This is a genomic window from Nonomuraea sp. NPDC049684, assembly GCF_044465345.1.
In the GTDB taxonomy this organism is placed as follows: Bacteria; Actinomycetota; Actinomycetes; order Streptosporangiales; family Streptosporangiaceae; genus Nonomuraea.
This window is the reverse complement of the sequence record NZ_JBITLO010000014.1, coordinates 108137-163624: the sequence shown is the minus strand read 5'-3', so window position 1 is coordinate 163624 and position 55488 is coordinate 108137. Positions and strand designations below refer to the sequence as shown.

General features: G+C 71.9%; 51 protein-coding genes (2 of these 51 only partly in view). 21 read left to right on the top strand and 30 right to left on the bottom strand.

Going from position 1 to position 55488, the window contains the following annotated elements; all coding sequences use genetic code 11:
* Nucleotides 1-1625, bottom strand: the 5' portion of a protein-coding gene (locus ACIBST_RS36150) for a glycosyl hydrolase family 18 protein (protein WP_397178072.1). Its footprint begins 937 nt before the window's first position; 1625 of the gene's 2562 nt are visible here — the first part of the coding sequence; it begins with the start codon at nt 1623-1625; its stop codon lies off the left edge, out of view.
* A 99-nt stretch (nt 1626-1724) separates the two neighbouring features.
* Here ACIBST_RS36150 and ACIBST_RS36145 point away from each other — a divergent pair, with 99 nt between their 5' ends.
* A complete protein-coding gene (locus ACIBST_RS36145) occupies nt 1725-3128 on the top strand; it encodes an MFS transporter (protein ID WP_397178071.1) in 1404 nt (467 codons plus the stop codon).
* On the opposite strand, the gene ACIBST_RS36140 is transcribed toward ACIBST_RS36145, so the two are convergent.
* From ACIBST_RS36140 to ACIBST_RS36130, 3 genes are read right to left on the bottom strand one after another with little or no spacing between them, the layout of a single operon-like run.
* Nucleotides 3076-3561: a TIGR03618 family F420-dependent PPOX class oxidoreductase gene (locus ACIBST_RS36140; RefSeq protein ID WP_397178070.1), complete on the bottom strand. Its 486-nt coding sequence runs from the start codon at nt 3559-3561 to the stop codon at nt 3076-3078. The two genes, ACIBST_RS36145 and ACIBST_RS36140, sit on opposite strands and share 53 nt — an antisense overlap.
* A 29-nt stretch (nt 3562-3590) precedes the next feature.
* On the bottom strand, nt 3591-3989 hold the full coding sequence (locus ACIBST_RS36135) for an ester cyclase (RefSeq protein ID WP_397178069.1): 399 nt from the start codon (nt 3987-3989) through the stop codon (nt 3591-3593).
* Nucleotides 3990-4018: 29 nt separating this feature from the next.
* Nucleotides 4019-4483, bottom strand: a complete 465-nt coding sequence (locus ACIBST_RS36130; protein WP_397178068.1) for a hypothetical protein — start codon at nt 4481-4483, stop codon at nt 4019-4021.
* Nucleotides 4484-4600: 117 nt separating this feature from the next.
* Here ACIBST_RS36130 and ACIBST_RS36125 point away from each other — a divergent pair, with 117 nt between their 5' ends.
* Together ACIBST_RS36125 and ACIBST_RS36120 are read left to right on the top strand one after the other, a co-directional pair.
* Nucleotides 4601-5806, top strand: coding sequence for an amidohydrolase (locus ACIBST_RS36125; protein WP_397178067.1), 1206 nt, complete (start codon nt 4601-4603; stop codon nt 5804-5806).
* Between the two features lie 75 nt (nt 5807-5881).
* Complete coding sequence (locus ACIBST_RS36120; protein ID WP_397178066.1) at nt 5882-6967, top strand: PrsW family intramembrane metalloprotease; 1086 nt, start codon at nt 5882-5884, stop codon at nt 6965-6967.
* Between the two features lie 48 nt (nt 6968-7015).
* On the opposite strand, the gene ACIBST_RS36115 is transcribed toward ACIBST_RS36120, so the two are convergent.
* Nucleotides 7016-8350, bottom strand: a complete 1335-nt coding sequence (locus ACIBST_RS36115; RefSeq protein WP_397178065.1) for an MFS transporter — start codon at nt 8348-8350, stop codon at nt 7016-7018.
* Nucleotides 8351-8405: 55 nt separating this feature from the next.
* On the opposite strand from ACIBST_RS36115, the gene ACIBST_RS36110 reads away from it, so the two are divergent.
* Together ACIBST_RS36110 and ACIBST_RS36105 are read left to right on the top strand one after the other, a co-directional pair.
* On the top strand, nt 8406-8924 hold the full coding sequence (locus tag ACIBST_RS36110) for a winged helix-turn-helix transcriptional regulator (protein WP_397178064.1): 519 nt from the start codon (nt 8406-8408) through the stop codon (nt 8922-8924).
* Between the two features lie 34 nt (nt 8925-8958).
* Nucleotides 8959-9579, top strand: coding sequence for a pyridoxamine 5'-phosphate oxidase family protein (locus tag ACIBST_RS36105; protein ID WP_397178063.1), 621 nt, complete (start codon nt 8959-8961; stop codon nt 9577-9579).
* 75 nt (nt 9580-9654) lie between these two features.
* Here the strand turns inward: ACIBST_RS36105 and ACIBST_RS36100 are convergent, their stop codons facing one another.
* From ACIBST_RS36100 to ACIBST_RS36090, 3 genes are all read right to left on the bottom strand, one after another.
* On the bottom strand, nt 9655-9828 hold the full coding sequence (locus ACIBST_RS36100; protein ID WP_352357779.1) for a hypothetical protein: 174 nt from the start codon (nt 9826-9828) through the stop codon (nt 9655-9657).
* A 297-nt stretch (nt 9829-10125) separates the two neighbouring features.
* Nucleotides 10126-10572, bottom strand: coding sequence for a carboxymuconolactone decarboxylase family protein (locus ACIBST_RS36095; RefSeq protein WP_397178062.1), 447 nt, complete (start codon nt 10570-10572; stop codon nt 10126-10128).
* Between the two features lie 86 nt (nt 10573-10658).
* The gene (locus ACIBST_RS36090) at nt 10659-11108 is read right to left on the bottom strand and encodes a hypothetical protein (protein WP_397178061.1); all 450 of its coding nucleotides are present in this window, start codon (nt 11106-11108) and stop codon (nt 10659-10661) included.
* Between the two features lie 79 nt (nt 11109-11187).
* Between ACIBST_RS36090 and ACIBST_RS36085 the strand changes: the two genes are divergently transcribed.
* Both ACIBST_RS36085 and ACIBST_RS36080 read left to right on the top strand, forming a co-directional pair.
* Complete coding sequence (locus tag ACIBST_RS36085) at nt 11188-12294, top strand: MFS transporter (protein ID WP_397178060.1); 1107 nt, start codon at nt 11188-11190, stop codon at nt 12292-12294.
* Nucleotides 12295-12373: 79 nt separating this feature from the next.
* The gene (locus tag ACIBST_RS36080) at nt 12374-12625 is read left to right on the top strand and encodes a hypothetical protein (protein ID WP_352326656.1); all 252 of its coding nucleotides are present in this window, start codon (nt 12374-12376) and stop codon (nt 12623-12625) included.
* A 10-nt stretch (nt 12626-12635) separates the two neighbouring features.
* On the opposite strand, the gene ACIBST_RS36075 is transcribed toward ACIBST_RS36080, so the two are convergent.
* Nucleotides 12636-13733 carry a winged helix DNA-binding domain-containing protein gene (locus ACIBST_RS36075; protein ID WP_397178059.1) on the bottom strand — a complete coding sequence of 366 codons (1098 nt, stop codon included), beginning with the start codon at nt 13731-13733 and terminating at the stop codon, nt 12636-12638.
* Between the two features lie 71 nt (nt 13734-13804).
* On the opposite strand from ACIBST_RS36075, the gene ACIBST_RS36070 reads away from it, so the two are divergent.
* Nucleotides 13805-14437 (top strand): LysE family translocator, encoded by a 633-nt coding sequence (locus ACIBST_RS36070; protein WP_397178058.1) that lies wholly within the window; start codon nt 13805-13807, stop codon nt 14435-14437.
* Between the two features lie 7 nt (nt 14438-14444).
* Here ACIBST_RS36070 and ACIBST_RS36065 read toward each other — a convergent pair whose 3' ends face one another.
* The 7 genes from ACIBST_RS36065 to ACIBST_RS36035 form a co-directional block, all read right to left on the bottom strand.
* A complete protein-coding gene (locus tag ACIBST_RS36065; protein ID WP_397178057.1) occupies nt 14445-16139 on the bottom strand; it encodes an ABC transporter family substrate-binding protein in 1695 nt (564 codons plus the stop codon).
* A gap of 19 nt (nt 16140-16158) precedes the next feature.
* Nucleotides 16159-18189 carry a dipeptide ABC transporter ATP-binding protein gene (locus ACIBST_RS36060; protein WP_397178056.1) on the bottom strand — a complete coding sequence of 677 codons (2031 nt, stop codon included), beginning with the start codon at nt 18187-18189 and terminating at the stop codon, nt 16159-16161.
* Nucleotides 18186-19085 (bottom strand): ABC transporter permease, encoded by a 900-nt coding sequence (locus ACIBST_RS36055; RefSeq protein WP_397178055.1) that lies wholly within the window; start codon nt 19083-19085, stop codon nt 18186-18188. The genes ACIBST_RS36060 and ACIBST_RS36055 overlap by 4 nt, the downstream gene beginning before the upstream one ends.
* Entirely contained in the window at nt 19085-20068 is a 984-nt protein-coding gene (locus tag ACIBST_RS36050; protein ID WP_397178054.1) for an ABC transporter permease, read from the bottom strand. The genes ACIBST_RS36055 and ACIBST_RS36050 overlap by 1 nt, the downstream gene beginning before the upstream one ends.
* Before the next feature lie 83 nt (nt 20069-20151).
* Nucleotides 20152-22500, bottom strand: coding sequence for an AAA family ATPase (locus ACIBST_RS36045; protein ID WP_397178053.1), 2349 nt, complete (start codon nt 22498-22500; stop codon nt 20152-20154).
* 64 nt (nt 22501-22564) lie between these two features.
* Entirely contained in the window at nt 22565-23461 is an 897-nt protein-coding gene (locus tag ACIBST_RS36040) for a haloalkane dehalogenase (RefSeq protein WP_397178052.1), read from the bottom strand.
* 15 nt (nt 23462-23476) lie between these two features.
* Nucleotides 23477-25216, bottom strand: a complete 1740-nt coding sequence (locus tag ACIBST_RS36035) for a tetratricopeptide repeat protein (protein ID WP_397178051.1) — start codon at nt 25214-25216, stop codon at nt 23477-23479.
* A 246-nt stretch (nt 25217-25462) separates the two neighbouring features.
* Here ACIBST_RS36035 and ACIBST_RS36030 point away from each other — a divergent pair, with 246 nt between their 5' ends.
* Both ACIBST_RS36030 and ACIBST_RS36025 read left to right on the top strand, forming a co-directional pair.
* Nucleotides 25463-26992 (top strand): MFS transporter, encoded by a 1530-nt coding sequence (locus ACIBST_RS36030; RefSeq protein ID WP_397178050.1) that lies wholly within the window; start codon nt 25463-25465, stop codon nt 26990-26992.
* Nucleotides 26993-27027: 35 nt separating this feature from the next.
* Entirely contained in the window at nt 27028-27756 is a 729-nt protein-coding gene (locus ACIBST_RS36025; RefSeq protein ID WP_397178049.1) for a DoxX family protein, read from the top strand.
* On the opposite strand, the gene ACIBST_RS36020 is transcribed toward ACIBST_RS36025, so the two are convergent.
* Both ACIBST_RS36020 and sthA read right to left on the bottom strand, forming a co-directional pair.
* Nucleotides 27742-28656 (bottom strand): DMT family transporter, encoded by a 915-nt coding sequence (locus ACIBST_RS36020; protein ID WP_397178048.1) that lies wholly within the window; start codon nt 28654-28656, stop codon nt 27742-27744. The two genes, ACIBST_RS36025 and ACIBST_RS36020, sit on opposite strands and share 15 nt — an antisense overlap.
* Before the next feature lie 62 nt (nt 28657-28718).
* A complete protein-coding gene (gene sthA, locus ACIBST_RS36015; RefSeq protein ID WP_397178047.1) occupies nt 28719-30122 on the bottom strand; it encodes a Si-specific NAD(P)(+) transhydrogenase in 1404 nt (467 codons plus the stop codon).
* A 59-nt stretch (nt 30123-30181) separates the two neighbouring features.
* Between sthA and ACIBST_RS36010 the strand changes: the two genes are divergently transcribed.
* Complete coding sequence (locus tag ACIBST_RS36010; protein ID WP_397178046.1) at nt 30182-30997, top strand: PhzF family phenazine biosynthesis protein; 816 nt, start codon at nt 30182-30184, stop codon at nt 30995-30997.
* 7 nt (nt 30998-31004) lie between these two features.
* Here ACIBST_RS36010 and ACIBST_RS36005 read toward each other — a convergent pair whose 3' ends face one another.
* The 6 genes from ACIBST_RS36005 to ACIBST_RS35980 all read right to left on the bottom strand — a co-directional run bounded on the left by ACIBST_RS36005 (nt 31005) and on the right by ACIBST_RS35980 (nt 35859).
* Complete coding sequence (locus tag ACIBST_RS36005) at nt 31005-31838, bottom strand: biotin-dependent carboxyltransferase family protein (protein WP_397178045.1); 834 nt, start codon at nt 31836-31838, stop codon at nt 31005-31007.
* A complete protein-coding gene (locus ACIBST_RS36000) occupies nt 31835-32449 on the bottom strand; it encodes an allophanate hydrolase subunit 1 (protein WP_397178044.1) in 615 nt (204 codons plus the stop codon). The genes ACIBST_RS36005 and ACIBST_RS36000 overlap by 4 nt, the downstream gene beginning before the upstream one ends.
* Nucleotides 32446-33201 carry a LamB/YcsF family protein gene (locus tag ACIBST_RS35995; RefSeq protein WP_397178043.1) on the bottom strand — a complete coding sequence of 252 codons (756 nt, stop codon included), beginning with the start codon at nt 33199-33201 and terminating at the stop codon, nt 32446-32448. Before ACIBST_RS35995 ends, ACIBST_RS36000 begins: the two co-directional genes overlap by 4 nt.
* 20 nt (nt 33202-33221) lie before the next feature.
* Nucleotides 33222-33992, bottom strand: coding sequence for a thioesterase family protein (locus ACIBST_RS35990; RefSeq protein ID WP_397178042.1), 771 nt, complete (start codon nt 33990-33992; stop codon nt 33222-33224).
* A 10-nt stretch (nt 33993-34002) separates the two neighbouring features.
* On the bottom strand, nt 34003-35493 hold the full coding sequence (locus ACIBST_RS35985) for a hypothetical protein (protein ID WP_397178184.1): 1491 nt from the start codon (nt 35491-35493) through the stop codon (nt 34003-34005).
* A gap of 141 nt (nt 35494-35634) precedes the next feature.
* The gene (locus ACIBST_RS35980; RefSeq protein WP_352357735.1) at nt 35635-35859 is read right to left on the bottom strand and encodes a hypothetical protein; all 225 of its coding nucleotides are present in this window, start codon (nt 35857-35859) and stop codon (nt 35635-35637) included.
* Between the two features lie 141 nt (nt 35860-36000).
* Between ACIBST_RS35980 and ACIBST_RS35975 the strand changes: the two genes are divergently transcribed.
* The 3 genes from ACIBST_RS35975 (at nt 36001) to ACIBST_RS35965 (ending at nt 40774) form a co-directional block, all read left to right on the top strand.
* On the top strand, nt 36001-36570 hold the full coding sequence (locus ACIBST_RS35975; RefSeq protein ID WP_397178041.1) for an HhH-GPD-type base excision DNA repair protein: 570 nt from the start codon (nt 36001-36003) through the stop codon (nt 36568-36570).
* Nucleotides 36571-36776: 206 nt separating this feature from the next.
* A complete protein-coding gene (locus tag ACIBST_RS35970) occupies nt 36777-38867 on the top strand; it encodes a SpoIIE family protein phosphatase (protein WP_397178040.1) in 2091 nt (696 codons plus the stop codon).
* Between the two features lie 242 nt (nt 38868-39109).
* On the top strand, nt 39110-40774 hold the full coding sequence (locus tag ACIBST_RS35965; protein ID WP_397178039.1) for an RNA polymerase sigma factor: 1665 nt from the start codon (nt 39110-39112) through the stop codon (nt 40772-40774).
* A gap of 73 nt (nt 40775-40847) precedes the next feature.
* Here the strand turns inward: ACIBST_RS35965 and ACIBST_RS35960 are convergent, their stop codons facing one another.
* Complete coding sequence (locus ACIBST_RS35960) at nt 40848-41594, bottom strand: YaaA family protein (RefSeq protein ID WP_397178038.1); 747 nt, start codon at nt 41592-41594, stop codon at nt 40848-40850.
* Nucleotides 41595-41654: 60 nt separating this feature from the next.
* Between ACIBST_RS35960 and ACIBST_RS35955 the strand changes: the two genes are divergently transcribed.
* Entirely contained in the window at nt 41655-42356 is a 702-nt protein-coding gene (locus tag ACIBST_RS35955) for a GNAT family N-acetyltransferase (protein ID WP_397178037.1), read from the top strand.
* A 773-nt stretch (nt 42357-43129) separates the two neighbouring features.
* On the opposite strand, the gene ACIBST_RS35950 is transcribed toward ACIBST_RS35955, so the two are convergent.
* Nucleotides 43130-43360 carry a hypothetical protein gene (locus ACIBST_RS35950; RefSeq protein WP_125639804.1) on the bottom strand — a complete coding sequence of 77 codons (231 nt, stop codon included), beginning with the start codon at nt 43358-43360 and terminating at the stop codon, nt 43130-43132.
* 247 nt (nt 43361-43607) lie between these two features.
* On the opposite strand from ACIBST_RS35950, the gene ACIBST_RS35945 reads away from it, so the two are divergent.
* The 3 genes from ACIBST_RS35945 (at nt 43608) to ACIBST_RS35935 (ending at nt 49614) form a co-directional block, all read left to right on the top strand.
* Nucleotides 43608-45674 carry a type IIA DNA topoisomerase subunit B gene (locus ACIBST_RS35945; protein WP_397178036.1) on the top strand — a complete coding sequence of 689 codons (2067 nt, stop codon included), beginning with the start codon at nt 43608-43610 and terminating at the stop codon, nt 45672-45674.
* Between the two features lie 1565 nt (nt 45675-47239).
* The gene (locus tag ACIBST_RS35940; protein ID WP_397178035.1) at nt 47240-48595 is read left to right on the top strand and encodes a cytochrome ubiquinol oxidase subunit I; all 1356 of its coding nucleotides are present in this window, start codon (nt 47240-47242) and stop codon (nt 48593-48595) included.
* Between the two features lie 2 nt (nt 48596-48597).
* Entirely contained in the window at nt 48598-49614 is a 1017-nt protein-coding gene (locus ACIBST_RS35935) for a cytochrome d ubiquinol oxidase subunit II (RefSeq protein ID WP_397178034.1), read from the top strand.
* On the opposite strand, the gene ACIBST_RS35930 is transcribed toward ACIBST_RS35935, so the two are convergent.
* On the bottom strand, nt 49595-50089 hold the full coding sequence (locus tag ACIBST_RS35930) for a beta-class carbonic anhydrase (RefSeq protein WP_397178033.1): 495 nt from the start codon (nt 50087-50089) through the stop codon (nt 49595-49597). The two genes, ACIBST_RS35935 and ACIBST_RS35930, sit on opposite strands and share 20 nt — an antisense overlap.
* A 139-nt stretch (nt 50090-50228) precedes the next feature.
* Here ACIBST_RS35930 and ACIBST_RS35925 point away from each other — a divergent pair, with 139 nt between their 5' ends.
* Complete coding sequence (locus ACIBST_RS35925) at nt 50229-50549, top strand: hypothetical protein (RefSeq protein ID WP_352357718.1); 321 nt, start codon at nt 50229-50231, stop codon at nt 50547-50549.
* 28 nt (nt 50550-50577) lie between these two features.
* On the opposite strand, the gene ACIBST_RS35920 is transcribed toward ACIBST_RS35925, so the two are convergent.
* Nucleotides 50578-51144, bottom strand: coding sequence for a thioredoxin family protein (locus ACIBST_RS35920; RefSeq protein ID WP_397178032.1), 567 nt, complete (start codon nt 51142-51144; stop codon nt 50578-50580).
* Nucleotides 51145-51195: 51 nt separating this feature from the next.
* On the opposite strand from ACIBST_RS35920, the gene ACIBST_RS35915 reads away from it, so the two are divergent.
* Nucleotides 51196-51567 carry a VOC family protein gene (locus ACIBST_RS35915; protein WP_397178031.1) on the top strand — a complete coding sequence of 124 codons (372 nt, stop codon included), beginning with the start codon at nt 51196-51198 and terminating at the stop codon, nt 51565-51567.
* 48 nt (nt 51568-51615) lie between these two features.
* Here the strand turns inward: ACIBST_RS35915 and ACIBST_RS35910 are convergent, their stop codons facing one another.
* On the bottom strand, nt 51616-54108 hold the full coding sequence (locus ACIBST_RS35910; protein ID WP_397178030.1) for a DNA topoisomerase (ATP-hydrolyzing) subunit A: 2493 nt from the start codon (nt 54106-54108) through the stop codon (nt 51616-51618).
* A 132-nt stretch (nt 54109-54240) separates the two neighbouring features.
* Between ACIBST_RS35910 and ACIBST_RS35905 the strand changes: the two genes are divergently transcribed.
* Nucleotides 54241-55077 (top strand): TauD/TfdA dioxygenase family protein, encoded by an 837-nt coding sequence (locus ACIBST_RS35905; RefSeq protein WP_397178029.1) that lies wholly within the window; start codon nt 54241-54243, stop codon nt 55075-55077.
* Here the strand turns inward: ACIBST_RS35905 and ACIBST_RS35900 are convergent.
* Nucleotides 55067-55488: the 3' portion of a hypothetical protein gene (locus ACIBST_RS35900; RefSeq protein WP_397178028.1), read on the bottom strand. 403 nt of this gene lie beyond the right edge of the window; only the last 422 of its 825 coding nucleotides appear in the window; its start codon lies beyond the right edge, outside the window — the gene reads right to left on this strand; it ends in the stop codon at nt 55067-55069. The two genes, ACIBST_RS35905 and ACIBST_RS35900, sit on opposite strands and share 11 nt — an antisense overlap.

Here is a 55488-nt window from a genome sequence, read left to right as displayed (position 1 = left end):
ACCTTGAGGTTCGGGTACTTCGCCTTGAGCTTCTTGAGCTGGTTGAAGTTGCCCTGGAGCTTCTCCCAGCCGGTGTCGGCGACCCCGTCGACCGACTGGGCGGAGCTGAACGGCCTGCCGTAGTCGGCCTCGGCGTCACCGGCGCCGTCGCCCTGGCTCGGGTCCTGCGGGTCGGACGTGGTGCCCTTGGTGACGCCCTGCAGGCAGGTCAGGTTCTTGGGGTCGATGTTGGCGAAGGCGTAGTTGATGTGGGTCAGCTTCGCCGCGGCCCCGGTGGTGTCCAGGTTGCGGACGAAGTACTGGCGGCCGTATATGCCCCACTGGACGAAGTAGCCGACGCGGGCGTACCCGGTCTCGACGATGTCCGACGTCGTCACCTTCACCGGGGCGGAGGCGGCGGAGAGGTTGTCGTACAGGTCGCGGGCCTTGACCGTGAAGGAGTACTCGGTCGAGGGGGACAGGCCGGAGACGACCGCCGTCGTGCCCGTGACGGTCGTGGCCAGGGTCGAGCCGGTGAAGACGTCGTAGTTGGCCACGCCGGTGTTGTCGGTGGAGGCCGTCCAGGACAGCGTGACGCTGCTGGACGTCTTGGCCGTGCTGCGCAGGCCCGACGGCACCGACGGCGCCTGGGAGTCGTCGGCCGGGTTGCGGGTGGTCACCTTCAGCGGCGCCGAGGCGGCCGACAGGGTGCCCTTGCGGTCCTTGGCCTTGACGGTGAACGTGTACTCGGTGTTCGGCGTCAGGCCGGAGACCGTCCCGGAGGTCTCGGTGACCGAGGCGGCCAGGGCGGAGCCGTTGTAGATCTCGTACCCGACGATGGGCAGGCTGCCCTGGGTGGCGGCGTCCCAGGCGAGCGAGACGGTCTTGGTGGTCTTGACCGGCGAGCGCAGGTTCCCGGGGGCGCCGGGCGGCGCGTCGGGGGTGCCGTCACAGTTGACGTCGTTGATCCGGCAGCTCGTCGGCTCGGCGTTGGCCGTGCTCACCGTGAAGCTCGGGCTGTAGGGCTCGGTGGTCGCGCCCGCGTTCACGGTGGTGTTGTAGTGGACGGGGGTCAGGGTGACGGTCCGCCCGCTCTGGGTGAGTGAGCCGTTCTGGGCGTTGCTCGCGGTGACGCCCGCGGGCAGCTCGAACACGATCGACCAGCCGTTCAGCGCGGTGGTGCTGTTGTTGGCGACGATGAACTTGGCCGAGGTGCCGCTGACGTCGTAGGTGGCGCTGACCGGCGGCTTCGTGGGCGGGTCGCCGCCGGTGCCGTCGCAGTTGGCGCCGTTGATCAGGCAACTCGTCGGCTGGACGGCCGAGCTCAGCGTCACCTTGGGGCTGTAGGGTTCGGTGTTCTTCCCCGCCTGCACGGTGTTGATGTAGAAAGCGGGGGTGAGCGTCACCTTGGTGCCGTTCTGGCGGATGGTGGCGTTCTGGGGGTTGCTCGCGGTGACCCCGGACGGCAGCTCGAAGACGATCGACCAGCCGCTGACGGCGGTCGTGCCCGGGTTGCTCACCAGGAAGGTGCCGGTGTTCCCGGAGAGGGAGAACGTGGCGATGAGGCGGCTCGCGGCCTGTGCGGGAAGGGTGCACATGCCGATGATCACGAGAACGGCGATCAGGGGGGTGACTAATCGGCGCACGTCAAGGACCTTTCTTTAAAGAAAGTTTCCTAACAATTACGCGGATCGTAAGCCCCTCCCACTCAACTTGCAAGAGCCTGTCTGATCTAGCCTGACAAGATGCGAGGGGTGCTGCCGGTCCTGCTGTCGGCGTGGTTCATGGCCCAGTTCGACTTCTTCGTGGTCAACGTGGCCGCGCCGGCCATCGAGCACGACCTGAGCGCCGGTCCGGCGGCCCTGGAGCTGATCGTGGCCGGGTACGCGTTCACGTACGCGGCCGGCATGATCACCGGCGGCCGGCTCGGCGACCGTCACGGCTACCGGCGGCTGTTCGTCCTCGGCGTGGCCGGGTTCACCGTCGCCTCGGTGTTGTGCGGCCTCGCGCCCGGCGCCGCCTGGCTGGTCGCCGCCCGCCTGCTCCAGGGCCTGGCGGGAGCCGTCATGGTGCCCCAGGTGCTGGCCATGATCTCGGCCGTCTACCCGCCGGAGCGCCGCGGCCGCGCCCTCGGCTGGTACGGCGCCGCCGGCGGCCTCGGCTCCATCGCCGGCCAGGTGCTCGGCGGCCTGCTGCTCACCGCCGACGTGTTCGGCCTCGGCTGGCGGGTGATCTTCCTGATCAACCTGCCGGTCGGCCTGGTCGTCGTGCCGCTGGCCCGGTGGCTGCTGCCCGAGGCCGACCGGCGCGAGCCCGTCGCGTTCGATCTGCCGGGCGCGGCGGGGCTGGCCGCCGGGCTGGCGCTGCTGCTGGTGCCGCTCGGCCTCGGCGACAGCCTGGGCTGGCCCGCCTGGACGTGGGCCGCCATGGCCGCGAGCGCGCCGGTGTTCGCGCTGACCTGGTGGTGGCAGCGGACGCTGGCCGCCAGGGGCGGGCAGCCGGTGCTCGACCTCGGCCTGCTCAAGGTCCACTCCTACCTGGCGGGCGTCGGGGCGATCGTCGCGTTCATGGCGTACTTCGCCTCGTTCATGTTCACGCTGACGCTGCTGCTGCAGAACGGGCTTGGGCTCACCGCGTTCCAGGCGGGCCTGGCCTTCGCGCCGATGGGCGTGCTGTTCACCGTGACCTCGCTGCTGGGCACCCGCCTGGTCGGCCGGTACGGGCTGGTCGTCGTCATGATCGGCGGCCTGGTCACCGCCCTGGGGCTGGCGCTGCTGGTGGCCGGGGCCGGGTGGGGGCTGCCGTACGTCATGGTCGCGCTCGTGCTCGTGGGCTCGGGCAACGGACTGGTCCTGCCGCGGCTCATCGGCGCGGCGCTGGTGGAGGTCGCGCCGTACCAGGCCGGCATCGGGTCGGGCGTGCTCAGCACGGCGCAGCAGTTCGCCGGCGCGGGCGGCGTCGCGGTGATCGGGGCGGTCTACTTCGCGGTCGCCGAGGGCGGCCACCACGCGCGGGCCATGCGCTGGTCGGCCGCCATCGATCTGGCGCTGATCCTGCTGGTGGTGGCGATGGTGGCCTACAACCGGCGGCGCGCGATCAGGAAGGCGCCGGGAGCAGGGCCCCGTAGAGCCGTCTCGCCCGGATCCTGACCACCAGCCGGCGGTCGGCGACCATCCGGTGCAGGAACGCCAGCTCGCCCGCGGCGTCACCGAAGGACGGCTGCATGGCCAGCAGCTCCAGCCCCACCTCGTCACCCGGCCGGTCGCTCACGGGGGACAGCTCGGCCTCGCCCTCGGCGACGGCGTAGGAGCCGAAGTCGTCGCTGGTGACGTAGAGCGCGCAGCGGGGGTCCTGGTGCAGGCGGCGCGCGGTGAGCCGGTCGGCGACGGTCGAGATGCGCACCACCCGCCGCGGCGGGTCCCAGGTGTAGACGACCGTGGACAACTGCGGACGGCCGCCGCCGCCGTTGGTGGCGAGCGCGCCGAAGCGCTGGCCGGCGAGCAGCGCTGACAGGTCCTCCTCGGGCAGCTCCAGCGGCTGTGCGCCCATCGCCCCCATCGACCCCATGGCCTCCTGTGACATCCTTCGACCCCCGTCGTGATGCGAAGATGTCAGCCTATCCCGAGTTGTCGGGACAACGACTGGACGTCGGAGATCACCCAGTATTCGGAGAATCGTCCGTCCGTGGCACGCAGGAGGTCGTGCCCGAAGAAGGAGACGGGGGTGCCCGTCGGTGCGCTCGCGCCGGGCAGGCCGCCCCGGTAGGCGCCGGTGAACGTCCAGCGGGCGGCGACCAGGTCGCCGTCGACGGCCGGGCCCACGTCGAGCGTGAGCCGGACGTCGTCGAACGGCTCGTGGCCCTGCCGGATCGCCTCGATCAGCCCGTCGGGGCCGTGCACGTCCGCGCCGGGCCAGTGGCCGACGAACCCGGGGGTCACCAGGTCGTGCGCCAGGGGAAGGTCGCCGTTCCACAGTTCGAGCAGCCAGCGCTCGTACAGTTCGGTCAGCATGGCGGCACGACTACCCGCGCGGGAGGCCGCTAGCCGCAGTTGCCCCAGCTGGTACGGCCGCCGCCGGCGATGGACCCGTCGGTGCCCTGGATCGTGCCCCAGAACTTCACGCAGGCGCCCTTGGCCCAGTACTTGACCGGCCCGGCGTACTGCCCGAACTTGCCGGCGTCGATGCGCATGATCGGGTCCTCCTTCTCGTCCTTGTGCGGCTTGGGCATGACGGTGAGCCTGGCGCTCATCTGCGTCTTCGAGCCGATGAAGCTGGACTTGATGGTGACCACGCAGTTCTGGCCGGTGCCGCGGTTGTACAGGAGGTAGACGGTGCCGTAGCGCTTGCCGCCCTGGGTCTTGACGGGCTTCGCGCCGCCGGAGACGAGCCCGAAGCCCGATCCGCAGACGCCCTGCGGGGTGCTCGCGGCCGTGGCGTTCGCCGGGGTCGCCAGAACGCCGCTGAGACCGATCGCCGCCGTCAGAAGGATTGCCTTTGCGGGCATGCGCACCAGTACGTCCCTTTCGATTGGCCTTGACTGAAGATCTCGACAAGCATGCCCGAAATCTGGTTATCGGTCTAGGCTTTACGGGGGAAAGCGTGGCACCGGTAGGTTGCCGTCATGACTCTCGCCATCATCAACGGATATGTCGTACCGGTCGACGGAGATCCCATCGAGGGCGGCGCCGTCCTGGTCGAGGACGGGAAGATCGTCGCCGTGGGGCGGGACGTGACCATCCCCGGCTCCGCCACCGTCGTGGACGCGGACGGCGGCTGGGTGCTGCCCGGTTTCGTCGAGGCGCACGGCCATCTCGGCGTGTACGAGGAGGCCGAGGGCTGGGCGGGCAACGACACCAACGAGATGACCGACCCCAACGGGGCCCGGCTGCGCGCCCTCGACGCCATCAACCCGGCCGACCAGGGCTTCGCCGACGCGCTGTCCGGCGGCGTCACCACGGTCGTGATCAAGCCGGGCTCGGGCAACCCGATCGGCGGCCAGACGGTCGCGGTCAAGTGCTGGGGCAGGTCGGTCGACGAGATGCTGGTCAGAGAGCCGGTGAGCGTCAAGAGCGCGCTGGGGGAGAACCCCAAGCGCGTCTACGGCGACCAGAAGAAGCTGCCCTCCACCCGGCAGGGCGTGGCCGCGGTGATCCGCGACGCCCTCATGAAGGCGCAGGACTACAAGGCCAGGAAGGCCGCGGCCGAGCGCGAGGACAAGCCGTTCGACCGCGACGGCACGCTGGAGATCCTCGTCCGGGTGCTCGACGGCGAGCTGCCGTGGTGCCAGCACGCGCACCGCGCCGACGACATCGCCACCGCGCTGCGCCTGGCCGACGAGTTCGGCCACCGGCTGATCCTCAACCACGGCACCGAGGGCCACCTGCTGGCCGACACGCTGGCCGAGCGGAACGTGCCGGTCATCATCGGCCCGCTGTTCACCAGCCGGTCGAAGGTCGAGCTGCGGCAGCGCGCCCTGCGCAACCCGGGCATCCTCGCGCGGGCCGGGGTCGAGCTGGCGATCACCACCGACCATCCGGTGGTGCCCATCCACTTCCTCGTCCACCAGGCCACGCTCGCCGTCAAGGAAGGGCTCGACCGGGACACCGCGCTGCGCTCGATCACCGTCAACCCGGCCCGGATCATGGGCCTCGACGACCGGGTGGGCTCGCTGCGTCCCGGCCTCGACGGCGACGTGGTGATCTGGTCGGGCGACCCGCTCGACGTGATGAGCCGGGCGCTGAGGGTGTTCATCGCCGGGCGTGAGGTGTACTCCTACGTGGACGGGGAATCCGTCGTGGCCGATCCCTATTACCGCGAGTCACGGTGATGTAGGCGACTGTCAAGTGCGCGACGGCCGGGAACGCTCATAGTAGGTGCACTGAGTCGGAGAAAGGCGCCCCCCATGACAGCTCCGCTGCCCGCCAAGAGACCCAGCAAGGCGCTCCTGATCGGACTGGTGGTCTCAGGCGTCCTCGCGCTGATCGTCCTCGGTCTCATGCTGCACAAGGGCGGGCCGGTCGGGTTCGGGCTGTCGGCGGTGCTCGGGCTGGCGCCGCTGCCGGTGCTGCTGGCAGCGGTGCTCTCGCTCGACCGGCTGGAGCCGGAGCCGAAGCTGCACCTCGCCTTCGCCTTCGCCTGGGGCGCGGGCCTGGCGATCGTGCTCGGCGTCGGGCTGACGCTGGCCGGACAGGCGCTGTTCCTGCGGGCCGGGTACGGCGCCCAGCTCGTCAACGACGTCGGCACCGTGTTCCTGGCCCCGGTGATCGAGGAGGCGCTGAAGGGGTCGGCGCTGCTGCTGCTCCTGCGCAGGAAGCAGGAGATCGACGGCCTGACCGACGGCATCGTCTACGCCTCCATGGCGGGGCTCGGCTTCGCCGCCGTGGAGAACATCGGCTACTACCTGATCGCCTTCGGCCAGGACGGCACCGGCGCCGCGGTCCGGCTGTTCGTGCTCAGAGGGCTGATCGACCCGCTCGGCCACCCCATCTACACCTCGATGATCGGGCTCGGCGTCGCCTACGCGCTCACGCGCCGCACGCCCGCCAGGTTCGCCGCGATCCCGCTCGGCTACCTGGGCGCGGTCGTCCTGCACGGGCTCTGGAACGGCGCCGCCTCCACCCAGTCGCTGGCCTGGCTGGGCACGGCGTACCTGGTGATCATGGTGGCGCTGGTGCTGCTCATCGTGGTCACCGTCGTCGAACGCCGTCAGCTCGTCTCGAAGATGGGCGTCTACCTGCCCGGCTACGGCAGCACCGGCCTGGTCACGGCGGAGGACCTGAGGATGCTCAGCACGCTCAAGGCCCGCAAGGCGGCCCGCAAGTGGGCCAGGGGCGCCGGGCTCGGCCGCGCGATGAGCGACTACCAGCAGGCGGCGACCGAGCTGACCGTGCTGCACCTGCGGGCCGAGCGGCAGGGCATGGACCCGGCCAGGTTCGCCATGGAACGCGACGCCCTGCTCACCTCCATGGCCCACGCCCGCCGCTGGTAGCCGGGGCCGCCCTCAGCGCCGCCCTCAGCGGTGGGCTCACGGGCGGGCTCACGGGCGGGTGAGCACGGCGGCCAGGGCCGTCACCGCCGCCAGCACGATGCAGGCCGCCACCGCGACCGTCGCCCCCCGCTCCACGCCGAACGCGCCGACGACCGCGGCCACGCCGGCCGCGCCCAGGGAGGAGCCGACGTAGCGGGCGGTGTTGTTGGCGCCCGACCCCATGCTGACCCGGTGGGCCGGCACGCTCTCGATCGCCAGGTGGGTGATCGAGGAGTTGATCAGCCCGGACCCGGCGCCGCTCACCACCAGCCCGGCCATGACCAGCGGCAGGTCCAGCGAGCCGCCCACGCCCAGCAGGCCGGCGAACCCGAGCGCGGTCAGGCCGAGCCCGAGGGCCAGCCGGGCGGCGGTGCGCAGGCGTACCAGCCGGGACGTCAGCGACACCGCGAACGACGTGCTCGACCAGAGGCAGAACAGCAGGCCGGTCTGCAGCGGCGTCAGCGCGTGCGCGGTCTGGAGCACGGTCGGCAGGTAGCTGAGCAGGCCCACCACCGCCGCCCCGACGACCAGCGCGCCGCCGGTGGCGACCAGGAACACCGGCCGCCGGAACAGCTCCAGGTCGAGCAGCGGCTCCGGACGCCGGCGCTCCACCGACACGAACGCCGCCACCAGCACCGCCGCCAGCGCGAACGCCCCGACCACCACCGGACGCCCCCACCCGGCACGCCCTTCGGTGACCCCCGCGACCAGCGCGCCCACGCCCAGGCTGAGCAGCACCACGCCGGGCACGTCGAACCGGCGCGGCGCGGGGGAGCGCGACTCGGCCAGCAGCCGCGCCGAGGCCACCGCCAGGACGAGCGCGGCGGCCGACAGCACCCAGTAGGCCGCCCGCCAGCTCACCGCCGTGGCCAGCACGCCGGAGGCCAGCGGGCCGACCGCGGTGCCCAGCCCGATCATGGCGCCGTACAGCCCGGTGGCGCGCACCCGCTCGGCGCCCGAGGGGAAGGCGTGGCCGACGATGCCCAGGCTGGCGGCCAGCATCGCCGCGCTCGCCCCGCCCTGCGCCAGCCTGGCCAGCACGAACACCGGCACCGACGTGCTCAGCGCGGCCGCCACCCCGGCGGCGGCCAGCACGGCCGACCCCCAGACCAGCACCCGCCGGCGCCCGTGGTCGTCGGCCAGCCCGCCGGAGACCAGCAGCAGCGCCGACAGCCCGAGCGAGATGCCGCCCAGCATCCACACCGGCCCCGTCGGCCCGGCGCCCAGGGACGCGGCCGTCTGCGGCAACGTCACCATCGGCACGGTGTAGTTCGTCAGCACCAGCAGGGGCGCCGAGGACGCCACGGCGAGCGTGCCCGGCCGGACCCGAGTCAGTTCGGTCATTGAACTCATGCGGCGCAAAGTATCACGGTTCGGTGAATGAACTAACATGGGCCCCATGGCGCTCGGCAAGAACTACGAAGGCCAGGACTGCTCGCTGGCCAAGGCCCTGGAAGTGATCGGCGAACGGTGGACGCTCCTGGTCGTCCGCGACGCCATGTACGGCGTGCGCCGCTACGGCGACTTCCTGGCCCACCTCGACATCCCGAGGGCGGTGCTGTCACAGCGGCTCGGGGCCCTGGTCGAGGCAGGCGTGCTGGCCAGAAGCCGCTACCAGGACAACCCGCCCCGCGACGAATACGTCCTGACCGCCACGGGCCGCGAGTTGTGGGTGCCGATGCTGGCCCTGTCGCAGTGGGGCGAGCGCAACCTCGGCGGGGACGGCCCGCGCCGCCTGTTCCACCACGCCACCTGCGGCGCCCGGCTCGACCCCGTGTCCCGGTGCCCGTCGTGCGGCACGGCCGTCGGGCTGGAGGAGATCGAGGTGCGCCCCGGCCCCGGCCTGACGGACAACCGGGATGACCCGGTCAGCGTGCTGCTCAGGGCACCCCACAGGATGCTTGATCCGATCTCCTGACAAAATCGGGCGGTACCCCTCGAAAGGAGATCGCATGAGCTGGGCGGAGATCGGGTCCGAGGAGGAGCTGCGGGAACTGCTGGGCGAGGTGATGCCGAGGGCCGTGACCAAGGACCGGGTCCGGCTGCACGCGCGTGATCGCGACTGGCTGGCGGCCTCCCCGTTCTGCCTGATCGCCACGTCCGACGCCGAGGGCAACTGCGACGTCTCGCCCAAGGGCGACCCGGCCGGGTTCGTCCACGTCATCGACGACACCACGATCGCCATTCCCGACCGTCCGGGCAACCGCCGGGCCGACGGGTTCCGCAACGTGCTGCAGAACCCGCACGTCGGCCTGATCTTCCTGATCCCGGGCCGCAACGAGACCCTGCGCGTGAACGGCCGCGCCCGGCTCGTGCGCGAGGCGCCGTTCTTCGACGAGATGATCGTCAAGGGTCACCGGCCGCGGCTGGCCATGGTGGTGGAGATCGAGCAGATCTTCTTCCACTGCGCCAAGGCGTTCCTGCGCTCGCAGCTGTGGACGCCCGACTCCTGGAACCCCTCCGTCCTGCCCTCGCACGCCAGCCTGATCAAGGAGGTGCAGGTGGTCGAGGAGAGCCTGGAGCAGTTGGAGTCGTACTACGGCGAGTCCTACGCCAAGAGGCTCTACGGCTGAAACCGGACGGCCGGCGGGGGGAGCCGGTCACGTCGAGCCTCAGCGGTGCTGTGGATTCGTGCGGATTCGGGCGGGTCAGGCGGCCGGCGTCGGTCCGCCGGGGAAGCGGATCACGTTCCGGCCGCTGTAGGCCCGCAGGTCGACCACCTTGGGGTCGGTGGCCTCGGTCCTTCTGCGGCGGACCGCCGCCCGGATGTCGCGGATCTTGTGCCTGGCGATGTGCGGCGGCACCACCGCAAGCCTCTTCATGTGAGCCCCCCGTGATGTTTCTGTTACCTCTGTTATCTACCGATACAGCCGTAAGTTCGCTGTAAAGGGTAGCTAATAGGGCAACTTTCGCCCCGACGGGGTGCGTAGATCCGGTTCTGCCGACGGCTGCGGACGCCTGATGGCCGTCGATCTCGGGACTCTGACACGTTTCACGGTCTTCCCCCTTCCGGGCCGCCGCCGGCTGACGGCGGCTCGGCGGGTGCCGCCACCCGCCTTGCGCGCCAACCTAACCGGGGCTCCCGGGGCCGCTCAACGCATTTCTACCGCTTCACGCGGTCACGTCCCCGGAACCAGGCGAGCGGTCACGCCGATCCGGTTCCAGGCGTTGATCATCGCGACGGAGACGACGAGGGCGGCGAGCTGCTTGTCGTCATAGTGCTCGGCCGCCTGCTTCCACACCTCGTCCGGCACGGCCTCGCCGCGGTCGGCCAGGCGGGTCGCCTCCTCGGTCAGCGCCAGCGCCGCCCGCTCGGCCGGGGTGAAGACCGTGGCCTCCCGCCAGGCGGCGACCGACCACAGCCGCTCGTCGCTCTCCCCGGCCTTCTTCATGTCGCCGCTGTGCATGTGCACGCAGTAGCCGCAGCCGTTGATCTGGCTGGCCCGCAGCTTGACCAGCTCGATCGTGGCCGCGGGCAGGTCGCTGCCGTGCATGTACGCCTCCACCGCCAGGAACCCCCGGTACGCCTCCGGGGCGAGCTTGGCGATGTCGATGCGCTGGGTCATGGTGTTCCTCCCTGTGTCGGTCGCTTCCATGACACAGGACGAGGCGGCCCGGCGCGATGTGACAGCTCCGGGCGGGCGGATTCCTCTCAGCCCCGGCAGTTGCCCCACGAGCCGCGGCCGCCCCACGCCTCGACACGGTTGTCCGGGGTGCGCGTCCAGCCCGCGTACTTCACGCACTTCCAGCTACCGTCGATGTGGCCGGTCTCGGCGTAGAAGCGGTAACGCTGCACGTCCTCGCTGCGGCCGCCGCCGCGGACCTCGATGGAGGCGCCGGTGACCGTAGGGGTGCCGCGGAAGGCGGTCTTGATCGCCGCCACGCAGTTCTTCCCGGCGCGCTTGTCGTACATGAGGTAGACGTGCCCGAGCACCTTCCCGTCGCGCGTCTTCATCGCGCGGTGGCCGTCCTGCACCCGGTGGTAGCCCGCGCCGCAGACGCGCTCGGGCGTCTCGGGGGCAGCGGCGGCGGAGGCGGAGGAGGGGGTGGCGGCGATACCGGCGGCGACCAGTCCGGCCGCGATGACCGTGCGCGTCAGCACGATATTCCCTTCGGCGGGGGATATTAAGGACGTCGTCGATCTTTACCGAGACTTGACCGCAATTCAAGGGGGTTGGTGAATGCCGCTCATCGCGGTCTCCGCCGTCTGGGCGGTGTTCTGGGGGTCCTGGGCGGCTCTGCTGCCCGCCGTGAAGCAGGAGCTGGGCGTCTCGGCGGCGCAGCTCGGCACGGCGCTGGGCGCGGTGCCCGTCGGGGCCCTGCCCGCCATGGCGCTGACCGGCCGGCTGGCCCGCGGGCGCGAGCGCCGTGCCCTCATGGCGGCGACCGTCCTGTTCGGGCTGGCCGTGGCGGGGCTGGCCGCGGTCACCGCGTACTGGCCGCTCGTGGCCGGGCTGCTGCTGCTCGGCGCGGCCAGCGGGGCACTCGAGGTGGCGCTCAACCTGACCACGGGACGCGTCGAGCGCGAGAGCGGCCGGCGGCTCTTCCAGGTGGTGCACGCGGCCTTCCCGCTCACGGTCATCGTGGCCGCCCCGCTCACCGGCCTGGCCCGCTCGCTCGGCATGGACGTCCGGACCGTGCTGCTGGTGATCGCGGTGCTGGTGGCGGCGACGGCCCTGTCGCTGCCCGCCCTGACCGTGGGCCGCGGCCGGGCCGCCCCCTCCGGCGACCACCGCGCCTGGCGCCGGTTGTGGGGCGTCGCGCTGCTGCTCGGGACGCTGGCCGGATGCGTGCTGGTGATCGAGAACGCGGTCGAGCAGTGGTCGGTGCTGCTGCTGGAGGAGCACCGGGCCGCCACGCCCCTCATGGCGAGCCTGGCCCCCGCGGTCTACATGGCCGCGCTCACGGCCGGCCGGATCGCCGCCCATACGCTGCCGCCGGTGCCCCTGCGCGCGCTCTACCTGGTCGCCGGGGCGGGCGGCGCGGCCGGGATCGGCCTGGCCGGGCTCGGTGACGGCGTCCCGCTGTCGATGGCGGGCTTCGCCCTGACCGGGCTGGCGCTCGGGCCGCTGGTGCCCGCGCTGCTCAGCCGCTCGGCCGCCGACGACCCGACCGGGACGCTGGTGTGGGGCGTCTCGACGGTCTCCTATGCCGGGTTCGTCGTCAGCCCGCTGCTGGTGGCGGGGCTGAGCGGACCGTTCGGGCTGCCCGTCGCGCTCGCCGCGCTCGGCCTCCTGGGGCTGCCACTGCTCGTACGTTTCGTCATCATCGATGGCGACTCGGCCTGAATATGGCGTTTCGTTGGGGAAAGCGGGCCATGGTTCGGGGTATTGCCCCAGGTGATTCGGACGTGAAGAGGGGATCACCATGGCCGTCTGCGACAACTGCGGCAACGACTACGACATGGCCTTCGAGGTGCACGCGCAGGGAGCCGTGCACACCTTCGACTGCTTCCAGTGCGCGATCGAGGCCATGGCGCCGATCTGCGAGCACTGCGGCACCAAGGTCATCGGGCACGGCGTCCAGTCGGGCGAACACTGGTACTGCTGCGCCCACTGCGCCCGCGAGGAGGGCAACAAGGGCATCGTGGACCGCGTGATGGCGAGCTCCTCCGCCTGACCGGACGGCGTCAGGCCGGGCCCAGCAGCGACCGCATGCGGCTCAGGGCGCGGTCGAGCGCGTCCTGAGGCACCGGCTCGGCCAGGTCGAGGGTGATGGCGCCGTTCTTGGCCTCCCAGACGCCGGCCACCCGCCCCTCGTGCACCACGACGGGCGAGATCCAGCCCGCCTGGCGGCTGACCTTGGGCTTGAGCGGCGGCGGGACGAGCGGGGCGAGCGTCCGCGGCGCCCCCAGGATGAACTGGTCGAAGCCCGGCAGCAGGTGGACCTCCTGCGAGGGCCGGGTGGCGGCCAGGTCGTCGGCGTGCTCGGCCAGGGCGTACAAGGTCGTGCCGTCGTCGGCCCTGACCTCCACCAGCTCCGGGGCCAGCCCCTTGACCCACGCCTTGAGCACCGCCTTCCTGGCCACGCCGCCGAACAGCCAGGTGTCGAACATCTCCGGCGTGGCCGGCCCGTGGGCCCCCAGGAACGCCCGCAGCACCCGCACGCCCGCCTCCTCCTGGTCGGGCAGTACGCCCGGCCAGCCCGGCACCCCCGACCGCGGCGCGGTGAAGGTCACCTTGCCCTCGCGGGGCGGCCCGTAGCACAGCTCGCCCAGGCGGCTCAGCGGCTTGAGCAGCGCCCCCCACCCGGACGTCAGCGCCTCGCGGAGATGGGCGTCGCCGGTCAGCGCCACGATCGCCTCGACCAGCTCCTCGCGGGTCAGCGGCGCTCCCTTCAGCGCCTCGGGGACGGCCTCGATGACGGCCTCGATCTCCGCGGCCGTCACGCCGTGCCCGCGCTGCCAGGAGCCCTTCTCCCAGAAGCGCAGCGTGCTCAGCGCCGCGCACAGGCCGGCCAGCTCGTCGGCGGGCACCAGGTGCAGGGTGCCGCGCATGAGCCAGGTCTTGACCAGAACGCGATCGCTCCACAGGGCCCGGTCGATCTCACCGGGGTCGGGCCGGGCGCTCCTGACCGCCACCGCGAGCTGGGCCGAGGAGGCGACCTGCGCCTGCACCCCGCACAGCCGGCGGGTCACCGACACGGCGTCCGGCCCGTCGGCCGCCGCCACGAACTGCCGGCGCAGCCGCCAGGCGAGGATCTGCGGCCAGGTGAGCTCCATCGTCATGCGTCACTTTTACCGCTTCCCATCGACATTCCGCACACCGGGCGAAAAATGGGGATATGGGAGGATCAAGCATGCCTCTCGACGGCCACCTCCTCGCGCTGTTCGCCGTCACCACCATCGTGGCGATGATCACACCCGGGCCCGACATGCTGTTCGTCCTGGGCTGCGGGATGCGGGGCGGCCCCCGGGCCGGGCTGCTGGCCACGGCCGGGGTGGCGACCAGCGAGGCGATCCACGTCGCCGTGGCCGCCGCGGGGCTGGCCGCGCTCTTCGCGGCCGTGCCGGTCGCCTTCGCCGTCGTACGGATCGCCGGCGCCGCGTACCTGATCTACCTGGGGGTGCGGATGTTGCGGGACCGCAAGGGCGGGGTGAGCGACATGCCCGAGCCGGGCACCGGGATGCCGGGCCGCCGCGCCTACCTGAGCGGCCTGCTGACGAACCTGCTCAACCCCAAGATGGTCACCTTCACCGTCGCCTTCCTCCCGCAGTTCGTCGATCCGGGGCTGGGACGGATGTGGCTGCAGTTCGCCGTGCTCGGCGCCGTCCTGATCGCCTTCGAGTTCGTCGTGGACGGCGCGGTGAGCGTGCTGGCCGGGCGCATCGGCGGATGGCTGCGCCGCAGCGCCGTCGCCCGCCGCCGGGTGAACACGGCGACGGGCGGCATCTTCGTCGGGCTCGGCGTGAAGCTCGCCGTGGAGCGTTGAGCGCCGGTCAGCCGGTGAAGCCGATGTCCTCGTAGCGCAGGTCGTAGAAGCCGCGCGCGCCGACGTTGGCCAGCGTCTGCTTGGCCGCCACGTTCTGCGGACGCTGGTAGAGCGGCAGGACGTTGACCAGCTTCCAGATCAGCCCGTCGGCCTCGTTCGTCTGGGTGCGGGCCGCGGCCGGGTCGAGGTTCTGGGCCGCCTTGTCCATGGCCTGGTCGATCTCCGGCGAGCCGGTACGGCCGAAGTTGGCGTTCCAGGTCTTGCCGTCCGCCGAGTTCGCGTAGATCCCGTAGCTGCTCGAGATCGGGTAAGGCGTCCCGATGTAGGCGAATGGCGTGATGTCGAAGTTGCCGGGGATGACGTACTTGGTGAAGAAGTCGTCGCTGGGCACCGCCTTGATGGTGAGCTTCACCCCGATCTGGGCCAGCATGTTCTGGGCCAGCTCACCCTCCGACTTGCTGAGCTGCACCCCGGACGGCACCACGAACCGCAGGTCGAGCGGCTGCCCGTTCTTCTGCCTGACGGCCCCGTTCAGCTTCCAGCCGGCCGCGTCGAGCATCTGCTTGGCGCGTTCGGGGTTGTAGACGCCGAGACTTCCGGCGTTGTCCAGGTAACCCTCCTGGGTGTTCATGAAGAAGTGGTTGTTCAGCAGCGCGATCGGCCAGTCGAGCCCCTGCAGGTCGGACTGCGCGATGGCCTGCCGGTTGATGCCGAGCTGGATGGCCTGGCGCACGTTCACGTCCTTGAGCGGCTCGCTGGACCCGTTGAAGGTGAAGTGCCGGAAGTCGGGCCCGGCGGCCTGGCGCACCTGGGCGCCCTGCGTGGCCCTGGCCCGCGCGTAGTCGGGCGCCGACGGCCCGACGTCGATGAGGTCGAGCTCCCCGTTGCTGAACGCGCCGATCAGCGAGTCCTGCTCCGAGGCCCGGTAGATGATCTGGTCGAGCTTGGCCCGGTTGCCCCACCAGGCGTCGTCGCGGACGATCGTGATCGTCTTGGCCGTCTGGTCGAAGCCCTTGAACTTGAACGGCCCGGCGGTCACCGGGATCTTGTTCAGCCACGCGGTGTTGAAGGCCTGCGGGGTCCGGTTCGTGGCGGCCGGCAGCAGCGGCCCGAACAGCGACTGCCAGTCGCCGAACGGCTTGGCGAAGGTGACCTTCACCTCATGGTCGTCCTTGCCCCGCTCGACCTTCTCGATGTCCTGGTAGCCGGTGGCCGAGACGATGTGGAACTCGGGGTTGCGGCCGTTGAGCGCCTGCCACTGGGCCTGGTAGTCGGCCCAGGTGATCGGCTGCCCGTCCGACCACTTGGCCTTGGGGTTGAGCGTGTAGGTGACGACCTGCTTCGGGCTCTGGTCGGTGACCTTGGCGTCGAGCACGTAGTCGGTGTCGACGGTGATCTCGGCCTTCTCGTCGGAGACGAACGGCGAGGGCAGCAACGCGTTGCTGATCACGGCCGCCATCGCCAGGTTGCCGTCGACGTGGTTCCTGTTCCACTGGGTGGGGAACTCGTTGATGCCCCAGCGCAGCGTGCCGCCGTCCTTGACCTTGTCGCGCGGCTGCGGGTTGATGTCGAAGGCCTTGATGGTCTTGTGCGCGCCTTCCGTGCCGCTCGCCGAGCCGCCCCCCGAGCCGCCGCCGCCACAGCTCACCAGCGACAGCGAGCCGGTCACGGCGACGGCCACGACAAGACGTGAAGCTTTCATCGAGCGCATTCCTCCTGATCTAGACGACGTCGAGCCTCTCGGCGTAATGGCAGGCCGCGCCCTGGTCGTCGCCCACCGGCAGCACCTCGGGCTCGACGTCCACGCACAGCGCGCGCTCGTCGTGGGTGAGCACCGAGCGGAACTTCGGGCAGCGGGTGCGGAAGCGGCAGCCGGTCGGAGGGTGGGCCGGGCTGGGCAGGTCGCCTTCGAGCAGGATGCGCTCGCGTACGCGCTCGCGCGCCGGGTCGGGCAGCGGGATCGCCGACAGCAGAGCCTGCGTGTACGGATGCGCCGGAGCCCCGTAGACCGCGTCGACCTGCCCGATCTCGGCGATCCTGCCCAGGTACATGACCGCCACCCGGTCGGCGATGTACCGCACCACCGCCAGGTCGTGCGCGACGAACAGGTACGACAGCCCGAGCCTGGACCGCAGCGAGGCGAGCAGGTTGATGATCCCGGCCTGGATCGACACGTCGAGCGCCGAGACCGGCTCGTCCAGCACCAGGAGCCGGGGCTCCAGCGCCAGCGCCCTGGCGATGCCGATGCGCTGGCGCTGGCCGCCGGAGAAGTCCTGGGGGTAGCGGGCGGCGTGCGCCGGGTCGAGGCCCACCAGGGCCAGCAGCTCGCCCACCCGCCGGCCCGGCCGGCGTTCCCCGTGGGTGCGCAGCGGCTCGGCCAGGATGTCGTAGACCGTCATGCGCGGGTCGAGCGAGGCCATCGGGTCCTGGAAGACGACCTGCATGTCGCGCCGGATCGCGGTGCGCTCGGCGCCGCCCAGCCGGGCGGTGTCGCGGCCGAGCACGACCACCCGCCCCTCCTGCGGCGGGACCAGCTCCAGGATCTGGGTGAGCGTGGTGGTCTTGCCGCTGCCCGACTCGCCGACCAGGCCCAGCGTCTCGCCCCGGCGGATGTCGAAGCTGACGCCCGCCACCGCGTGCACCGTGCCGACCCGGCGCTTGAACAGCGCCCCCTTGAGCAGCGGGAAGTCCTTGACCAGGCCGTCGACCTCCAGGACCGGCTGCTCGGCGCGGACCGCGGGGGCCACGGGCTCGCCGGCCGCGTGCCGCCCGGGGCCCTGGGGGCGGACGATCTCCCAGCGGATGCACGCCGCCCGGTGGCCCGTCGCCACGTCGAACAGCGGCGGCTCGGCCGCGTCGCACTCGTGGATCTTCAGCGGGCAGCGCGGCGCGAACGGGCAGCCCGGCGGCAGCGCCGCGGGGGAGGGCGGGTTCCCGGCGATCGGCAGCAGCGGCTGACGGCCGCCGCGGTCGACCCGCGGGATCGAGGCCAGCAACCCGGCCGTGTACGGCATGCGCATCCGGTAGTAGATGTCGTCGACGTCGCCCACCTCGACCGGGCGCCCGGCGTACATGACCAGGACGCGGTCGGCGAAGCCGGCCACCACGCCGAGATCGTGCGTGATCATGATGATCGCCGCGCCGGTCTTGCGCTGGGCCTTCTTCAGCACCTCCAGCACCTGCGCCTGGATGGTCACGTCGAGCGCGGTGGTGGGCTCGTCGCAGATGATCACGTCGGGGTCGTTGGCGATGGCCATCGCGATCATCACGCGCTGCCGCATGCCGCCGGAGAACTCGTGCGGGAAGGCGAGCGCGCGCTCGCTCGGCGACGGGATGCCGACCAGCTCCAGCAGCTCGACGGCCTTGACCGCGGCGTTCTCCTTGCTCACCCGCTGGTGGATGCGGACGGCCTCGGCGATCTGGTCGCCGACCCGGTAGACGGGCGTGAGCGCCGACAGCGGGTCCTGGAACACCATCGACACCGTCTTGCCGCGGAAGCGGGTCAGCTCCCGCTCGGAGGCGCCGATCAGCTCCTTGCCGTGCAGGCGCACCGACCCGGTGACCCGGGCGCTCGGCGGCAGCAGGCCCATGACCGCGGCCGAGGTGACCGACTTGCCCGACCCGGACTCGCCCACGATGCCCAGCACCTCACCCGGGCACACCGAGTAGCTGACCCCGCGCACCGCGCGGACGTCGCCGAAGGACACGTGGAGGTCGCTGACCTCCAGGACGGGGTTCGCCGCCGGCCTCATCGCCGCGCCGCCGGGTCGAAGGCGTCGCGCAGCGCGTCGCCGATGAGGTTGACCGCCAGCACGGTGACCACCAGCAGCCCGGCCACGAACCAGAACGTCCAGGGCGCGTAGACCGCCGTGCGCGAGCCGTCGGCGATCAGCGTGCCGAAGGAGACGTCGGGCGGCTGGATGCCGAACCCGAAGTACGACAGCGAGGTCTCGGTCAGGATGGCCGCGCTGACGTTGAGCGTGGCGTCGACGATGAGCAGCGAGGACAGGTTGGGGATCACGTGCCGGAAGATGATCCGCACCGGCGGCACCCCCATGAACCGGGCGGCCTGGATGTACTCGCGCTCCTTCAGCGAGATCGTCATCCCCCGGACGATCTTCGAGGTCACCATCCACAGGAACAGCGCCAGCATGACCACGAACAGCACCCACTGCCCGGCCCCGAACAGCGGCGACATGATCGCCAGGATGAGGAACGCGGGCAGCACGAGCAGCAGGTCGGTCACCCAGCTCAGCGTCCGGTCGGTCCAGCCCAGGAAGTAGCCGGAGAAGGCGCCCACCACGGCCGCCACCGCCGTGGACACCAGCGCCGCCAGCAGGCCCACGATCAGCGACTTCTGCATGCCGCGCAGGGTCACCGCGTAGACGTCGGCGCCGGTCTGGAGCGTTCCGAACCAGTGCCGCGGCGAGGGCGGCTGGAGGAACGCAGTGAAGTCCTTGTCGGTGTAGGACCACGGGCTGAACAGCGGCCCCGCGAACGCCAGCAGGAACATCAGCGTCAGCACGGCGAAGCCGATGATCCCCTGCGGCGAGCGGAAGAAGCGCCCGGCCACCACCCGCAGCCGCGACGGCGCCCGGCCCAGGTCGGCGGTCAGCTCCTCCGCCAGCTCCTCGTCGGAGAGCGTCATCACGCCCGCACCCTGGGGTCGAGCGCGGCGTGCAGCAGGTCGGAGGCGAGCGCCGCGCACAGCACGGCCACCGCGGCCAGGAAGGAGATCGCCGCCACGGTGTTGACGTCGTTGGTGAAGATCGAGTTGATCAGCTGCTCGCCCAGCCCGTGCCAGCCGAAGATCTTCTCGGTGAAGGTGGCCCCGGTCAGCAGGGTGCCGAACGTGAAGGCGAAGTAGGTGGCCACCGGGATCAGCGCGGTGCGCAGCGCGTGCCGGGTCAGCGCCCGGCCCCTGCTCAGCCCCTTGGCCCTGGCCGTGCGGACGAAGTCGGCGCCGAGCACGTCGAGCATCATGTTGCGCTGGTAGCGGCTGAAGACCGCGACCAGGCCGACCGACAGCGAGATCGTCGGCAGGATCAGGTGTTGCAGCCGGTCGAGCACGTAGCCCCAGAACCCGGCCTCCAGGCCGGCGCTGTACTCGCCGCTGACCAGCAGCACCTGGCGGCCGAAGAGGTTGTCGTTGGCCCAGGCGGCGGCCAGGATCAGCATGTTGGCCAGCACCACGACCGGCACCGCGAGCACGACGAACGACAGGCCCGTCGAGAGCCGGTCGAACCAGCCGTACTGCCGCACCGCCGCGTACGCGCCCACCAGCACCCCCAGCAGGCTGCCGAACAGCAGCCCCAGGATGACCAGCCGGAACGTGACCCCCATCCGCCGCCTGAGGTCCTCGTTCACGGGCGAGCCGGTGACGGTCCTGCCGAAGTCGCCGTGCAGCACGCCGGACGCCCAGGTGGCGTAGCGCTGGAGCAGCGGGGTCTTGTCGTTGAGGTTGAGCGCGGTGAGCTGGGCGTCGACGACGGCGGGCGGCGGTTTCGGGGTGCGGTCGGCGTAGTTGGAACGCGGGTCGAGCGCCCCGGCCGCCAGCAGGTACGCCAGGCTCGCGGCCACGCCGACCAGCACCACGTAGTTGAGCAGCCTGCGGGCCAGGAACCCCGCCATCGTCCCCCTCCCGGATGCGCACGATAGGTAGTCATACTGCTACAGGCAGCAGCATCGTGGCGCGGGGAAATGCCAAAGAGGGGTTAACGTCCGGAAAGTTCGTCCACGGCGGTGCGCACGTCGTCGCTGGTGATCGTCGTGAGGTCGGCGGCGCTGGCCGACCCGCCGCCCGACGCGTGGGCGGCCAGGCGCACGTCGCGGCGCATGGCGGCCCGTTCGAACAGCGAGCGGGCGAAGCGGCCGTTGCCCAGGCCGTCGATCAGCCGCTCCTCGCACACCCAGGCGAACACCTCGTCGAGGTCGCGCAGGGCCTGCTCGTCGAAGGTGTCGCCGGCCTTGCCGGCCAGCAGCACCGCGATCTGCGACAGCTCGCGCGGCGCGTAGCTGGGGAAGGCCACGCGCTGGTTGAACCGGCTGGCCAGGCCCGGGTTGGTGGCCAGGAAGGAGTCCATCTCGCGCGGGTAGCCGGCCAGCACGATGACCAGCCGGTCGCGGTCGTCCTCGGCCCGTTTGAGCAGGGTCTGGACGGCCTCGGAGCCGAAGGCGTCGCCGCCCGCGTAGCCGGGGTTGACCAGGCTGTAGGCCTCGTCGATGAACAGCACGCCGCCGAGCGCCCGGTCGACCAGCTCGTTGGTCTTGATCGCGGTGGCGCCGAGGTGCTGGCCGACCAGGTCGGCCCGATGGGCCTCGACGACGTCGGGCCTGGCCAGCAGGCCGAGCGCGGCGAAGACGCGGCCGAGCACCCGCGCGACGGTGGTCTTGCCGGTGCCGGGCGGCCCGGCGAAGACGAAGTGCCGCATCTGCGGCGGCGTGGGCAGCCCGCGCTCCTGCCGCATGCGGGCCACCTGGAGCTGGGCGGCGATGGCGTGCACCTGCCGCTTGACCGGCTCAAGACCGGCCATCGCGTCGAGGTCGGCCAGCGCCTCCTCCAGCGTGGGCGTGGCCACGTAGCCGCGGAAGCGGGCGGTCAGCTCCTCGAACGCCTTGGTCACGTCGGGCGTGGTGGTGGTCACCAGGTCGTGGGTGGTCGGGGTGCCGCCGGCGCCCACCACGCGCACGTCTCTGGCCTGCGCGGCGGCCTCGACCAGGCTGCGCACGAAGCGGGCGTTGCCCAGCTCGTCGACCAGCCCGCGCCGCTGGACGTCTTCGTAGAGGCTGAGCAGGGCGCGCCCGGCGTCGGGGGCCATCGTGTCGCCCCTGCGCCGCTGGAGCACCTCGGTGATCTCGGCCAGCTCGGGGGCGGAGTAGCTGGGGAAGCGCACCCGGGTGGCGAACCTGCTGGCCAGGCCCGGATTGCTGGACAGGAAGGAGGCCATCTCCTGCTCGTAGCCGGCCAGGATGATGATCAGGCGCTCGCGGTCGTCCTCGGCCCGTTTGAGCAGGGTCTGGACGGCCTCGGCGCCGAACCTGTCGGGCTGGCCGTCGGAGGAGTTGATCAGGCTGTAGGCCTCGTCGACGAACAGCACGCCGCCGAGCGCCCGGTCGACCAGCTCGTTGGTCTTGATCGCGGTCGCGCCCAGGAACTCGCCCACCAGGTCGGCCCGCTGCGCCTCGACCACGTAGGGGGTCTCCAGCAGGCCGAACGCGTAGAAGATCTTGGCCAGCGCGCGGGCGACGCTGGTCTTGCCGGTGCCCGGCGGCCCGACGAAGACGAAGTGCCTGGTCGGACGTTCGGCGGTGTAGCCGGCCTCGGCCCGCAGCCGGGTGGCCTCGATGGAGGCGGCGATCGAGCGGACCTGCTCCTTGACCGGCGCCAGCCCGATCATGCCCTCCAGCTCGGCCAGCGCCTCCTCGACGGAGATCTGCGGCGGCGCGCCCGCCTTGTCGGCCTGCGGCTCGGGCCGCCCCTCGCGGGCCCGTACGCGCACCTGCTGCTCCTCGGCGGACAGCTCGGCCTTGGCCCGGCGCGCCTGGAGGAACCGCTGGACCAGCACGGCGACGGCCGCCAGGCAGGCGCCCCAGAGCGCGACGGCGGCCGACAGGAAGGAGAGCCCGAAGGCCAGCACCCCGGCCGGCACAAGCGCGGCCAGCGTGGTCACCCACGGCGTGACCCAGCGGATGAGGTGGGCGGCGGCGGCCACGGGCAGGGCGAGGGCGACCATCGCGTGCAGCGCCATGGAGCCCGGGGGGAAGCGCCAGGAGAACAGCGGCAGCGCCAGCACGACCCAGCCGGCCACGACCAGCGCGGTCGCGGCGGCCCGCGGGAAGCGCATGGTCAGCGCCACGAAGGCGAGCGCCAGCAGGACGAGGGGGAACGTCTTCAGCAGATCCCAGCCGAGCGCCGCGCCCACGCCCATGACGACGATGAGCAGCACGGCGTAGAGCACCCGGCGCACGGCGGGGGGAATCTGGAAATAACGCAGCCTCACCTGCTCGAACAGATCCCGCGCCGCGGCCCGCCCCGCGGCCTGGGCCCTGTCGGACTCACGCATCACGCCTCCCCGGTCCGCCCCCGGTTATACCGCACCCGACCGACGATTGGGCGGGCCTGACACGCTAGGTGGAGGTCACGAAAAGGGCGATCCGACGTCCGAGTTCGGCGCCGGCGTCCTCCTGGAGGAAGTGGCCGGCGCCGGCGATCACCGGATGGGACAGCCCGGCCGTGCCCGCGACGGCCTTGAGCATGATGGGCGCCATGCCGCCGGTGATGGGGTCGCCGTCGGAGAAGGCCACCAGGAACGGGCGGTCGAGCGTGGTGAGGATCTGCCAGGCAGCGCGGTTGGCGGGCGCGGCGGGGTCGTCGGGCGTGGTCGGCACGAGCCCGGGCAGGGCACGCGGGCCCGCTTTGTACGACTCGTCCGGGAACGGCGCGTCGTAGGCCGCCCGCACCTCGTCGCTGAGACGCGTCCGGCAGCCCGCCTGGACCAGCCGGGCGATGTCCAGCGTGGGGGCGGTGGCCACGGTGTCCCTGAAGCGGTGCCAGACGTCGGGCATGGGAATGTCACCCGAGGGCAACCCCGTGTTGGCGGCCACGATCCTGGCCACGCGCTCGGGGTGCTCGGCGGCGATCCGCAGCCCGATCAGGCCGCCCCAGTCCTGGCCGACGACGGTGACGCGGTCCAGGGCCAGCGCGTCGAACAGCAGCGCGCGGGTCCACTCGACGTGCCTGGCGTAGGTGTGGTCGGCGGGGTCCACGGGCTTGTCCGAGCGGCCGAAGCCGATCAGGTCGGGGGCGATCGCGCGCAGCCCGGCCGCGGCCAGCTCGCGCATGACGTGGCGGTAGAGGAAGGACCAGCTCGGCTCGCCGTGCAGCAGGACGACCGGCTCGCCGTCCGCCGGGCCGGCCTCGACGTAGGCCATGCGCGGGCCGTCCGGCAGGTCGGCGTGGCGGGGCTCGTAGGGGAAGTCGGGGAGGTTCGCGAAACGCTCTTCGGGGGTGCGCAGGGTCCGCATAGAACAAAACTCTATTCACCGTCGCTGGTGCCTGCCGGGGAACTCGCCGACGAGCACCTGCTTGGGGGTGACGCGCAGCACGTCGGGACCGGCCAGGGCGATGCCGCGCACCTCCACCCAGAACCGCCGCTGCAACGGGTCGGCCGCGAACACCGCCACGCGCGGGTCGGCCGCCACGCCCTCCCACGCCTCGGGCCCGGCGATCAGCCGCAGCTCGCCGGCGGAGGTGACGGACCCGGCCGCGCCCACGACCCGGGGGCCCGCGGGGTCGCCGTAGGACAGGACGAGGCTCCTGGCGTAGGAGAACGCCTGGCGCGCCTCCGGGGTCAGGGTCACCGAGGGCGCGCCGCCCATGGGCAGGTCGCACATGACGAGCGAGGCCCGCCAGGGCCCCGGCGCGCCGCGCCACCACGCGCGCAGGGCGCGGGCCGCGAACACCGCCATCGCCGCGCCGAGCGCGCCCATCCCCGCCCGCCAGGCCCAGGCCGACCCCAGCGCGCCGCCGGCCGCGCAGCCGAGGGCGGCGAGCGCCACGAGGACCCCGGCGGCCAGCAGCCAGCCGTCGCCCCCGCGGCGGGCCCGCAGCCAGGCCCGCAGCATCGGGAACGGCACCGCCACCGCGGCCACCGCGGCCCGCGGCTCGACCGCCAGCGCCCCGCCGACCAGCGGCACCAGCACCGACCAGGTCCTGATGAGCACGATCCACAACGTCACGCCGGCGTTCCTGGCCGCCGTGCGCTCGCCCGGGACGCGCGCCAGCTCGGCCAGCGCGGGCATCGGCCGCCCCCGCCACGACTCGGCCAGCACCCGGACGACCGTCAGCGCCGGCCACATCAGCACCACGATCCCGGCCAGCCCCGCCCAGACCGGATCCCGCCAGGACGGCGCCGCCGGCACCGCGCCCAGCAGCAGCCACCCCGCGAACGCCGGCACCGACAACCCCGCCGACACCACGGCCGCGCCCAGCCAGGGATCGCGCCCGGCCATGGCCGGCACGTACGCCCAGACCCCCACCCGCCGCGCCTGCCGGACGGTCAGCGGCACCAGCGCGGCCAGCGCGGCGAACCCGCACCACCGGGCCCACCCCGCGGCGTCGAGGGCCAGCGCGGCCGCCGTGACGGCGATCGTGGCCACGGCGAGCAGCAGCCGGGCCTGGCGCGCCCACACCTCCAGCGCCCGCCTGGCCCGTCCCGTCTGGCGCGGGTCGACCGGCCAGGCGGGGTCGTGGTGCGGGCGCGGACGGTCCCAGCGCAGCAGGCACAGCGCCAGGTTCACGCGGGCCTGCGGATGGGCCGGAGCCGTGGCGAGCGCGGCGCGGTAGGCCCGCCCGGCCCGCGGATGGTCGCCGCGCAGCAGCGCCAGGTCGCCGAGCAGGACCTCGGGGTCGGCCTCCTCGGGGGCGAACCGGGCGGCCAGCACGGCGTCGGCGACCGCCGCGGGCCAGCGGCCGGGGATCCGGCGGGAGATCGCGGCCAGGCGCAGGCGGGCGGACCAGGAGCCGGGCGCGAGGTCCACCGCGCGTTCGGCCGGGGGGAGGGCGTCGGCGTCGCGGCCCTGGCGTTCGTGGGCCAGGCTGATGAGGCGGCAGGCCCATTCGTCGCCGGGGTCGAGGTCGGCCGCCCGGCGCGCGGCTTCCAGCGCCGACTCGGGACGGCCCGCGTTCAGCCTGGTCAGGGCCTCGGTGCACCACTCGCGTGAGGACTTATCGGAAATATCATCTTTACCGGCACTTCCAGCGTTCCCCACGGCTCCCATGATCGGGTGACGGATGGAGGTTGGGTAGATCCGGACATATGGCTGTATCTCACTAGAGAGGTGGGGGCCGTCGCGGATCGGCCCATACCGCTATGCCGAGCGCCTGGCATGGCCTAAGCTGCCACGCAAGCCGGAGTGGAGAGCCGCGGCAGCAGAGGGCGCGAGACCGCCCCCCGCGAGTTCCCCCGCTTTCGACCGTTCTGCACGTGCAGGCCCTGGTGACCGGATCGGCCTGCAAGGAGGCCCATGACCGTCACCCAGGCCGCACCCCTCGTACGGCGTGCCGATCGCCCGCGACGGGACAACCGCTGGGCCGTCCTCGTGCTGCTCTGCCTGAGCCTGCTCCTGATCACGGTCGACGCCACCGTCCTGCACATCGCGGTGCCCGCGCTCACGGCCGCGCTCGAACCGTCCTCCGTCGAGCTGCTGTGGATCATCGACAGCTACTCGCTCGTCGTCGCGCCGCTGCTCATCGTGTTCGGCACGCTCGGCGACCGCTACGGCCGCAAGCGGCTGGTCCTGGGCGGGTTCGTGCTGTTCGGCCTGGCCTCGGCGGGAGCGGCGTTCGCGCCCACGCCGCTGACCCTGATCCTGGCCAGGGCGCTGCTCGGCGTCGGCGGCGCCATGATCATGCCGGCCACGCTCTCGCTGATCCGCCAGGTGTTCACCGACCGGCGCGAGCGGGCGGTCGCGCTCGGCGTCTGGAGCGCGGTCGCCGCGGCCGGGGCGGCGGTGGGGCCGCTGATCGGCGGCGTGCTGGTCGGCCTCTGGTGGGGCGCGGTCTTCCTGATCAACGTGCCGATCCTGCTGGTGCTGCTGCCCCTGGCCGTCCGGATGCTGCCGGAGTCGCCGCTGCGCAGGGAGCGCCCCTGGGACGCGACGAGCGCCGTGTTGTCGGTGCTCGGCCTGCTCGCCCTGGCCTTCGGGCTGAAGGAGGCCGGGTCGGGGACGCTGCTGCCGTTCTGGGCCTCGGCGCTGGTCTTCCTCGGCGGCGCGGGGCTGCTGGTCGCGTTCGTCCGCCGCCAGTCCCGGCTGCCGGCGCCGCTGCTGGAGCTGGCCCTGTTCCGGCGGCGCGAGTTCACCACCGGCGTGGCCGGCGTGCTGCTGGGCGTGTTCGCGCTGGTCGGGCTCCAGCTCATGCTGGCCCAGTACCTGCAACTCGTGCTGGGCGACAGCCCGGTGCGCGCGGCGGTCAGGATGCTGCCGCTGGTGCTGTCGGCCGTCACCGGCGGCCTCGCGGCGGCCCACATCCTGCCCAGGATCGGCATGCGGGCCACGATGAGCGGCGGGCTCGGGCTCGTCGCGCTGGCCCTGACGCCCACGCTGGGCTGGGGCGTCGAGGGCCATCCGGTGATGCTGGCGGTCTGTTTCGTGGGCATCGGGTTCGGCGTGCAGGTGGCGCTGCTGGCCGCCTCCGACACGATCATGTCCGCGGTGCCCGAGTCCCGCGCCGGCGGGGCCGCGGCCATCGAGGAGACCGCGTACGAGCTGGGCGCGGGCCTCGGCGTCGCCGTGCTCGGCACGATCACCACGCTCGCCTACGCGCCCGCCCTGCCCGCCGTGCCCGGCGTGTCGGCGGGCGGCATGGACCAGGCCAGGCAGTCGCTGGCCGGAGCCGCCCACGTCGCCCGCGAGATCGGCGGCAGCACCGGCGACGCGCTCCTCGACGCCGCACGCTGGGCCTTCGTCGGCGCCCTGCACACGACCGTGGTCGTCAGCGTCGTCCTGCTCGGCCTGACCGCCGTAGCGGTGGCCATGCTGCTCAGCCGTGATTGAGGTGTGCCGGGCCCCGGACAGGGCAGACAAACATCGTGAAACAGGCCCTGCGTGATGTCGCCGCCTTAGTCGCCCGCGTCGGCGTGGGCGGCATCTTCTTCGCCAACGGCTGGACCAAGCTGGAGGACGGGCTCACCGCCACCGGCGCGAAGTTCCTCCAGCAGGGCGCGCCCGCGCCCGGCGCGTGGGCCACGGTCACCATGCTCACCGAGCTGATCGGCGGCGCGTTGCTGATCGCCGGGCTGGGGGTCGCCGTCACCGGGCTGATCCTGTTCGCCGAGGCGCTGGGCGTCTTCCTGGTGGCCCCACCGCTCAACCCCATCAGCATGAACGAGCTGATCCTGCTCGGGGCCGCCGCCATCCTGCTCGCCGTCGTGGGCGCCGGACGGCTGTCGGTCGACCACATGGTGGTGATCCGCAGGAGGGAGACGGAGGCGGCCAACGAGTTCGCCGCCGACGCCGAGGCCGACCGGGTCATCGCCTCGCTGCGCGACGCCGACGCGCCCGCCCGCCAGTCGAAGCCCGCCGAGGACGCCGTCCCGCAGGCAGGGGAGACCGGTCAGCAGGCCGAGGAGAGCGGGCAGCAGGACGGGGACGCGCCCTCGCCCATGACGGACACCATGCCGCACCCCCGGCCCCGCACGCGGCCCGCCGGCCCGCCGGCCGCCGAGGAGCCCGCGCCGGCCCCCGTGCCCGGCGACACGCTGGTGGCGGGCCGCAAGAAGCCCGCGCCCCGCGGACGCCGTCCCTCAGCGGACGGCTGAGCGCGCGGGCACGCGCAGCGCCCCCTGGGTGAGCGCGATGGCCGCCAGGATGACCAGCGCGCCCACCGGCTGGTTCCAGGTGATCGTCTCGTCGAGCAGCAGCACGCCGGAGGCCACCGCGAACACCGGCAGCAGGTACGTCACCGTCGAGGTCGTCGTCACGCCCGCCAGGGCCTGGACCCGGTACAGCAGCAGGTAGGCCACGCCCGTGCCGAGGCCGCCGAGGCCCAGCAGGCTCCACCAGACCTCGGCGGGCGCCGCGGTGTCCACCAGCGGCACGCCCGCCACCAGCGTGATCACCGCGAGCTGGGCCGCGCCGGTCAGGAGCTGCCCCGCGGCCAGCACCACCGGCGGCTCGGACCGCCGCCCGGTGATGAAGCGCCCCATGTACGCCCCGCCGATCCCGTAGCAGAGCGCCGCCCCGAAGCAGGCCAGGCTGCCGCCGAGCTGCCCGCCCGCCATGGGCTGCCACACCCCGAGCACCACCATGACGCCGGCGAACCCGAGCCCGAGCCCGGCCGCCCGCGCGGCGGTCGCCCGCTCGGCGCGCAGCACCAGGGTGAAGGCCAGGGTGCACAGCGGCGTGGTGGCGTTCCAGATCGCGGCGACGACGGAGGAGACGTACTGCTCGCCGTAGGCGAACAGGGTGAAGGGCAGCGTGGTGAGCACGACGGAGGCGATCTGGAAGTGCCCCCACAGCCGCGGGTCGCGGGGGAGCGGCCGCCTGGTCAGCGCGAGCGCGACCAGCAGGGTGGCCGCGCCGACCGCCATGCGGCCGAACGACACCTGCAACGGGTGCAGCGCGCCCACGGCGATCTTGATGAAGAAGAAACTGTTGCCCCAGATGGCGGCCAGCAGCAGGAACGCGGGCAGCCACCTCCCCGTGGCCTCGCTGCGCACGTACGCCTCCTGTAGATGAACCATCGAGGAGCGTAGCGGTCAGAACCGACAATTGGGAGAAGTCACATGTCTGCGGTGAGCCGGGCCACCACCCGCATCTTGTTCATCGCGTCCAGCGCCGCCACCTTGTACGACTCCGCCAGCGTCGGGTAGTTGAACACCGCGTTGACCAGGTAGTCGACGGTCCCGCCGCAGCCCATCACGGTCTGGCCGATGTGCACCAGCTCGGTGGCCCCCGTGCCGAACACGTGCACGCCGAGCAGCCGCCGGTCCTCGGAGGAGACCAGCAGCTTGAGCATCCCGTACGAGTCGCCGATGATCTGTCCCCTGGCCAGCTCCCGGTAGCGCGAGATGCCCACCTCGAACGGGATCCGGTCGCGGGTCAGCTCGTCCTCCGACTTCCCGACGAAGCTGATCTCGGGGATCGTGTAGATGCCGATGGGCGGCAGCTCCCGCAGCTCGGCCACGGGTTCGCCGCAGGCGTGCTGGGCGGCCACCCGGCCCTGCTCCATCGAGGTGGCGGCCAGCGCCGGGAAGCCGATCACGTCGCCGACGGCGTAGATGTGCGGCACGGCGGTGGCGTAGTGCTCGTCCACCCGGATCCGGCCGCGGTCGTCGGCGGCCAGCCCGGCGGCCTCCAGGTTCAGCTCGGCCGTCCTGCCCTGGCGTCCGGCCGAGTACATGACGCAGTCGGCCGGGATGCGCTTGCCGCTCTCCAGCAGGGTCAGCGCGCCGCGCGCACGGCGTTCGACGGCGGCGACGTGCTCGCCGAAGCGGAAGGTCACCGCCAGGTCGCGCAGGTGGTACTTGAGCGCCTCGACGATCTCCAGGTCGCAGAACTCCAGCATGCGCTCGCGCCGTTCGACCACCGTCACCTTGGTGCCGAGGGCGGCGAACATGGAGGCGTACTCGATGCCGATGACCCCGGCGCCGACCACGACCATGGTCTCGGGCACCCGGTCCAGGTGCAGGATGGCGTCGGAGTCGATGACCGTGCGCTCGTCGAACTGCACGCTGTCCGGGCGGGCGGGGGAGGTGCCGGTGGCGATCACGATCCGGTCGGCGGTGACCTTGCGCTCCTCGTCGCCGCTGATCCCGATGGTGTGCGGGTCGAGGAAGCGTCCGGTGCCGGGCAGGAGCGTGACGTGGTTGCGGCCGAGCTGGCTGCGGATCACCTGGATCTCGCGGCCGATCACGTGCTGGGTGCGCATCCCGAGGTCGGCGACCGTGATCTCGTCCTTGACGCGGTAGCTGGCGCCGTACAGCTCGCGCTGGTTGAGGCCGGTGAGGTAGAGGACCGCCTCGCGCAGCGTCTTGGACGGGATCGTGCCCGTGTTGATGCAGACGCCGCCGATCATGTTCCGTTTCTCGACGACGGCGACGCGCCGGCCCAGCTTCGCCGCCGCGATGGCGGCCTTCTGCCCGCCGGGACCGGAGCCGAGCACCAGCATGTCGTAGTCCGCCACATCGCCCAGTGTGAGCGCGCGGGGTGACCGGCGGAAGGCCCGTCGGCGAGACTGCGCGTATGCAACGTGCATTCCGTCAGGTCGACGTGTTCACCTCCGTCCCTTATCGCGGCAACCCGCTCGCGGTCGTGCTCGACGGCCAAGGGCTGGACACCGAGGAGATGCGGCGCTTCGCCGCCTGGACGAACCTGTCCGAGACGACGTTCGTGCTGCCCCCGACCGTGCCCGGGGCCGACTACCGGGTCCGGATCTTCACCGGGGGCGGCGAGCTGCCCTTCGCCGGGCACCCCACGCTCGGCACCTGCCACGCCTGGCTGGAGGGCGGCGGCCGGCCGCGCGACGCGGCGGAGATCGTCCAGGAGTGCGACGCCGGGCTGATCCGGGTGCGCAGGACCGCCGACGGGCTCGCCTTCGCCGCGCCCGAGCTGGTGCGGTCGGGGCCGGTCGAGGAGGAGCTGGCCGAGCGGCTGGCCGAGACCCTGCGCATCGGGCGCGAGCGCATGGTGGCCGTCGAATGGGCCGACAACGGGCCCGGCTGGGTGGTGGTGCTGCTCGCCGCCGCCGAGGAGGTGCTGGCGCTGCGGCCGGGCGCGATCGAGCACATGGTCGGCGTGGCCGGGCCCTGCCCGGAGGGCTCGCCGTACGCCTACGAGGTGCGCGTGTTCGCCCCCGACGTCGAGGATCCGGTGACCGGCAGCCTGCACGCGTCCCTGGCGCAGTTCCTGCTGCGCACGGGGCGGGCGAAGGCGCCGTACACGGCGGGGCAGGGGACCGTGCTGGGCCGGGCGGGGCGCGTGCGCATCACCGCCGACGAGCGGGACGTGTGGGTCGGCGGATCGGTCGTCACCTGCGTCAGCGGCCAGGTCGCGTTGTGAAGCCGCGTCAGCGGCCAGGTCGCGTTGTGAAGCGCACCTCGTCGCCGGGCCGCAGTTGCGCCGCGACCGGCAGATCGGCCTGCCGCACCACCGCGATCACCGGGTAGCCGCCCGTGGGCGGGTGGTCGGCGAGGAACACGATCGGCTGCCCGCTCGGCGGCACCTGCACCGCCCCGGTGACCATGCCCTCGCTCGGCAGCTCGCCCTTCCTGGCCCGCCTCAGCTCGGGCCCGTGCAGGCGCACCCCGACGCGGTTGCTGTCCTGGCTCACCGCGTACGGCCCCCCGCACAGCGCCTCCAGCGCCCCGGGGACGAACCAGTCGTCCCGCGGCCCGGCGAGCACCCGCAGCACGGCGGGCGCGGGCCCCGGCGGCGGCGCCAGGTCCACCGAGATCTCCCCGGCGGCGGACCCGCCCACCGGCAGCAGCGTCCCGGCCCGCAACGGCTCGGGGCCGAGCCCCGACAGCGAGTCGGTGGACCGGCTGCCCAGCACCGGCTCGACCGCGATGCCGCCGCGCACCGCCACGTACGTGCGCAGCCCCCACTCCGGCGCCCCCAGCCGCAGCTCGCCCCCCGGCGGCACCCAGAACGGCGCCCCCATCCGCGCCTCCGCCGGCGCGCCGGTCAGCGCCGCCCACGCGCCCACGTGGAAGCGCAGCCGCGCCAGCCCGAACGTCACCTCGATGCCCGCCGCGTCCTCGCGGTTGCCCACCAGCCGGTTGGCCAGCCGCAGGCTCGGCGCGTCGGCCGCCCCCGAGCACGGGACGCCCAGATGGGCCAGGCCGGGCCGCCCCAGGTCCTGGACGCTGGCGTAAGGGCCGGGCGCGATCACCTCGATCATGCGCGCTCGAACCGCACGCGCATCCCCGGCCGGAACAGCGACGGCGGTTCGGCCGTCACGTCCCACACCCGCGTCGCCGTGCGCCCCAGCAGCCGCCACCCGCCGGGGGAGGCGGTCGGGTAGACCGCCGAGTACGGCCCCGCGACCGCCACCGAGCCGGCCGGCACCGACGTGCGGGGCGTGTCCAGCCGGGGCAGTTCCAGCACCGGGTCGAGCCCGGTCAGATAGGCGAACCCCGGGGCGAACCCCAGCCACCCGACCACCAGCTCGCGCCCGGTGTGCCGGGCGACCACCTCCTCGGCCGAGATCCCGGCCAGCGCCGCGACGGAATCGAGATCGGCCCCGTCATAGACGACGGGAATCGTCACCGCGGGCCCGGCCGGAGCTTCCGCAGCCGCCGCCCCGGGGGCCGATTCCGTCAGGGCCGCCAGCCTGGCCCGCAACCGCTCCCGGTCGGCGCCCGGCGCCACCACCAGCACGGTCTCCGGCCCCGGCACGACCTCCACGACCCCCTCGGGCCGCTCGGCCCGCAGCGCAGCGTCGAGCCGGTGTGAGGCCGCCAGCGACCCGGTCTCGACGAGCAGCGCGTGCTCCCCCGCCGCACGGATCACGCGAACGCCTGCAGGACCACTCCGGCCGCCAGCAGGTCGTTGCGCACGGCACGGGCCAGCCCGACGGCGTCAGGGGTGTCTCCGTGGACGCACAGCGACCGGGCGGAGACCGGCACCGGACTGCCGTCGACGGCCGTCACAGAGCCCTCCAGGGCCATCCTGCGGGCCCGCGCGGTCACCGCCGCGACGTCGTGGATGACCGCGCCCGCCTCGCGCCGCGGCACCAGCGCCCCCGCCGCCGTGTACGCCCGGTCGGCGAACGCCTCGCTCACCGTCGGGACGCCCGCCGCCGCGGCCACCTCGTGCACCGCCGAGACCGGCAGCGTGAGCACCGGCAGCGTCGGGTCGTAGTCGGCGACGGCGTCGATCACCGCCGCCGCCTGCACCTCGTCGCGGCAGACCCGGTTGTACAGGGCGCCGTGCGGCTTGACGTAGGAGACCCGGCCGCCCATCGCCCTGGCGATGCCGTCGACGGCCGCGAGCTGGTAGAGCACCTCGGCGCACAGCTCCTCGGGCTCCACCTCCATCTCCCTGCGGCCGAAGTGGGCCAGGTCGCGGTAGGACACCTGGGCGCCGATCGACACGCCGCGGTCGACGGCCGCGGCGCACGTGCGCCTGATCGTCACCGGGTCGCCCGCGTGGAAGCCGCAGGCGACGTTGGCGCTGGTGACGATGTCGAGCAGCGCGAGGTCGTCGCCGAGCCGCCAGATGCCGAAACCCTCACCGAGGTCGGCGTTGAGGTCGATCACCATCCCACCATCATGGCGCAGCGTCACCTCGGCGCGACGAACAACGTCTGAGTCGCCGCACCGACTTCGCCGCGCTCGTCGTACAGGGTGGTGCGGGTCAGGCCGCGGCCGGCGGGGCCGATGGCGGTGGCCGCGTCCATGCAGGTCCATTCGCCCACCGGCGTGCGGAACAGCGAGATCGTCAGGTCGACGTTGACGAACACGTGGGTGGCGAAGTCGACGGCCGGGCTCACGCCGTTGCCGCTGTCGGCGAAGGCGGCCAGCCGTTCGAACGGGGTGATCTCCTCGCCCTCCACCAGCGGCACGGCCAGCCTGCCCCACACCGTGGCCGGGCCGGGCAGCATCGGGCCGCCGCGGGCGAAGCGCCAGTCGAACGCCCTGCCGTAGCCGAAGCCCGACACCAGGTAGGAGGCCGCGTGCGCGGGGGAGGGCGGCGGCACGGGCGCGGGCGGCCCGGCGGCCGGCGTGGCGGGCGTGTCGGCCTCGCGGATGCGCCACGCGGTGGCCCTGGCGTACTCGCGCCCGCCGGACAGCACGGCCGCCGACAGGCACTGCACCCGCTTGCCGTCGCGGACGACGTCGGTGACGACCTCCAGTTCGGCCACGGGCACCGGGGCGAACACGTCGACCGCCAGCCTGGACAGCGCCAGGCCGGGCAGGGGCGCGGTGCGGTCGAGCTCGTGGACGATCAGGGCCGTCACCGGGCCCATGTGCTGGGAGCCCGGGTCCCAGGGCCCCTGGGTGTGCTCGGAGGCGAGGTAGCGGCCCATGGCCAGCCGGCGGTACATCGACATGGGACGGACCCTAGATCTCGTCGGGGATGTCGGCGATGTCGTCGAGGGCCGCGGCCAGCTCGTCGGGGTCGCCGCCGATGCGCTCGGCGATCTCGATCAGCACATGGAGCACGTCGTGGCGGTCGTGGCCGAGGTCGAGCAGGCGCTGGGCGGCCTCCCACAGCTGGGGCGGGTCGCCGTCCCACAGCCGGGTCGCGATCTCCTCGTGCCAGGCCAGGTGCTCCTGGTCGATCACGCCGCCGTGGTCGATCTCCAGTAAGGTGCGCCGGTCGGCCTCGTCGGCCGGGTTGAGCCGGTCGAGGTCGATGCCGTTGTGCACGCCCTGCAGGTAGGGGAACGCGAACACCCGCCTGGCCAGCGCCGACAGGTCGCCGTCGGGCAGCAGCCGCTCCAGCAGCGGCCGGTCGAGCCCGAACGACGTCGGGTCGCGGTAGGCCTCGGGGAACTTGCCGGTGGCCTCCCACACCGCGTCGAGCGTGGCCTTGAGCCCCTGCTCGGGCAGGCCGGTGCGGCGCGCGGCGAAGCGCACCCACGCCGACAGCACGTGCGGCATCGCCTCCTGCTCGGCCACGCTCAGCATCACCTTGCGCGGCAGCCAGTCGAGCAGGAACGTCTCGCACTTGGTCGGGCTGACCCGCAGCGGCCGGTTGAAGTCGCGCTCGCAGCCGTAGTCGATGATGTGGTCGGCGCAGCGCGAGGCCGCCGACGGGTCGGACAGGTGCTCGGCGGCGTCGGAGGCCAGGAACTCGGCGGCCAGCATGGCCCGCCGCTCCCGGCTGTAGGGCGCCTCGATGTGCAGCGGCGCCGGACGTTTGCGGCCCGGCGGCAGCGCCTTGAGCCGGGCGCGGGCGAAGGCGTGGTAGGCGCTGTAGCTCTCGCTCACCGGCGGCGGCGTCTTGGGCTCCCTGGTGGCCTTCATGGCCGACTCCAGCAGCGCCCTGGCCTGCTCGGGCTGGATCTCCTCGAACAGCAGCATCGGGTTGCCCGCCGCCTCGGCCCTGGCCTGCTCCAGCAGCTTGTCGACGTGCGAGGACACCCACGCGTCGCGGGCCATGCCGCTCATGTTGTGGTCGACGACCACGACCAGCGCGTGCCGGTCGCTCGGCGCCGATGCCTCGTTCCAGCGGTAGGCGAACGTGCAGATCACCGTGTCCTGGTCGCCGTAGGCGTCGCGGGAGACGTAGCAGCCGGTGGGCTTGACCGCGCCGACCTTGTCGGCCCAGCCCGGCCTGGCCACGCCCGACTCCATCATCGCCAGCGCCGCGCCCTCGGCCTTGGCGCCCTGGCGGGCGGTGCCCAGGTAGGCCAGGCACACCAGCAGCGTCAGGGAGGCCGGGGTGCCGGCCTTGGCCGCGTAGTCGACCAGGCCCTCCCCGAGGACCTGCTCCACGTCACCGCCCCTGACCCGCCTGCCCCACCAGGCCCCGATCATGTCCGAGACCATCAGTTCCGCGTCGAGAGGGCTGCGCACCGCGAGCAGCTCGCGGGCCGCCTGCACCATCTCCTGGAACACGTCGTCGGGCGGGCTGCTCTCCCGGGGATCTCGTCGGTGTCGGCGCACGCCCTCACTCTCTCGTATTCCAGGCGCAAACGGTGAAGAGAACTCGGCCTGGTGACCCCGATGTTATCGGTGGAGCCGCGATCAGCGGGGACTTCGGGGCGGCGGGGCGGAGTTCACGATGGCGAGCAGGTGCTCGCGCGCGATGCGCTCCACGACCTCCGGCGTGGCCGGGACGCCGAGATGCTCGGCGCACGCGCACACGTCGGCCACGCACCGGTCGATCGTGTCCACGGGTACGGTCAGGAACTCTTCGGCCAGCCGGAGACTGACCGGCTCCCTGAGGAAGCGTGTGGCCAGAGCGAGCATAGATGTGAGATTCCTCTGGAGACCCGGGAGCAAACCCCCAGGAACGTATGCAGGGTGACTTGCGCTCCCATTTCATCTTTTCTCGGCCTTGTGTCAAGGCTCTGAGGCGCCTGTGTTCGCTTCTCGTGCAAAGCTGTTTCCATGCGCATCCAGCTCGCCCAGCGGGACGAGGCAGACGAGCTCCTCGGCCGCAGCCCGCTCGCCCTGCTCGTCGGCATGCTGCTCGACCAGCAGATTCCCATGGAATGGGCGTTCACTGGGCCGTACACCATCTCCGAGCGCCTGGGGCACGACCTGACCGCCGAGGAGATCGCCGCCTGCGACCCCGAGGCGTTCGCCGAGCTCCTGGCGCAGAAGCCGGCCGTGCACCGTTACCCCAAGTCGATGGCCGCCCGCGTCCAGCAGCTCGCGGCCTACCTCGTCGAACACTACGACGGGCGGCCCGAGCTCATCTGGAGCGACGCGGCCGACGGGAAAGATTTGTTGAAACGACTGCAGGCCCTTCCGGGATACGGCAAGCAGAAGGCCCAGATCTTTTTGGCATTGCTGGGCAAGCAGCTGGGGGTCCAGCCGTCAGGCTGGCGTGAGGCAGCCGGACTCTACGGCGAGGAGGGGTCATACCGTTCGGTCGCCGACGTGGTCGACACCGACAGCCTGGGCCGGGTGCGCGCCGCCAAGCAGGAGGCCAAGCGCGCGGCCAAGGGCGAGTAACCTGATCTTGCTGCGCAATGTGGAGCGACTTTGACAGGATGCGTTGACCCTTATGGCGACCGGGCGGCGGCGGGGGCTTCCGTCGGCGCATGCCCATCGCCGATGATGTACTGCAGAATCCGGTCGCCCGGAGCTGCGCTACGCCGATACACAGTTATGGAGATGTGCCGCGTGGGAGACCCTGGCACGCGACGGAGGTGCCGACCATGAGCGCCGAGACCTCCGTTCCCCGTCCCCGGGAGTCGGATGTGGACATCTCAGACTCCGCCCTGTTCAAGGGCATGCTGTCGGAGGCCGAGTTCGCCTTCGCGTTCTTCGACGGCGATGGCCGCGTCCAGCGGGTCAACGACGTGTTCAGCGACGTCGTCAGCGTGCCCGCCGAGCGCCTGGTGGGCCGCTCGCCGGTCGAGGTGCTGACGGCCGACCTGAGCCAGATCATCACCCACGCCGTCCAGGCCGTCATCGAGAGCGACGCGCCGGTCACCGAGGGCCGCGTGCGGGTGCGGTCCGCCGAGGGCGACACCCGCCACTGGTCGCTGTCGTTCTCGCCGGTCCACGACGAGGCGGGCGAGCTGCGCGCCATCGCGCTGGTCGGCCTCGACGTGACCGAGAGCCGGCAGACCGAGGAGGCCCTGCGCCGCAGCGAGGAGCGTTACCGCTCGCTGGTCGAGGCGCAGTCCCAGCTCGTCTGGATCACCTCGCCCACGGGCGCCGTCGTCGAGGACGCGCCCCAGTGGCGCGCGATCACCGGCCAGGGGCTGGAGGAGTACCTCGCCAACGGCTGGCTGGAGGTCGTCCACCCCGAGGAGCGCCAGCAGACCGAGGAGGCCTGGCGGGAGGCGCTGCGCGGCCGCACGATGTTCGAGTGGAACTACCGGGTCCGCACCCGGGCCAGCGGCTACCGCCACTTCGAGGTGCGCGCGGTGCCGATCATCAGGCACGGCAGGGTCGTGGAGTGGGTCGGCGCCAACACCGACGTCACCCCGCAGCGCGAGGCCGAGGAGATGCGCGGCAGGCTGACCGACCAGCTCGGCGCCGCCGCCCTGCGCACCGCGCGGCTCCAGGGCGCCACGGCCCAGCTCGCCGAGGCCCTGACGGTCGAGCAGGTCGTCCAGGTCATCATCGACGTCGGCCGCACCGCGCTGGCCGCCGACCGCTCGGCCGTGGCGCTGCTCGACACCGACCGCGCCGCGCTCAAGCTGGTCAACGGCGAGGGCATCCCCGAGGTCCAGGGCTCGGGCGACGAGATCCCGCTGTCCCACTCCAACGTGATGACGATGGCCGTCAACAGCCGCCGTCCGGTCTTCGCCGAGTCGCCCGAGTCGCTGAAGGCCCAGCTGCTGGAGGCCGGCGACGACGAGGAGGCCCTCGCCGGGTTCATCAGCCAGGGCGACGAGCGCGCCTGGGTCGGTCTGCCGTTGCTGGCCGCCGGCCGGGCGCTCGGCGCGCTGCGCTTCTCGTTCACCCGTCCGCAGAAGATCTCCCAGGAGGACGGCGTCTTCCTGGAGGCGCTGGCCGGGCAGTGCGCCCTGGCCGTCGAGCGGGCCACGCTCTTCGAGCGCGAGCACCGCACGGCCGAGACGCTGCAGCGCAGCCTGCTGCCCGACCGCCTGCCCGTGGTCAAGGGCCTGGTGCTGGCCCAGCGCTTCCGTTCCGGCAGCCGCCACGTCCAGGTCGGCGGCGACTGGTACGACGCGTTCGTCCTGCAGGACGGGCGTGTCGCGGCGGTCGTCGGCGACGTCATGGGCAAGGGCGTCAAGGCCGCGGCGGGCATGGGCCGCATCCGCAACGCCATGCGGGCGCTCGCGCTCACCAACCCGCCGCCCGCCGCCGTGCTCACGGGCCTCGACCGGGTCTTCGAGGCCACGGAAGAGGAGGAGCAGGTCACCACGCTGGCCTACATGGTCGTCGAGCCGGTCACCGGCGAGGGCACGCTGGCCATGGCCGGCCACCCGCCGCCCGTACTGGTCTCGCCCCAGGGCACGGCGATCCTGTGCGACGCCGAGCCCGGCACGCCGCTGGGCTGGCCGACCAGCCGCCGGCAGTTCCGGTTCGTGGTGCCGCCGGGACACACCGCGGTGCTCTACTCAGACGGTCTCGTGGAGAACAGGAAGCGAGGACTTGACGCCGGTCTCGCAGAGATTTGCAGTGTTGTGACCGAAGCGCCGCCTGAGGTGGTCAGCAGTCCGCACATGTTGCTGGACTTCCTGGTTGACCGGATGTTGTCTGGATATGAACAGGATGATGACGTTACCGCGCTCGCAATTCACGTCCCGCCGGCCACGAAGAGTGACTGAATGAAACAGTCATAACGGTTGCTTTCGGGTATCAGTGCCCCGCTTACGTACGCACTACTGTCTTGGTCGGCCTAGGGTGGAGGACAACCGCCGGGAGGTGGCCGTATGGAGTGCGGGGTCGTGCCACAATGCTGTGTCAGGTCCGTCGCGCTTCGCACGGCCTCACCGATCTCCGAGAGAGGCAACAGCCCCCAGCGGGCATCTGGGTCCATTGTCGCCACGCGTTCGTTCGAGAGGTGTTCGTGTCGCCTGCAAGTTCGACTCGCTCGAAGCCACAAGAGCTGAACGAGCCCGTCATTCAGCGACTGCTCGAGCGTGGGCGCTCGCAGGGTTTCCTCGAGTCTGAGGATGTCCGTCAGGCCTTCGAGGAGGCGGACATCCCCATGTCGCACGCCGCCGCGTTCTTGCGGAACCTCAGCAAAGAGGGCGTGACCGTGGTGGTGACCGCCGCGGATTCGGCTGCGCCGAAGAAGTCTCGTGGTCCAGCAAAGCGCCGCACCGCTGCCCCCGTCAAGACCAAGACGGCAGCGGCCGCCAAAGAGCAGCAGCCCGAGACCGTGACCGCGGTCGTGGGCGCCGCTGAGGCCGAGCCGGCCGCCAAGAAGCCGGCTCCGGCCAAGAAGGCCGCTCCCGCTCCGAAGAAGGCGGCTCCGGCCGCCGCCAAGAAGGCCAAGCCAGAAGTCAGCGCTGGGCCTGCCGAGACCAAGCCGAAGGCACCCGAGGGCCTCAAGGCGACCGACGCGGACGACGACGACGATCTCGAGCTCGACGGCGACGTGGAGCTTGAGGACCTTGAGGACCTCGAGGTCGACGACATCGTGGCCGAGGACGACGCCGACTCCGAGGGTGACTCCGACTCCGACGACGAGTCCGACGACGAGCCCAAGGCCGCCGACGTCGCCGCCGTCACCGCGGACAAGACCGAGGACGAGGTCCTCATCCTGTCCGACGACGACGACGACGCCCCGGTCGCCCAGGTGGCCGCCGCCGGCGCCACCGCCGACCCGGTGAAGGACTACCTCAAGCAGATCGGCAAGGTCCCCCTGCTCAACGCCGAGCAGGAGGTCGAGCTGGCCAAGCGCATCGAGGCGGGTCTGTTCGCCGAGGAGCAGCTCGGCGGCGGCGAGACCGAGAGCCTGCCGGTCGACGTCCGGGCCGAGCTCGAATGGATCGCCGAAGACGGCCGCCGGGCCAAGAACCACCTGCTGGAGGCCAACCTCCGGCTCGTGGTCTCGCTGGCCAAGCGCTACACCGGGCGCGGCATGCTGTTCCTCGACCTGATCCAGGAGGGCAACCTCGGCCTGATCAGGGCCGTGGAGAAGTTCGACTACACCAAGGGCTACAAGTTCTCCACCTACGCCACGTGGTGGATCCGGCAGGCGATCACGCGTGCCATGGCCGACCAGGCGCGGACCATCCGCATCCCGGTCCACATGGTCGAAGTGATCAACAAGCTGGCCCGCGTCCAGCGGCAGATGCTGCAGGACCTCGGCCGCGAGCCCACGCCGGAAGAGCTGGCCCGCGAGCTGGACATGACGCCCGAGAAGGTCGTCGAGGTCCAGAAGTACGGCCGCGAGCCCATCTCCCTCCACACCCCGCTGGGTGAGGAGGGCGACAGCGAGTTCGGTGACCTCATCGAGGACTCCGAGGCCATCGTGCCGGCCGACGCCGTCAGCTTCACGCTGCTGCAGGAGCAGCTGCACTCCGTTCTCGACACGCTGTCGGAGCGGGAGGCGGGCGTCGTGTCCATGCGGTTCGGCCTCACCGACGGGCAGCCGAAGACGCTCGACGAGATCGGCAAGGTTTACGGGGTCACCCGTGAGCGCATCCGCCAGATCGAGTCGAAGACCATGTCCAAGCTGCGTCACCCGTCCCGGTCCCAGGTCCTGCGCGACTACCTGGACTAGGAGCCACCTCGTCGATCGCCCCGTCCGGAACCCTCCGGGCGGGGCGATCGCCGTTTCCGGAGGTGGCCCCGCCTCAGGCCGGGTCGGTGACGTGCACGTCGAGGAGCCAGGGGCGGTTCGCCCGCGCGGGCTCGGCGAGATCGACCGTCCAGCCCAGGTTGCCGAGGGTCTTGGCCAGCTCGCCGGGCGTGCCGGGGGCCTCCTCCTGCTGGAGCAGGACGCGGGCGATCTCGCCCCGGGTGGCCTTGGCCATGTGGCTGACGACCTTGCCGTCGCGGAAGACGCGTACCGACACCGACCGGTCGCCGGGCTGCCACGCCCCCGCGTACGTGGCCGAGCGCAGGTCCACCACCAGCCCCGGCATCCGGTCCAGCTCCTTGGCCAGGTGCGTGCGCCAGTAGGCGGCCAGGCCGCCCAGCGGCGGCAGGCTGACGCCCATCGACAGGCGGTACGGGGGCACCCGGTCGGAGACGCGCAACACGCCCCACAGGCCCGAGAAGATCAGCACGGACTCCTCCGCCCTGGCCCTGGCGGCCTCGTCCAGGGTGTTCAGGCCGAGGTTGTCGTACAGGACGCCGGTGTAGAGGTCGGCGGCGGGAAGGGTGGGGGCGGTCCGCAACGCCGTGTTCTTGGCCGCCTCGCCCGCCAGACCGGGCGTCAGCCCGAGCACCTGCGCGGCGTCGCGGCGCTTGGAGGCCCGGATGAGCGCGGTCACGACCCGCTTGCGGGCACGGTCGAGCTTGGGGAAGGACAGCTCGCCGAGCGGCGGACCGCTCCCCTCGGCGGCCTTTCCCTCGGACGGCGGCAGCAGAATCAGCACAACCCCACACCCTAACGGGCCGGTCAGAGGGTGTTCGCGCTGGTCGGCTAGGCTGCGCGGATGAACGTCGACCTGCTGGTGCACCAGGCGTGGCCGGCCTACGAGCAGCGTGTCCACGACGGCTGGGTGTTGCGTTGCGCCGGCGGCGTGACCAAACGGGCGAACTCGGTGCTCGCCCTGAACGCCCCCGCCGACCTGGACGCCGCGATCGGCGCCGCCGAGGCGTTCTACGGCGAGCGGGGACAGAGCTGCGCCTTCTCCGTCGGCCCCGGCGCCTGGGCCGGGCTGGACGCCGAGCTGGCCCGCAGAGGGTACGAGCTGGTCGACCCGACGGTCATCATGGCCGGATCGCCGTCGGCCGAGCCGGGCGGCCCGGTGCGGATCGAGGACCGTCCGTGGCCGGAATGGCTGGAGACCTGGTGGTCCGTGGACGGCCGGTACGGCGCCGGCCTGGCGGAGGCCGCCCGCATCTGCACCGGCGTGCCCGCCTGGTACGGGGCCGTCGAGGAGGACGGCGTGCCGGTCGCGGTCGGCCGGCTCGTGCCGCAGGGGGACACGGCGGGCGTCTTCTGCATGGCGACGTTGCCACGGGCCCGGCGACGCGGGCTGGCCCGTACGGTGCTGCGCGCCCTGACCAGGCACGCCGGGGCGAAGAACGCGTACCTGGTCACCACCGAGCCCAACCACGGGGCTCAGGCCCTGTACCGCGCCGAGGGTTTCGAAACCATAGGCCGATACCACTACCGCGTCCGCACACCTTGACCCAGGCCGTACGAACGCCCTGAACCACACCGCATGCGGAGGGTCGAGACATCGGCGCGCGGCCCCCTGACCCCGTGCGGCCGGCTGGTGTACGGGAGCACAGCCTGGCCCTAGCCTGCACAGGACCTGGACCACCGCCTGCGCGCCCCAGCCCTTGCCTGCACACGGCCTCGGCCACCGCCTGGGCACCCCGGCCACTGCCTGCCCTCGGCCTGGACCAAGGGCGTGCGCGGCCTGAACGGCGTCGCGTGCGGAGGATGGGACTCCGGCGCTCCTCGGGTCCCCCACCCCGTGCGGAGTGCCTGTGCACGGGGGGCACGGCGTAGCCCTCTCTTGCATGCGGCCCTGGTCCACCGCCTGTGCGATCCGGCCACTGGATGCCCTCGGTCTTGACCAAGGGGTGTGCGCAGCCTGAACCGTGCCGCGTGCGAAGGGTTGCGACTGCGGCGCGCGGCGGCCCTCTGACCACCGTGCGGAGGGCCGGTGTACGACGGGCGAGGGCTTGGGTCGCCGCTTGCGTATGACCCCAGCCCACGCCTGTGTGGGACCCCAGCCCACGCCTGTGTGTGACGCCAGCCCACACCTACGTTGTGAGCCCAGCCATCGCCTGCGCGACCCCTAAGCAAGCCCCTGCGTGTGCCCCCGCCACCGCCTGCGTGTCTCCTGGACAACCGCCTGCGCGGGTGGGAACGCAGAACGGCGACCCCGGCGTGGTGTGCCGGGATCGCCGAACTGGTCGTGCAATATGTGGTTATGTGATCACAACGAACGCGTCAGCGGTCGTCGTTGGGGTTCATTGACGGGGTTTCGCTGAGGCGAGCCGACTCGTCCAGGATGTCGGCGCCCTTTTCGCGCAGCGCTGCGACGTGCTGACGCCCATGGTGGGCGCAGAACAGCAGCTCCCCACCAACAGGCAGGGTCGCGCGAATGTAGGCCTGGGCGCCGCAGCGGTCGCAGCGGTCGAGGGCCGTCAGCGGCTTAACGGGGGCGAGAGCTCCAGTCACGTATCGCCTTTCGGGTCACCCCCGCCGAAGCGAGGATCTGGCGTCAGTCACTTGAGACAACATCTAACCGGACGTGGACGTTCCCAACCTCCGCCTCGCTACGCCCAGAGCAGAATGTGTCCGAAAGTAATGGTGATCAGCCGGTTGGTAACGGCAAACGTGTCGCCATGGCAAGCTTGTACGCGCGCCTGAGGGAAGAACGGTAGGCTGCGCACACGTGTTCGATGCTTAGACCAGGGGAGCAAGAGTGACGGTAGTGGAGGCGGGTTACACAGCTCGTCACCTGTCGGTGCTTGAGGGCCTCGAGGCCGTACGCAAGCGGCCGGGCATGTACATCGGGTCCACCGACAGCCGCGGGCTCATGCACTGCCTCTGGGAGATCGTGGACAACGGCGTCGACGAGGCCCTGGCCGGCCACTGCGACCGCATCGAGGTCGAGCTCTACGCCGACGGCTCCATCGAGGTGCGGGACAACGGCCGCGGCATCCCCGTTGACATCCACCCCAAGACCGGCCTGGCCGGCGTCGAGCTCGTCTACACAAAGCTTCATGCCGGCGGCAAGTTCGGCAGCGGCTCCTACGGCGCCTCCGGCGGCCTCCACGGCGTGGGCGCCTCCGTGGTCAACGCCCTGTCCTCGCGGCTCGACGTCGAGGTCGACCTCGACGGGCGGGTCCACGAGATCAGCTTCAGGCGCGGCGTGCCCGGCGTCTTCGACGGCGACGGGCCCACGGCCAAGTTCAAGAAGAAGTCCGGACTGCGGATCGGCGGCAACCTGCCTAAGAACGTCACGGGCACCCGTGTGCGCTTCTGGGCCGACAAGCAGATCTTCCTGCCCGACGCCGAGGTCTCGCTCGATGAGATCCACGTGCGCCTGCGGCAGACCGCGTTCCTGGTGCCCGGCCTGACCCTGGCGGTCTTCGACAGCAGGGGCGAGGAGCGCACCGGCGAGGAGTTCCGCTTCGACGGCGGCATCTCCGAGTTCACCGAGTTCCTGGCCCGCGACGAGCCCGTCTGCGAGGTGCTGCGGCTGCAGGGCGTGGGCCACTTCCACGAGACCGTGCCGGTCCTCGACGACCAGGGCCACATGACGCCCACCGAGGTGCAGCGCGAGCTCACCGTCGACGTGGCGGTCCGGTGGGGCAAGGGTTACGAGTCGACCGTGCGCTCGTTCGTCAACGTGATCGCCACGCCCAAGGGCGGCACGCACCTGACCGGTTTCGAGCGCGGCCTGGTCCGTACGATCAACGAGCTGCTGCGCGAGACCAGGCTGCTGAAGAGCGGCGACGACCCGGTCAACAAGGAGGACATCTCCGAGGGGCTGACCGGCGTGGTCACCGTCCGGGTGCCCGAGCCGCAGTTCGAGGGGCAGACCAAGGAGGTGCTCGGCACCTCCGCGGCCACCCGCATCGTCTCCCACGTGGTCTCGCGCGAGCTCAAGGAGCTGTTCGCCAACCCGCCGCGCGGGTTCAAGCAGCCGCTGCGCGCCGTGCTGGAGAAGATCGTCGCCGCCGCCAAGGCCCGCATCGCGGCCCGCGAGCACCGCGACAACCAGCGGCGCAAGAGCGCTCTGGAGAACTCCGCGCTGCCCGCCAAGCTGGTCGACTGCCGCAGCGACGCCGTCGACCGCAGCGAGCTGTTCATCGTCGAGGGCGACTCCGCGCTCGGCACGGCCAAGCTGGCCCGTGACTCCGAGTTCCAGGCGCTGCTGCCGATCCGCGGCAAGATTCTCAACGTGCAGAAGGCGTCCGTGAGCGACATGCTCAAGAACGCCGAGTGCGCCGCGATCATCCAGGTGGTGGGGGCCGGGTCGGGGCGTTCGTTCGACATCGAGGCGGCCCGCTACGGCAAGGTCATCCTCATGGCTGACGCCGACGTCGACGGCGCGCACATCCGCTGCCTGCTGCTCACCCTGTTCCACCGCTACATGCGGCCGATGGTGGAGGCCGGCCGGGTGTTCGCGGCCGTGCCGCCGCTGCACCGCATCGAGCTCACCAACCCCGGGCGCGGCAAGGAGAAGTACATCTACTGCTACTCCGACGCCGAGCTGCAGAAGGTCCTGCGCGACCTGGAGCGGCGGGGCAAGCGCTGGAAGGACCCGGTGCAGCGGTACAAGGGCCTGGGGGAGATGGACGCCGACCAGCTCGCCGAGACCACGATGGACCCGCGGCACCGGGTGCTGCGCCGGGTGCGCATCGAGGACGCCGAGGGGGCCGAGTCCATCTTCAGCCTGCTGATGGGGAGCGACGTGGCGCCGCGACGGGAGTTCATCGTCAGCAGCGCGGCCGAGGTCGACCGCGACCACATCGACGCCTGAGCCTGGCGGCGCCCACCCGGGGTCGTATGCCTGAACCCCGGGTTTCGGCGACACCTGGCTCAAGAAAGGTCTCGGGCCCAAGGGGCTCGGAACCTCGCGCGCACGCCCTCGGCGTCGGACCTCGCCGGTAGGAAGCCACCGGTCTCAACGTGACCTTGGGTTCCGCAATGGCCTCCCATGTGTCCTCGGCCGCAAGATGAGTCCCGTGTCATCGGGCTGTGCGCTGGCCGGGCTTCAGGGGCCGCCGAACGGCACGTCGCCGCGCCTCAATTCGACCCTGGGGTCAAGGTGACATCGGCGCCATCGGACCAGGGCGCCTTCGAGTGGGGAGGCTGCCGGACTTGGGGCGGATCGAGCCCGCTGACGCCGGATTCACGAGGACATCGGATTCGGGACGGCATCGAGTCAGGGTGACGCCGGGGCGAGAAGAACGCCGGATTCAGGACGGCATCGGGCTCAGGGCGGCATCCGGCTCAGGGGGACACCTAGGGCCTGGGAACGGCACCCCGGCATCTGGGCTTCTGGCCCGAAGAGTGCGGCGTTGCCGGCGGATGGCGCGGGGCTGGCTTGAGCAAGCCTTCATGGGGGGGCGGCGCGTGCCTCTCGGCGGATGTGCGGGCGCTGCGTGTTCGGTTGGGCGATGGGCCGCTCGGCAATCCCGGCGGCTCGGACGTTAAGGCCCTGCCACCGGTCGGAAAGGGCCCTTCGCTGCCGCCACCCGAGGGTCCGTCCTGGTGGCACGCCGGTCCTGAGACGTTGAGGGGCTTGCGGTGGCGCGCTCTCTCGCACGTGGTCTCTCCCTAGGCACCTCCGTCTCGCAGGGCACCGACCGTTCAGCCGGTTGGGAGGGCTTTTGCAGCGCGCCTAGGTCCCCTGTGCCGCCGCCGAGGTGAGCAGCGGGTGTGGGGCGCTCGGGCCCGTTCATGACCTACGTCGAGTCCGTTGTCCGGGTGTCGGGACCAGCCATCACCCGTAACCTGCGCTCCTTCGGTGTGCCAGTGATGGACGTGGGGCCGGTCATCATAGTGGGCCCACTTGTAACTGCATGTCGCGCTTGGAGCATTTAGGAGCTTCCGCGAGCGGTCCCACGCCGGACCGGTACCGGCCTCAAGGCTCTCAGGGCCTCAGATGGGGGCGTTCTGGCCGCGGTCGGCGCCTGGGCGCTCAAAGGGGTTCTGGAGCCTCCTGGGGCCTGCTAGCGGGGTTGATGGGCTTGCTGGCGGGCTTCCGGGTTCGTGGCGGCGCGGCAGGGTGGAAGAACGCAGAGGTGCGGGAGACGGCCGAGGGCTGTGAGGGGGCGGATGGGGTGTCGACATGAGGCTCGGGCTGCGAAGGGCAGTGGTTGCAGGCCGGGCGACAACGGGTCGGTGAAGCGTGGCAAGACTGGGGAGCGAGGTAGGGGGGTCCTGGAGCCCTGTATCGGGACGGTAAGCGCCAGCTACGTAGTGTCATCAACGGGTCGAAGGGGTACGGGCGGGACGCAGCCGTTTCGTGGGTCACCCAGGGACGAGTCCTGCCAGATCCCCCACGAAGTTCAAGGCCCATGGGCAGGGAGAGGGACGGCGATGGGGGTGACCGCGGGGGCGGCGGTGGATCTGGGGGCGGCGCGCATGCAGATGGCGTTGTCGCTCGGCTGGCACATCATCATCGCCTGCCTCGGCGTCGGCCTGCCCGCCATCACCCTGCTCGCCGAGTGGCGGGGCCATCGCACCGGCGACAACAACTACCGGTTGCTGGCGCGCCGCTGGGCCAGGGCGCTCGGGGTGCTGTTCGCGGTCGGCGCGGTCTCGGGGACGATCCTGTCGTTCGAGATGGGCATCCTGTGGCCGGGCATGATGGGCGTGTACGGCGAGGTCATCGGCCTGCCGTTCTCGCTGGAGGGCATCGCGTTCTTCGTCGAGGCCATCTTCCTCGGCATCTACCTGTACGCCTGGGACCGCCTGCGGCCCGTCCCGCACCTGCTGGCCGGGATCCCGATCGTGGTGGCGGGGGTGGCCAGCGCGTTCTTCGTGGTCGCCGCCAACGCCTGGATGCAGCAGCCCACCGGGTACGAGGTCGCGGGCGGCCGGATCGTGGCCGTCGATCCGTGGGCGGCGATGTTCAACCGGGCCACGCCGCCCCAGACGGTCCACATGATCCTGGCGGCGTTCATGGTGGCCGGGTTCCTGATGGCCGGCGTGTACGCGGTCGCCATGCTGCGCGGCCGCCGCGACCGCTACCACCGGCTGGGCCTGCTGCTGCCGCTCACGGTCGCGGCGGCCGTCACGCCCGTGCAGATCGGCGTCGGCGACTGGGCCGCGCACTTCGTGGCCGAGTACCAGCCGGTCAAGCTGGCCGCCATGGAGGGCGTGTTCCGCACGGGCCGCGGCGTGCCGCTGCACCTGGGCGGCATCGCGGTGGACGGCGAGCTGAGGTACGCCCTGGAGATCCCCTACGGCCTGTCCCTGCTGGCCCACTGGAACCCGCACGCGGAGATCACCGGCCTGGAGCAGGTGCCGCCCGCCGATCGGCCGCCGGTCAACATGGTCCACTGGGCGTTTCAGATCATGGTGCTGCTGGGCTTCGGGCTGCTGCTGCTCGGGGCCTGCCTCGCGGTGTCCTGGAAACGGCGGCGTGACCTGCCGGAGTCGCCGTGGTTCCTGCGCGCCGCCGCGCTGTCGGGCGTGGCGGCCGTGCTGGCGCTGGAGAGCGGCTGGGTGGTCACCGAGGTCGGACGCCAGCCGTGGATCGTGTTCCGGGTGATGCGCACGGCGCAGGCGGTCAACCCCGCGCCGGGCCTGGTGTACGGGTTCGCGCTGGTCACGGCCGTCTACGTGGCCCTGACCGTGGCCACCGTGTACGTGATGCGCCGACTGTCCCGCGACGTGCCGGTGCCGCTGGCGCCGCAGGAGCCCGACGTCACCGGCTACAAGGTCGTGTGACGATGCCGCTGCCGCAGATCATGCTGGCCGTCCTGTGGGTCGGGCTGACGGCGTACGTCCTGTTCGGGGGCGCCGACTTCGGCGGCGGCGTGTGGGACCTGCTGGCCGGCGGCGCCGAGCGCGGCCGGCGGCGGCGGGACCTGGTGGAGCACTCCATCGGCCCGGTCTGGGAGGCCAACCACGTGTGGTTGATCTTCGTGATCGTGCTGGCCTGGACCGGCGTGCCGTCGGTGTTCGCCTCGGTCGCCTCCACTCTCTACATCCCGCTCACCCTGGTGGCGCTGGGCGTGATCGGGCGCGGCGCGGCGTTCGCGTTCCGCAAGGTCTCCTCGCGGCTGTGGCAGCGGCGGCTGTTCGGCGCGACCTTCGCCTTCTCCTCGGTGGTGACCCCGTTCTTCCTCGGCGCCGCGGCGGGCGGCATCGCCTCCGGCCGGGTGCCGCCCGGCGTCGCCAAGGGCGACCTGGTCGGGAGCTGGGTCAACCCCACGTCGATGGCGGTCGGCGCGCTGGGCGTGGGCACGGCCGCGTACCTGGCCGCCGTCTACCTGACCCGCGACGCCCAGCGCGGCGGCCAGGAGGACCTGGCCGAGGAGTTCCGGCGGCGGGCGCTGGGCTGCGGGGCGGTGGTCGGCGTGCTGGCGGCGGTGAGCCTGCTCGTGCTGCGCGCCGACGCGCCCGCCCTGTTCGCCGAGCTGACCACCGGCCGCGCCCTGCCGCTGCTGACGCTGTCGGCGCTGGCCGGGCTGGCCTCGCTGGTGCTGCTGTGGCGGCGGGCCTATCTGGCGGTACGCCTCAGCGCCGCGCTGGCCGTGACCGGGCTGCTGTGGGGCTGGGGCGTGGGGCAGTACCCCGTGCTGCTCCCCGGCCTCACCCTCGACCAGGCCGCGGCCACCGACGCGGTGCTGGGGGCCAGCCTCGGGTCGCTGGCCGTCGGCGCGGTGCTGCTGGTCCCGTCGTTGTGGTGGTTGTACGCCACCTTCCAGCGCGAGCGCGACGAGGTCAGTCGCCGACCGGCGTGAGCAGGCCCGTGCGGACGTCGTAGATCGCGCCCGTCACCGGCATGCCGTCGGGCAGGAACGGGGTCGTGCGGATCCGGGTGAGGTCGTGGCGCAGCGCCTCGCCCTGGTCGGGGACGGTGTGGAACTCCAGGCTGCGCGTGTCCACCCCGCGGGCGCTGGTCAGGTCGTGCACGTCGGCGTCCGTCACCTTGGTCATCCCGCAGTCGGTGTGCGGCATGACCAGGACGCGCTCGACGCCGAGCAGGTACACGGCCAGCACCAGCGTGCGCAGCACGTCGTCGGTGACCCGCGCGCCCGCGTTGCGCAGGATCTTGGCGTCGCCGGGCTGCAGGCCCAGCAGGCCCAGTGGGTCGATGCGGGAGTCCATGCAGGTCACCACGGCAAGCCCGCGGGCTGCCCGGCCGGTGAGCCCGGAATCGCCGAAGTCCTTGGCGTACTTCGCGTTGGCGGCATACAGGTCGTCGAACGCAGTCATGCCTCAGATCTTCCCTCACGTCCCAAAGATGATGCTTTCCGGGGTGGCGACTGGCGCGAGTTCCCGAAGGTCCCACGAAATTCACTCACCTTGAGTGATGATGTCGTCACCATCTGTACGTCGTCGAAGAAGGTCAGTCGTGAGTAGGTCCGAATCGCTCGCCGCGTATCTCCGCGCTCAGGCCCGGCGCCGCCTCGACCGTGTGGAGTCCAACGACGACGGGCGCAACGCCAGATGCGCGCTGGCCCTGCTCGACACCGCCGCGTACGCCGCCGGCCTGCCCGAGGACGACCCCATCATCCTCATGCTCGACCAGGCGGGCTGCTACGGGCCGCTCGGCTGTGAGGAGTTCGACCCGGGCGAGGCCGGGGTCCGGCTGATCCGGTCGTGGACCGGCGGCGAGCCCCACGAACTCCTGCTCGCCCTGCCCGCCGCCATCGAGGCCGCCGCCTCCGCCTGACCGTGTTCAGGCTGCGGTCAGGCCCTGTTCAGGCCGTGGGCTCGTTCCCCGGCCGCCACTTGATGCCGCAGCCGATCGAGGCGCGCTGCTCGGCCGGGACGGGATCGCCCGCGAGCAGCGCGTCGACCGCCGCCCGCAGCGAGGAGCCGGTCACCGGGATTGAGTTGCCCGGACGCGAGCCGTCGAACTCGCCCCGGTAGACGAGCCGCAGGTCGCCGTCGTAGAGGAAGAAGTCGGGCGTGCAGGCCGCGCGGTAGGCCTTGGCGACGTCCTGGGTGTCGTCCAGCAGGTACGGGAACGGGAACCTCGCGCGCCGGGCCTGTTCGGCCAGGTGTGTGGGATCATCGTCGGGGTAGTTCACGCTGTCGTTGCTGCAGATGCCCACCACCGACAGCCTGGAGCCGTAGCCCGCGGCCAGCGTGCCGAGGCCCGTCTCGATGTGCCGTACGTAGGGGCAGTGGTTGGACAGGAAGACCACGAGCGTGGCGGGGGAGCCCTTGAGGTCCGCGAGCGAGACGCTGCCGCCGTCGATGGCGGTGAGGTCGAAGGAGGGCGCGGGGGAGCCCAGGGGAACCATGAACGAATTGGCAGCCATGACCCTCATTCTCGTCGGCCGGGACGCCGGCGAAACAAGTCCAGGAGGTGAATGATGGCCGGCATCGCGGAGTTCCGCACGACGGTCCTCGACTGCCCGGAGCCGCGGGCGCTCGCCGAATTCTACTCGCGCCTGCTCGGCTGGCCCGTCACGTACGACGACGACTGGGTGGTCGTCGAGGACGGCGGCTCGCCCAAGCGCCTGGCCTTCCAGCGCGTGCCCGGCCACCGGCCGCCGACCTGGCCTGAGGGCGACCGGCCGCAGCAGCTCCACATCGACGTCACCGTCACCGACCTGGACAAGGCCGAGCGGCAGGTGCTGGAGATCGGCGCGACCAAGCACGAGCGGCAGCCGAGCGAGGACGACAGCTTCCGGGTCTTCCTCGACCCCGCCGGCCACACGTTCTGCCTCTGCCGCGACTGACGCAGGCCCGTCCCGCGCGGGCGGGACGGGCCTGCGGTCAGCCGGCGATCACTCCTCCTCGGCCGCCGCCGGCGGCGCCGCGCCGGGCTCGGGGCCCGCGGCCAGGGCGCCGCCGACGGCGCCGATGGTGTGCGTCAGCCGCACGCCGGAGCCGTCGCGGCGGCCGATCTCCTCCGGCAGCGGCACCGGCTTGCCCACCGCCGACACGGCCTTGGCGGGCGCGGGGCCGGCCCAGGCGAGCAGCAGCTCGTCCTCGCCCTTCAGGAACCGCTGGGCCCGCACGCCGCCGGTGGCCCGGCCCTTGGACGGGAACTCGGCGTAGTCGGAGACCTTGCCGCCCCCGACCTGCGTGCCCGGCAGCGCCGTCGAGGACCCGGCCACGGTGACCACCTGCGCCGGACGCGAGGGGTCGACCACGCCGAACCAGATCACCCGGGCGCCGTCGTCGAGCCGGATGCCGGCCATGCCGCCGGCCGGACGCCCCTGGGGGCGCACCAGCGAGGCCGGGTAACGCAGGAGCTGGGCGTCGGAGGAGATGAAGACCAGGTCGTGGTCCTCGGAGTCGAGCTCGGCGGCGCCCACCACGGTGTCGCCGTCCTTGAGGGTGATGACTTCGAAGTCGTCGCGGTTGGCCGGGTAGTCGGGCACCACCCGCTTGACCACGCCTTGTGCCGTGCCGATCGCCAGCCCGGGGCTGTCGGGGTCGAGCGAGCCGAGGCCCACGACCTTCTCGTCGGGCTGCAGCGAGACGAACTCGGAGACCGGATGGCCGCCCGACAACGTCGGCGGGTTGGCCGAGGGCGGCAGCGTCGGCAGGTCGACGACCTGGACCCGGATCAACCGCCCGAACGACGTCACCACGCCCACCTCGCCGCGTACGGACGTGCGCGCCACCGACACCAGCACGTCGTGCGCCGAACGGTCGCCCTCGCCCGCCAGCGGAGCCGCGTCGGAGGTGCGGGCCAGCAGCCCCGTGGAGGACAGCAGCGCCCAGCACGGGTCGTCGGCCACCTGGAGCGACACCACCGGCGTGCGGGCCACGCCCGGCGCCTCCAGCAGCACGGTACGGCGCGGCGTGGCGTACTTCTTGGCCACCTCGGCCAGCTCGCCCGAGACCACCTGCCGCAGCTTCGCCTCCGAGGACAGGATCTCGGTGAGCGCCGCGATCTCCGCGCTCAGCGTCTCCTTCTCGCTGTCGAGCTCCAGCTTGTCGAACCTGGTCAGCCGGCGCAGCGGCGTGTCGAGGATGTAGGCGGCCTGGATCTCGGTCAGGTCGAAGACCTCCATCAACCGGGCGCGGGCCTGCGCCGAGTCGTCGGAGGAGCGGATGACCTGGATGACCTCGTCGATGTTGAGCAGCGCGATGATCAGGCCGTCGACCAGGTGCAGGCGCTCCTCGCGCTTGCGCCGGCGGTACTCGGACCTGCGCCGCACGACCTCCAGCCGGTGGTCGACGTAGACCTGGAGCAGCTCGCGCAGGCCGAGCGTGCGCGGCTCGCCGTCGACCAGGGCGACGTTGTTGATGCCGAAGGTCTCCTCCATCGGCGTGAGCCGGTAGAGCTCCTCCAGGACGGCCTCGGGGATGAAGCCGTTCTTGATCTCGATGACCAGGCGCAGGCCCTTGTGCCGGTCGGTGAGGTCCTTCAGGTCGGCGATGCCCTGGAGCTTCTTGCTGGTCACCAGCTCCTTGATCTTGGTGACCACGCGCTCGGGGCCGACGTTGTAGGGCAGCTCGGTGACGATGATGCCCTTGCGGCGCGGCGTGATCTGCTCGACGGCGCACCTGGCCCGCATGCGGAACGTGCCGCGCCCGGTCTCGTAGGCGTCGCGCACGCCCTGGAGCCCGATGATCGAGCCGCCGGTCGGCAGGTCGGGGCCGGGCACGAACTTCATCAGCTCGTCGAGCGTGGCGTCGGGCTTCTTGATCAGGTGGCGGGCGGCGGCCACGACCTCGGCGAGGTTGTGCGGCGCCATGTTGGTCGCCATGCCGACCGCGATGCCGGTGGTGCCGTTGACCAGCAGGTTGGGGAACGCCGACGGCATGACCGTGGGCTCGGTCTCCTGGCCGTCGTAGTTGGGCTTGAAGTTGACGGTGTCCTCGTCGAGCGACTCCACCATGAGCATCGCCGCCGGGGCCAGCCTGGCCTCGGTGTACCGCATGGCGGCCGGCAGGTCGTCGGGGGAGCCGAAGTTGCCGTGGCCGTCGACCAGCGGCAGGCGCATCGAGAACGGCTGCGCCAGGCGCACGAGGGCGTCGTAGATGGCGCTGTCGCCATGGGGGTGGAGCTTGCCCATGACGTCGCCGACGACGCGCGAGGACTTGACGTGGCCGCGGTCGGGACGCAGCCCCATCTCGCTCATGGAGTAGAGGATGCGCCGCTGCACCGGTTTGAGGCCGTCGCGCGCGTCGGGCAGAGCCCGCTGGTAGATCACCGAGTAGGCGTACTCGAGATAGCTCTTGCGCATCTCGGAGGAGACGTCGATGTCGACGATCCGCTCCTCGAAGTCCTCAGGCGGGGGTGCAGTCGTACGTCGGGCCATGTCGAACATTGTGCCGAAGAGACTCGGGTGCCCGCGACTCGTCGGCGCGCCGCCCCGGTCTTGACCAAGCAATTGCTTGGGTCTTACCGTCGGAGGCGAGGACCCCGTCCCCCCGCCTCCGGAGGCTTCGCCATGATCGAGTTCCAACCCGTGACCAAGCACATCGGCGCCGAGGTCACCGGGGTCGATCTGCGCAAACCCCTCTCCCCGGAAGACGTCGCGACCCTGCGCGAGGGATGGCTGCGGCACCTGGTGCTGTTCTTCCGCGACCAGCACATCGACGACGAGCAGCACCTGCAGTTCGCGCTCAACTTCGGCACGCTCAACCATCCGGCGTTCAAGAAGGACTCCGGCAGCCCGATCCACGTCCTCGACCAGACCTCCCCGAAGGGCGAGGGCGGGGACGAATGGCACAGCGACAACACCTTCGAGCCCACGCCGCCGATGGGCTCGCTGCTGCGCTGCATGCAACTGCCGAGCGTGGGCGGCGACACCTGCTGGGCCAACACCTACCTGGCCTACGAGACGCTGTCGCCGTCGATCCAGCGGCTGTGCGACGAGCTGACCGCCGTGCACGACATCACGATGTCGATGAAGAAGGCGATCTCCAAGGGGCACCCGTTCGACCTGGCCGAGATCCAGGCCAAATGGCCGCCGATAGAGCGCCCGGTGGTCCGCGTGCACGCCGAGACCGGGCGCAAGGCCCTGTTCGTCAACCGCGCCTCCACCACCCGCCTGGTGGGGCTGACCGACCGCGAGAACGAGGCCCTGCTGCCGCTGCTCATCGACCACATCCGCTCGCCCGAGTACCAGTGCAGGCTGAACTGGCGTCCCGGCACGCTGGCCTTCTGGGACAACCGGCCCACCCAGCACTACGCGGTCGCCGACTACACCGAACGCCGCCGCATGCACCGCGTCACGATCAACGCCTTCCCCGAGCACGCGGACGAGGAGCGCCTCACAGCTTGAGCGAGACCCAGCCCGACAGGGCGAAGAACAGGAGCAGCAGCGCCTCCACGCCGTAGACGATGTTGCGCCCGGTCGGGCCGGCCAGCACGTAGGCCACGGCGGCGAGCGTGCAGCCGACCAGGAGGAGCACGTCCACCACCCCGAGCACGATCGCCAGCGCGAGGCGCGCCAGGAACCACAGGAAGCCCAGGCCGAACCAGCTCGACATCGTGGAGTCGTCGTAGGCCCACCTCGACAGCGCCATGGGGGAGTAGAAGGAGGTGTCCCAGTACTCCTGCCAGCGCTCCCCGATGCCCGCCGACCGCTCCTTGACGGTGGCCTCGGCGTTCTTGAACTCGACGGTCTGCACGGTGCCGTTGGTCACGTCGATGAGCACCTGACGGCGGACGACCTGGATGACGGCCGTGCCGT

Bases quoted from the DNA above. Each gene is read 5' to 3' on its own strand.
- ACIBST_RS36145 (WP_397178071.1), top strand. From the start codon at position 1,725: ATGCGAGGGGTGCTGCCGGTCCTGCTGTCGGCGTGGTTCATGGCCCAG.
- ACIBST_RS36140 (WP_397178070.1), bottom strand. From the start codon at position 3,561: ATGTCACAGGAGGCCATGGGGTCGATGGGGGCGATGGGCGCACAGCCG.
- ACIBST_RS36135 (WP_397178069.1), bottom strand. From the start codon at position 3,989: ATGCTGACCGAACTGTACGAGCGCTGGCTGCTCGAACTGTGGAACGGC.
- ACIBST_RS36130 (WP_397178068.1), bottom strand. From the start codon at position 4,483: ATGCCCGCAAAGGCAATCCTTCTGACGGCGGCGATCGGTCTCAGCGGC.
- ACIBST_RS36125 (WP_397178067.1), top strand. From the start codon at position 4,601: ATGACTCTCGCCATCATCAACGGATATGTCGTACCGGTCGACGGAGAT.
- ACIBST_RS36120 (WP_397178066.1), top strand. From the start codon at position 5,882: ATGACAGCTCCGCTGCCCGCCAAGAGACCCAGCAAGGCGCTCCTGATC.
- ACIBST_RS36115 (WP_397178065.1), bottom strand. From the start codon at position 8,350: ATGACCGAACTGACTCGGGTCCGGCCGGGCACGCTCGCCGTGGCGTCC.
- ACIBST_RS36110 (WP_397178064.1), top strand. From the start codon at position 8,406: ATGGCGCTCGGCAAGAACTACGAAGGCCAGGACTGCTCGCTGGCCAAG.
- ACIBST_RS36105 (WP_397178063.1), top strand. From the start codon at position 8,959: ATGAGCTGGGCGGAGATCGGGTCCGAGGAGGAGCTGCGGGAACTGCTG.
- ACIBST_RS36100 (WP_352357779.1), bottom strand. From the start codon at position 9,828: ATGAAGAGGCTTGCGGTGGTGCCGCCGCACATCGCCAGGCACAAGATC.
- ACIBST_RS36095 (WP_397178062.1), bottom strand. From the start codon at position 10,572: ATGACCCAGCGCATCGACATCGCCAAGCTCGCCCCGGAGGCGTACCGG.
- ACIBST_RS36085 (WP_397178060.1), top strand. From the start codon at position 11,188: ATGCCGCTCATCGCGGTCTCCGCCGTCTGGGCGGTGTTCTGGGGGTCC.
- ACIBST_RS36080 (WP_352326656.1), top strand. From the start codon at position 12,374: ATGGCCGTCTGCGACAACTGCGGCAACGACTACGACATGGCCTTCGAG.
- ACIBST_RS36075 (WP_397178059.1), bottom strand. From the start codon at position 13,733: ATGACGATGGAGCTCACCTGGCCGCAGATCCTCGCCTGGCGGCTGCGC.
- ACIBST_RS36070 (WP_397178058.1), top strand. From the start codon at position 13,805: ATGCCTCTCGACGGCCACCTCCTCGCGCTGTTCGCCGTCACCACCATC.
- ACIBST_RS36065 (WP_397178057.1), bottom strand. From the start codon at position 16,139: ATGAAAGCTTCACGTCTTGTCGTGGCCGTCGCCGTGACCGGCTCGCTG.
- ACIBST_RS36060 (WP_397178056.1), bottom strand. From the start codon at position 18,189: ATGAGGCCGGCGGCGAACCCCGTCCTGGAGGTCAGCGACCTCCACGTG.
- ACIBST_RS36055 (WP_397178055.1), bottom strand. From the start codon at position 19,085: ATGACGCTCTCCGACGAGGAGCTGGCGGAGGAGCTGACCGCCGACCTG.
- ACIBST_RS36050 (WP_397178054.1), bottom strand. From the start codon at position 20,068: ATGGCGGGGTTCCTGGCCCGCAGGCTGCTCAACTACGTGGTGCTGGTC.
- ACIBST_RS36045 (WP_397178053.1), bottom strand. From the start codon at position 22,500: ATGCGTGAGTCCGACAGGGCCCAGGCCGCGGGGCGGGCCGCGGCGCGG.
- ACIBST_RS36040 (WP_397178052.1), bottom strand. From the start codon at position 23,461: ATGCGGACCCTGCGCACCCCCGAAGAGCGTTTCGCGAACCTCCCCGAC.
- ACIBST_RS36035 (WP_397178051.1), bottom strand. From the start codon at position 25,216: ATGGGAGCCGTGGGGAACGCTGGAAGTGCCGGTAAAGATGATATTTCC.
- ACIBST_RS36030 (WP_397178050.1), top strand. From the start codon at position 25,463: ATGACCGTCACCCAGGCCGCACCCCTCGTACGGCGTGCCGATCGCCCG.
- ACIBST_RS36010 (WP_397178046.1), top strand. From the start codon at position 30,182: ATGCAACGTGCATTCCGTCAGGTCGACGTGTTCACCTCCGTCCCTTAT.
- ACIBST_RS36005 (WP_397178045.1), bottom strand. From the start codon at position 31,838: ATGATCGAGGTGATCGCGCCCGGCCCTTACGCCAGCGTCCAGGACCTG.
- ACIBST_RS35995 (WP_397178043.1), bottom strand. From the start codon at position 33,201: ATGGTGATCGACCTCAACGCCGACCTCGGTGAGGGTTTCGGCATCTGG.
- ACIBST_RS35990 (WP_397178042.1), bottom strand. From the start codon at position 33,992: ATGTCGATGTACCGCCGGCTGGCCATGGGCCGCTACCTCGCCTCCGAG.
- ACIBST_RS35985 (WP_397178184.1), bottom strand. From the start codon at position 35,493: ATGGTGCAGGCGGCCCGCGAGCTGCTCGCGGTGCGCAGCCCTCTCGAC.
- ACIBST_RS35980 (WP_352357735.1), bottom strand. From the start codon at position 35,859: ATGCTCGCTCTGGCCACACGCTTCCTCAGGGAGCCGGTCAGTCTCCGG.
- ACIBST_RS35975 (WP_397178041.1), top strand. From the start codon at position 36,001: ATGCGCATCCAGCTCGCCCAGCGGGACGAGGCAGACGAGCTCCTCGGC.
- ACIBST_RS35970 (WP_397178040.1), top strand. From the start codon at position 36,777: ATGAGCGCCGAGACCTCCGTTCCCCGTCCCCGGGAGTCGGATGTGGAC.
- ACIBST_RS35955 (WP_397178037.1), top strand. From the start codon at position 41,655: ATGAACGTCGACCTGCTGGTGCACCAGGCGTGGCCGGCCTACGAGCAG.
- ACIBST_RS35940 (WP_397178035.1), top strand. From the start codon at position 47,240: ATGGGGGTGACCGCGGGGGCGGCGGTGGATCTGGGGGCGGCGCGCATG.
- ACIBST_RS35935 (WP_397178034.1), top strand. From the start codon at position 48,598: ATGCCGCTGCCGCAGATCATGCTGGCCGTCCTGTGGGTCGGGCTGACG.
- ACIBST_RS35930 (WP_397178033.1), bottom strand. From the start codon at position 50,089: ATGACTGCGTTCGACGACCTGTATGCCGCCAACGCGAAGTACGCCAAG.
- ACIBST_RS35920 (WP_397178032.1), bottom strand. From the start codon at position 51,144: ATGGCTGCCAATTCGTTCATGGTTCCCCTGGGCTCCCCCGCGCCCTCC.
- ACIBST_RS35915 (WP_397178031.1), top strand. From the start codon at position 51,196: ATGATGGCCGGCATCGCGGAGTTCCGCACGACGGTCCTCGACTGCCCG.
- ACIBST_RS35910 (WP_397178030.1), bottom strand. From the start codon at position 54,108: ATGGCCCGACGTACGACTGCACCCCCGCCTGAGGACTTCGAGGAGCGG.
- ACIBST_RS35905 (WP_397178029.1), top strand. From the start codon at position 54,241: ATGATCGAGTTCCAACCCGTGACCAAGCACATCGGCGCCGAGGTCACC.